Annotated in this window: 58 protein-coding genes, 1 tRNA gene, 1 pseudogene and 1 riboswitch (2 of these 61 only partly in view); of the genes and pseudogenes, 33 read left to right on the forward strand and 27 right to left on the reverse strand. The window is 70.8% G+C overall.

The window, feature by feature from the left end:
- On the forward strand, window positions 1-569 hold the 3' portion of the coding sequence (locus tag JOF40_RS04140; protein ID WP_129180375.1) for an SGNH/GDSL hydrolase family protein. It extends 115 nt beyond the left edge of the window; only the last 569 of its 684 coding nucleotides appear in the window; the start codon falls outside the window, past its left edge; it ends in the stop codon at window positions 567-569.
- Window positions 570-596: 27 nt separating this feature from the next.
- Window positions 597-2,060 carry a cryptochrome/photolyase family protein gene (locus tag JOF40_RS04145; RefSeq protein WP_129180377.1) on the forward strand — a complete coding sequence of 488 codons (1,464 nt, stop codon included), beginning with the start codon at window positions 597-599 and terminating at the stop codon, window positions 2,058-2,060.
- A 78-nt stretch (window positions 2,061-2,138) separates the two neighbouring features.
- Here the strand turns inward: JOF40_RS04145 and JOF40_RS04150 are convergent, their stop codons facing one another.
- The 7 genes from JOF40_RS04150 to JOF40_RS04180 form a co-directional block, all read right to left on the reverse strand.
- Entirely contained in the window at window positions 2,139-2,951 is an 813-nt protein-coding gene (locus tag JOF40_RS04150) for an SDR family oxidoreductase (RefSeq protein WP_246152730.1), read from the reverse strand.
- On the reverse strand, window positions 2,942-4,156 hold the full coding sequence (locus JOF40_RS04155) for an acyl-CoA dehydrogenase family protein (RefSeq protein ID WP_129180379.1): 1,215 nt from the start codon (window positions 4,154-4,156) through the stop codon (window positions 2,942-2,944). Before JOF40_RS04155 ends, JOF40_RS04150 begins: the two co-directional genes overlap by 10 nt.
- Before the next feature lies 1 nt (window position 4,157).
- Entirely contained in the window at window positions 4,158-4,616 is a 459-nt protein-coding gene (locus tag JOF40_RS04160; protein ID WP_129180381.1) for a MaoC family dehydratase, read from the reverse strand.
- 220 nt (window positions 4,617-4,836) lie between these two features.
- Complete coding sequence (locus JOF40_RS04165; RefSeq protein ID WP_129180383.1) at window positions 4,837-5,532, reverse strand: energy-coupling factor transporter transmembrane component T family protein; 696 nt, start codon at window positions 5,530-5,532, stop codon at window positions 4,837-4,839.
- Window positions 5,529-6,920: an ATP-binding cassette domain-containing protein gene (locus JOF40_RS04170; protein WP_129181891.1), complete on the reverse strand. Its 1,392-nt coding sequence runs from the start codon at window positions 6,918-6,920 to the stop codon at window positions 5,529-5,531. Before JOF40_RS04170 ends, JOF40_RS04165 begins: the two co-directional genes overlap by 4 nt.
- Window positions 6,921-6,939: 19 nt before the next feature.
- Window positions 6,940-7,572, reverse strand: coding sequence for an ECF transporter S component (locus JOF40_RS04175; RefSeq protein ID WP_129180385.1), 633 nt, complete (start codon window positions 7,570-7,572; stop codon window positions 6,940-6,942).
- Window positions 7,562-7,672: riboswitch (TPP riboswitch) on the reverse strand. It overlaps the preceding gene by 11 nt.
- 38 nt (window positions 7,673-7,710) lie before the next feature.
- Window positions 7,711-7,983, reverse strand: a complete 273-nt coding sequence (locus JOF40_RS04180) for a hypothetical protein (protein WP_129180387.1) — start codon at window positions 7,981-7,983, stop codon at window positions 7,711-7,713.
- A gap of 161 nt (window positions 7,984-8,144) precedes the next feature.
- Between JOF40_RS04180 and JOF40_RS04185 the strand changes: the two genes are divergently transcribed.
- From JOF40_RS04185 to JOF40_RS04200, 4 genes are all read left to right on the forward strand, one after another.
- Window positions 8,145-8,690, forward strand: coding sequence for a DUF4916 domain-containing protein (locus tag JOF40_RS04185; RefSeq protein ID WP_129180389.1), 546 nt, complete (start codon window positions 8,145-8,147; stop codon window positions 8,688-8,690).
- A gap of 129 nt (window positions 8,691-8,819) precedes the next feature.
- Window positions 8,820-10,004 (forward strand): MFS transporter, encoded by a 1,185-nt coding sequence (locus JOF40_RS04190; protein ID WP_129180391.1) that lies wholly within the window; start codon window positions 8,820-8,822, stop codon window positions 10,002-10,004.
- A 152-nt stretch (window positions 10,005-10,156) separates the two neighbouring features.
- On the forward strand, window positions 10,157-13,201 hold the full coding sequence (locus JOF40_RS04195) for a (Fe-S)-binding protein (RefSeq protein WP_129180393.1): 3,045 nt from the start codon (window positions 10,157-10,159) through the stop codon (window positions 13,199-13,201).
- 230 nt (window positions 13,202-13,431) lie between these two features.
- Window positions 13,432-13,818, forward strand: a complete 387-nt coding sequence (locus JOF40_RS04200) for a YchJ family protein (protein ID WP_129180395.1) — start codon at window positions 13,432-13,434, stop codon at window positions 13,816-13,818.
- On the opposite strand, the gene JOF40_RS04205 is transcribed toward JOF40_RS04200, so the two are convergent.
- On the reverse strand, window positions 13,812-14,768 hold the full coding sequence (locus JOF40_RS04205) for a zinc metalloprotease (protein WP_129180397.1): 957 nt from the start codon (window positions 14,766-14,768) through the stop codon (window positions 13,812-13,814). The two genes, JOF40_RS04200 and JOF40_RS04205, sit on opposite strands and share 7 nt — an antisense overlap.
- 83 nt (window positions 14,769-14,851) lie before the next feature.
- Here JOF40_RS04205 and JOF40_RS04210 point away from each other — a divergent pair, with 83 nt between their 5' ends.
- From JOF40_RS04210 to JOF40_RS04225, 4 genes are all read left to right on the forward strand, one after another.
- Window positions 14,852-16,099, forward strand: a complete 1,248-nt coding sequence (locus JOF40_RS04210) for a uracil-xanthine permease family protein (RefSeq protein ID WP_129180399.1) — start codon at window positions 14,852-14,854, stop codon at window positions 16,097-16,099.
- Between the two features lie 127 nt (window positions 16,100-16,226).
- Window positions 16,227-17,447, forward strand: a complete 1,221-nt coding sequence (locus JOF40_RS04215; RefSeq protein WP_129180401.1) for an AGE family epimerase/isomerase — start codon at window positions 16,227-16,229, stop codon at window positions 17,445-17,447.
- Window positions 17,444-18,334 carry a carbohydrate kinase family protein gene (locus JOF40_RS04220; protein ID WP_129180404.1) on the forward strand — a complete coding sequence of 297 codons (891 nt, stop codon included), beginning with the start codon at window positions 17,444-17,446 and terminating at the stop codon, window positions 18,332-18,334. Before JOF40_RS04215 ends, JOF40_RS04220 begins: the two co-directional genes overlap by 4 nt.
- Window positions 18,331-19,080, forward strand: a complete 750-nt coding sequence (locus tag JOF40_RS04225) for an alpha/beta fold hydrolase (protein WP_209674373.1) — start codon at window positions 18,331-18,333, stop codon at window positions 19,078-19,080. The genes JOF40_RS04220 and JOF40_RS04225 overlap by 4 nt, the downstream gene beginning before the upstream one ends.
- 147 nt (window positions 19,081-19,227) lie before the next feature.
- On the opposite strand, the gene JOF40_RS04230 is transcribed toward JOF40_RS04225, so the two are convergent.
- From JOF40_RS04230 to dcd, 3 genes are all read right to left on the reverse strand, one after another.
- On the reverse strand, window positions 19,228-20,055 hold the full coding sequence (locus JOF40_RS04230; RefSeq protein ID WP_129180406.1) for a carbohydrate kinase family protein: 828 nt from the start codon (window positions 20,053-20,055) through the stop codon (window positions 19,228-19,230).
- Window positions 20,052-20,960 (reverse strand): pseudouridine-5'-phosphate glycosidase, encoded by a 909-nt coding sequence (locus tag JOF40_RS04235; RefSeq protein WP_129180408.1) that lies wholly within the window; start codon window positions 20,958-20,960, stop codon window positions 20,052-20,054. The genes JOF40_RS04230 and JOF40_RS04235 overlap by 4 nt, the downstream gene beginning before the upstream one ends.
- A 112-nt stretch (window positions 20,961-21,072) precedes the next feature.
- A complete protein-coding gene (gene dcd / locus JOF40_RS04240) occupies window positions 21,073-21,648 on the reverse strand; it encodes a dCTP deaminase (protein WP_129180410.1) in 576 nt (191 codons plus the stop codon).
- 47 nt (window positions 21,649-21,695) lie between these two features.
- Here dcd and JOF40_RS04245 point away from each other — a divergent pair, with 47 nt between their 5' ends.
- Window positions 21,696-22,241: a dihydrofolate reductase family protein gene (locus JOF40_RS04245; RefSeq protein WP_129180412.1), complete on the forward strand. Its 546-nt coding sequence runs from the start codon at window positions 21,696-21,698 to the stop codon at window positions 22,239-22,241.
- The gene (locus JOF40_RS04250) at window positions 22,238-22,717 is read left to right on the forward strand and encodes a GNAT family N-acetyltransferase (protein ID WP_246152731.1); all 480 of its coding nucleotides are present in this window, start codon (window positions 22,238-22,240) and stop codon (window positions 22,715-22,717) included. The genes JOF40_RS04245 and JOF40_RS04250 overlap by 4 nt, the downstream gene beginning before the upstream one ends.
- On the opposite strand, the gene JOF40_RS04255 is transcribed toward JOF40_RS04250, so the two are convergent.
- From JOF40_RS04255 to JOF40_RS04275, 5 genes are read right to left on the reverse strand one after another with little or no spacing between them, the layout of a single operon-like run.
- Window positions 22,669-23,109: a hypothetical protein gene (locus tag JOF40_RS04255; RefSeq protein ID WP_129180414.1), complete on the reverse strand. Its 441-nt coding sequence runs from the start codon at window positions 23,107-23,109 to the stop codon at window positions 22,669-22,671. The two genes, JOF40_RS04250 and JOF40_RS04255, sit on opposite strands and share 49 nt — an antisense overlap.
- On the reverse strand, window positions 23,106-24,275 hold the full coding sequence (locus JOF40_RS04260; protein ID WP_209674375.1) for a molybdopterin-dependent oxidoreductase: 1,170 nt from the start codon (window positions 24,273-24,275) through the stop codon (window positions 23,106-23,108). The genes JOF40_RS04255 and JOF40_RS04260 overlap by 4 nt, the downstream gene beginning before the upstream one ends.
- Window positions 24,272-24,916 carry a methyltransferase domain-containing protein gene (locus JOF40_RS04265; protein WP_129180416.1) on the reverse strand — a complete coding sequence of 215 codons (645 nt, stop codon included), beginning with the start codon at window positions 24,914-24,916 and terminating at the stop codon, window positions 24,272-24,274. The genes JOF40_RS04260 and JOF40_RS04265 overlap by 4 nt, the downstream gene beginning before the upstream one ends.
- Complete coding sequence (locus JOF40_RS04270; RefSeq protein WP_129180418.1) at window positions 24,913-25,599, reverse strand: TIGR04282 family arsenosugar biosynthesis glycosyltransferase; 687 nt, start codon at window positions 25,597-25,599, stop codon at window positions 24,913-24,915. The genes JOF40_RS04265 and JOF40_RS04270 overlap by 4 nt, the downstream gene beginning before the upstream one ends.
- Complete coding sequence (locus JOF40_RS04275; protein ID WP_209674377.1) at window positions 25,596-26,258, reverse strand: glycosyltransferase family 2 protein; 663 nt, start codon at window positions 26,256-26,258, stop codon at window positions 25,596-25,598. The genes JOF40_RS04270 and JOF40_RS04275 overlap by 4 nt, the downstream gene beginning before the upstream one ends.
- A gap of 92 nt (window positions 26,259-26,350) precedes the next feature.
- Between JOF40_RS04275 and JOF40_RS04280 the strand changes: the two genes are divergently transcribed.
- Window positions 26,351-27,649, forward strand: coding sequence for a hypothetical protein (locus tag JOF40_RS04280; RefSeq protein ID WP_188111670.1), 1,299 nt, complete (start codon window positions 26,351-26,353; stop codon window positions 27,647-27,649).
- Window positions 27,650-27,742: 93 nt separating this feature from the next.
- Here JOF40_RS04280 and JOF40_RS04285 read toward each other — a convergent pair whose 3' ends face one another.
- Both JOF40_RS04285 and JOF40_RS04290 read right to left on the reverse strand, forming a co-directional pair.
- Complete coding sequence (locus JOF40_RS04285) at window positions 27,743-28,780, reverse strand: NAD-dependent epimerase/dehydratase family protein (RefSeq protein WP_129180420.1); 1,038 nt, start codon at window positions 28,778-28,780, stop codon at window positions 27,743-27,745.
- Entirely contained in the window at window positions 28,777-29,580 is an 804-nt protein-coding gene (locus JOF40_RS04290; RefSeq protein WP_129180422.1) for an S-methyl-5'-thioadenosine phosphorylase, read from the reverse strand. The genes JOF40_RS04285 and JOF40_RS04290 overlap by 4 nt, the downstream gene beginning before the upstream one ends.
- 215 nt (window positions 29,581-29,795) lie before the next feature.
- Here JOF40_RS04290 and JOF40_RS04295 point away from each other — a divergent pair.
- The 4 genes from JOF40_RS04295 to JOF40_RS04310 all read left to right on the forward strand — a co-directional run bounded on the left by JOF40_RS04295 (window position 29,796) and on the right by JOF40_RS04310 (window position 33,010).
- Window positions 29,796-29,866 (forward strand) — tRNA-Gly (locus JOF40_RS04295).
- A 323-nt stretch (window positions 29,867-30,189) separates the two neighbouring features.
- Window positions 30,190-31,356 (forward strand): DNA cytosine methyltransferase, encoded by a 1,167-nt coding sequence (locus JOF40_RS04300; protein WP_129180424.1) that lies wholly within the window; start codon window positions 30,190-30,192, stop codon window positions 31,354-31,356.
- On the forward strand, window positions 31,349-32,152 hold the full coding sequence (locus JOF40_RS04305) for a GIY-YIG nuclease family protein (protein WP_129180426.1): 804 nt from the start codon (window positions 31,349-31,351) through the stop codon (window positions 32,150-32,152). Before JOF40_RS04300 ends, JOF40_RS04305 begins: the two co-directional genes overlap by 8 nt.
- A gap of 165 nt (window positions 32,153-32,317) precedes the next feature.
- Window positions 32,318-33,010, forward strand: coding sequence for a hypothetical protein (locus tag JOF40_RS04310; protein WP_129180427.1), 693 nt, complete (start codon window positions 32,318-32,320; stop codon window positions 33,008-33,010).
- 91 nt (window positions 33,011-33,101) lie between these two features.
- Here the strand turns inward: JOF40_RS04310 and JOF40_RS04315 are convergent, their stop codons facing one another.
- Window positions 33,102-34,019: a LysR family transcriptional regulator gene (locus JOF40_RS04315; protein WP_129180428.1), complete on the reverse strand. Its 918-nt coding sequence runs from the start codon at window positions 34,017-34,019 to the stop codon at window positions 33,102-33,104.
- 115 nt (window positions 34,020-34,134) lie between these two features.
- Between JOF40_RS04315 and JOF40_RS19905 the strand changes: the two genes are divergently transcribed.
- From JOF40_RS19905 to JOF40_RS20440, 4 genes and pseudogenes are all read left to right on the forward strand, one after another.
- On the forward strand, window positions 34,135-34,266 hold the full coding sequence (locus tag JOF40_RS19905) for a hypothetical protein (RefSeq protein WP_281064694.1): 132 nt from the start codon (window positions 34,135-34,137) through the stop codon (window positions 34,264-34,266).
- 81 nt (window positions 34,267-34,347) lie between these two features.
- Complete coding sequence (locus JOF40_RS04320; RefSeq protein ID WP_129180429.1) at window positions 34,348-34,944, forward strand: HAD family hydrolase; 597 nt, start codon at window positions 34,348-34,350, stop codon at window positions 34,942-34,944.
- 616 nt (window positions 34,945-35,560) lie between these two features.
- Window positions 35,561-36,397, forward strand: a pseudogene (locus tag JOF40_RS20435) (acyl-CoA dehydrogenase family protein); the annotation flags it as partial.
- The gene (locus tag JOF40_RS20440) at window positions 36,319-36,939 is read left to right on the forward strand and encodes an acyl-CoA dehydrogenase C-terminal domain-containing protein (protein ID WP_425458178.1); all 621 of its coding nucleotides are present in this window, start codon (window positions 36,319-36,321) and stop codon (window positions 36,937-36,939) included. The pseudogene JOF40_RS20435 and the gene JOF40_RS20440, both read left to right, overlap by 79 nt.
- A 173-nt stretch (window positions 36,940-37,112) precedes the next feature.
- Here the strand turns inward: JOF40_RS20440 and JOF40_RS04330 are convergent, their stop codons facing one another.
- On the reverse strand, window positions 37,113-37,613 hold the full coding sequence (locus JOF40_RS04330; RefSeq protein WP_129180430.1) for a pyridoxamine 5'-phosphate oxidase family protein: 501 nt from the start codon (window positions 37,611-37,613) through the stop codon (window positions 37,113-37,115).
- Window positions 37,614-37,681: 68 nt separating this feature from the next.
- Between JOF40_RS04330 and JOF40_RS04335 the strand changes: the two genes are divergently transcribed.
- Entirely contained in the window at window positions 37,682-37,831 is a 150-nt protein-coding gene (locus JOF40_RS04335) for a hypothetical protein (RefSeq protein WP_188111671.1), read from the forward strand.
- A gap of 56 nt (window positions 37,832-37,887) precedes the next feature.
- Here the strand turns inward: JOF40_RS04335 and JOF40_RS04340 are convergent, their stop codons facing one another.
- Window positions 37,888-38,301 (reverse strand): DoxX family protein, encoded by a 414-nt coding sequence (locus JOF40_RS04340; RefSeq protein WP_129180431.1) that lies wholly within the window; start codon window positions 38,299-38,301, stop codon window positions 37,888-37,890.
- A 118-nt stretch (window positions 38,302-38,419) separates the two neighbouring features.
- Between JOF40_RS04340 and JOF40_RS04345 the strand changes: the two genes are divergently transcribed.
- Window positions 38,420-38,956 carry a hypothetical protein gene (locus JOF40_RS04345; RefSeq protein WP_129180432.1) on the forward strand — a complete coding sequence of 179 codons (537 nt, stop codon included), beginning with the start codon at window positions 38,420-38,422 and terminating at the stop codon, window positions 38,954-38,956.
- Between the two features lies 1 nt (window position 38,957).
- On the opposite strand, the gene JOF40_RS04350 is transcribed toward JOF40_RS04345, so the two are convergent.
- Window positions 38,958-39,737: a DUF4344 domain-containing metallopeptidase gene (locus JOF40_RS04350; RefSeq protein WP_209674379.1), complete on the reverse strand. Its 780-nt coding sequence runs from the start codon at window positions 39,735-39,737 to the stop codon at window positions 38,958-38,960.
- Between the two features lie 85 nt (window positions 39,738-39,822).
- Between JOF40_RS04350 and JOF40_RS04355 the strand changes: the two genes are divergently transcribed.
- Window positions 39,823-40,755: an oxidoreductase gene (locus JOF40_RS04355; RefSeq protein WP_129180435.1), complete on the forward strand. Its 933-nt coding sequence runs from the start codon at window positions 39,823-39,825 to the stop codon at window positions 40,753-40,755.
- Between the two features lie 79 nt (window positions 40,756-40,834).
- Here JOF40_RS04355 and JOF40_RS04360 read toward each other — a convergent pair whose 3' ends face one another.
- Window positions 40,835-42,127 carry an MFS transporter gene (locus tag JOF40_RS04360; RefSeq protein WP_246152737.1) on the reverse strand — a complete coding sequence of 431 codons (1,293 nt, stop codon included), beginning with the start codon at window positions 42,125-42,127 and terminating at the stop codon, window positions 40,835-40,837.
- Window positions 42,128-42,187: 60 nt separating this feature from the next.
- Here JOF40_RS04360 and JOF40_RS04365 point away from each other — a divergent pair, with 60 nt between their 5' ends.
- Window positions 42,188-42,790, forward strand: coding sequence for a DUF1684 domain-containing protein (locus JOF40_RS04365; protein WP_129180439.1), 603 nt, complete (start codon window positions 42,188-42,190; stop codon window positions 42,788-42,790).
- Window positions 42,791-42,841: 51 nt separating this feature from the next.
- On the opposite strand, the gene JOF40_RS04370 is transcribed toward JOF40_RS04365, so the two are convergent.
- The 4 genes from JOF40_RS04370 to JOF40_RS04385 form a co-directional block, all read right to left on the reverse strand.
- Entirely contained in the window at window positions 42,842-44,173 is a 1,332-nt protein-coding gene (locus JOF40_RS04370) for a dihydrolipoamide acetyltransferase family protein (RefSeq protein WP_129180441.1), read from the reverse strand.
- A gap of 12 nt (window positions 44,174-44,185) precedes the next feature.
- Window positions 44,186-45,160: an alpha-ketoacid dehydrogenase subunit beta gene (locus JOF40_RS04375; RefSeq protein WP_129180443.1), complete on the reverse strand. Its 975-nt coding sequence runs from the start codon at window positions 45,158-45,160 to the stop codon at window positions 44,186-44,188.
- Window positions 45,157-46,293, reverse strand: a complete 1,137-nt coding sequence (pdhA, locus tag JOF40_RS04380) for a pyruvate dehydrogenase (acetyl-transferring) E1 component subunit alpha (protein ID WP_129180445.1) — start codon at window positions 46,291-46,293, stop codon at window positions 45,157-45,159. The genes JOF40_RS04375 and pdhA overlap by 4 nt, the downstream gene beginning before the upstream one ends.
- Window positions 46,294-46,493: 200 nt before the next feature.
- On the reverse strand, window positions 46,494-47,558 hold the full coding sequence (locus JOF40_RS04385) for a histidinol-phosphate transaminase (protein WP_129180446.1): 1,065 nt from the start codon (window positions 47,556-47,558) through the stop codon (window positions 46,494-46,496).
- A 44-nt stretch (window positions 47,559-47,602) separates the two neighbouring features.
- Here JOF40_RS04385 and JOF40_RS04390 point away from each other — a divergent pair, with 44 nt between their 5' ends.
- The 8 genes from JOF40_RS04390 to JOF40_RS04425 form a co-directional block, all read left to right on the forward strand.
- A complete protein-coding gene (locus tag JOF40_RS04390) occupies window positions 47,603-48,541 on the forward strand; it encodes an EamA family transporter (protein WP_188111673.1) in 939 nt (312 codons plus the stop codon).
- 42 nt (window positions 48,542-48,583) lie between these two features.
- Window positions 48,584-48,970 carry a phage holin family protein gene (locus tag JOF40_RS04395; protein ID WP_129180450.1) on the forward strand — a complete coding sequence of 129 codons (387 nt, stop codon included), beginning with the start codon at window positions 48,584-48,586 and terminating at the stop codon, window positions 48,968-48,970.
- Between the two features lie 2 nt (window positions 48,971-48,972).
- Window positions 48,973-49,461 carry a low molecular weight protein-tyrosine-phosphatase gene (locus JOF40_RS04400; RefSeq protein ID WP_129180451.1) on the forward strand — a complete coding sequence of 163 codons (489 nt, stop codon included), beginning with the start codon at window positions 48,973-48,975 and terminating at the stop codon, window positions 49,459-49,461.
- Between the two features lie 34 nt (window positions 49,462-49,495).
- Window positions 49,496-50,371 carry a fructosamine kinase family protein gene (locus JOF40_RS04405; protein WP_129180453.1) on the forward strand — a complete coding sequence of 292 codons (876 nt, stop codon included), beginning with the start codon at window positions 49,496-49,498 and terminating at the stop codon, window positions 50,369-50,371.
- Between the two features lie 50 nt (window positions 50,372-50,421).
- Window positions 50,422-51,114, forward strand: coding sequence for a response regulator transcription factor (locus JOF40_RS04410; RefSeq protein ID WP_129180455.1), 693 nt, complete (start codon window positions 50,422-50,424; stop codon window positions 51,112-51,114).
- Window positions 51,111-52,496: a sensor histidine kinase gene (locus tag JOF40_RS04415; RefSeq protein WP_246152739.1), complete on the forward strand. Its 1,386-nt coding sequence runs from the start codon at window positions 51,111-51,113 to the stop codon at window positions 52,494-52,496. The genes JOF40_RS04410 and JOF40_RS04415 overlap by 4 nt, the downstream gene beginning before the upstream one ends.
- A 104-nt stretch (window positions 52,497-52,600) precedes the next feature.
- On the forward strand, window positions 52,601-54,193 hold the full coding sequence (locus JOF40_RS19910; protein WP_129180457.1) for a S1C family serine protease: 1,593 nt from the start codon (window positions 52,601-52,603) through the stop codon (window positions 54,191-54,193).
- Window positions 54,194-54,325: 132 nt separating this feature from the next.
- Window positions 54,326-54,903 carry the 5' portion of a DMT family transporter gene (locus JOF40_RS04425; protein ID WP_129180459.1) on the forward strand. Its footprint extends 337 nt past the window's final position, so only the first 578 of its 915 coding nucleotides appear in the window; it begins with the start codon at window positions 54,326-54,328; its stop codon lies off the right edge, out of view.

The raw sequence follows: 54,903 nt of genomic DNA on the forward strand, positions 1-54,903 counted from the left end.
CGTACGCGCACGCGTGGGAGCGGCACAACCGCGAGGCGGTCGCTGCGTCGGGTCCGCTGTGGGTCGTGCTGGGCGACTCGATGTCGCAGGGCGTCGGGGCGTCGGCCTTCGACCGCGGCTGGGTCGGGCAGCTGGCCGAGTCGCTGCCCGGGCACCGGCTGGTCAACCTGTCGGTCTACGGCGGGCGCGTCGCGGACGTCGTCGACCGGCAGATCCCCGCGATGGAGTCGCTCGGCACCGCCCCCGACCTCGTGACGGTCGTCATCGGCAGCAACGACCTGTTCAGTCGGCGCTACCGTCCCCTGCTCCCGGCGTCGCTCGCGCAGATGCTGGCGCTGCTCCCCCGCGGATCGGTCGTGGGTTCGCAGCCCGGAGGCCAGCCGGCGTCGCTGGAGTTCAACCGGCAGGTCGACGAGGCGGCCGCCGCGGGGCACGTGCGCGTCGCCGAGTTCCGCGACCCCCGCATGCGGTCGTGGCGGGGCCGGTTGTCGTCCGACCACTTCCACCCCAATGACGCGGGCTACGCCGGGATGGCCGAGATCGTGGGCGAGGCCGTCGCCCGGCGGTGACGTCCGACCGCGCCTAGTCTGGCGGGGGTGAGCACCCCGCACGTCCGGCTGGTCTATCCGCACCAGCTGTTCGAGGACCATCTCGACGCGCCAGCGGGCACGGTGTTCGTGCTGGTCGAGGACGATCTGTTCTTCCGCCAGTACCGGTTCCACACGCAGAAGCTCGTGCTGCACCGGGCGTCGATGCGCCGCTTCGCCACGCGCCTCGGGGAGTCGTTCGACGTCGAGTGCATCGACACCTCCGCCGAGGCGACGACCGGGGAGCGGCTCATCGAGATGCTGCGCCGGCTGCGACCCGAGCGGGTCACGGTGTTCGACGTCGTCGACGACTGGCTCTCGCGCGACATCTCGGCCGCACTCTCGGAGGCCGGTATCGAGCTGCGCCCCGAGGACGTGCTGGAGTCGCCGAGCTTCCTGACGTCCCGCCGCGAGATCGCCGACTGGTTCGGCAGTCACCCGGCCCGCATGCAGCACTTCTACTCCTGGCAGCGGCAGCGCCTCGACATCCTCGTCGAGGGCGACCAGCCGGTCGGCGGCCGCTGGTCGTTCGACACCGAGAACCGCAAGAAGCTGCCGCGCGGCCACCCCGTGCCCGACGTCGCGTGGCCCGACCGGCATCCCGAGGTCACCGCGGCGATCGACTGGGTCGGCGAGGAGTTCCCCGACAACCCCGGACGGGCCGAGGCCTTCGCCTGGCCCACATCGCACGACGAGGCGGAGGCGGCACTCGGCGACTTCCTCGACACCAGGTTCGCGCAGTTCGGGCCCTACGAGGACGCCATCAGCGTCGGCCACCCGTTCCTGTTCCACTCCGTCATGACGCCGTCGCTCAACATCGGGCTGCTGTCACCGGCCGACGTCGTCGCCCGCGCGCTCGACACCGACGGCGTCGACCTGCCCTCGATGGAGGGCTTCGTGCGCCAGGTCATCGGCTGGCGCGAGTACATGCGCGCGACCTACGTGCTCTACGGACGGCGGATGCGGTCGCGCAACCACCTGCACCACACCCGGCCGCTCGACCCGGGCTGGTGGACCGCCGCGACCGGCCTCGATCCCGTCGACCACGCGATCGAGGGCGTGCTCGAGCGGGGGTGGAGCCACCACATCGAGCGGCTCATGGTGCTGGGCAACGCGATGAGCCTGCTGCGCACCGACCCCGACGACGCCTACGAGTGGTTCATGCAGATGTACGTCGACGCGTACGACTGGGTCATGGTGCCCAACGTCTACGCCATGAGCCAGTTCGCGGCCGGCGACGGCATCACGACCAAGCCGTACGTGTCGGGCAGCAACTACCTGCGCAAGATGTCGGACCTGCCGAAGGGCGACTGGACGTCCGACTGGGACGGTCTGTACTGGACGTTCGTGCGCGACCACCGCGACGTCTTCGAGCGCAACCACCGCTCCCGCATGATGACGCGGATGTACGACGGGCTCGACCCCGCCAAGAAGGCCGCGCACACCAAGGCCGCCGCACGCTGGCTGGACTGACACCACGTCCCACTGAGCCTGACGTTTTCGCAGACACGCCGTCGGCGTGTCGGTCAGAACGTCAGGCCCAGCGGGGTGTCAGGACTCGAGCGAGGTCCGGAAGCGCTGCATGCCTGACACCCAGCGATCCGTGTCGGCGGCCTTGCGGGCGTACATCGTGCCGACCTCGGGGTGCGGCAGGGCGAAGAACGTCCCGGCCTCGAGCGCCTCGAGCAGGACGTCGGCGACGTCGAGCGGCGTGACCGTCGCGCCTGCCCCGACGACCGAGCGCATCGCGAGCCGCGCCGTCTCGTCGGTACTGGTCTCACCCTCGGTGAGCATGTCGGTGCGCACGCCCATGGGGCACAGGCAGCAGACCTGCACGCCCCGGTCGCCGTACGTCGCGGCGAGCCACTCCGCGAAGCCGACCGCGGCGTGCTTGGTGACCGAGTAGGTCGGCGATCCGAGCTGGGTCAGCAGTCCGGCCGCGGACGCCGTGCTGACGAAGCACCCCGTTCCGCGCTCGAGCCATCCCGGCACGAGGGCCTGTGCGGCGCGCACCTGGCCCATCACGTTGACGTCCCACGCGAGCGACCAGTCGGCATCGGCGACGTCGAGCCCGAAGCCCCTGAAGACGCCGGCGTTGGCGACGTAGAGGTCGACGTCGCCCGGGGCCGCCTCGATGAGCGCAGCGACGTGGTCGACATCAGCCGCGTCGCCCGCGACGTGCGCGACCCGGCCTGAGTGCTCGGACTCGAGGCGGGACGCCGTGGCGTCGAGGCGGGACGCGTCGAGGTCGCCGAGCACAACGGAGGCGCCGCGCTCGAGCAGCCGCTGCGCGATGCCCTCGCCGATGCCGCTCGCGGCACCCGTCACGACCGCGACGGTGCCACTGCCGGGCGTCAGGCCCACTTCTTGATCTCCGCCCTGGCCAGGGCGTTCTTGTGCACCTCGTCGGGGCCGTCGGCGAAGCGCAGCGTGCGCATGCCGGCGAACCACTCGGCGAGCGGGAAGTCCTGGCTCAGCCCGCCGGCACCGTGCACCTGGATGGCCTTGTCGAGGATCCACTCGACGGTCTGCGGCGTCGCGATCTTGATGGCCTGGATCTCGGTGTGGGCGGCCTTGTTGCCCGCGACGTCCATGAGCCACGCGGCCTTGAGCACCAGAAGGCGCAGCTGCTCGACCTTGACCCGCGACTCGGCGATCCAGTCGCGCACGACGCCCTGCTCGGCGATCGGCTTGCCGAAGGCGACCCGCTCGGACGCGCGCTTGCTCATCATCTCGATGGCGCGCTCGGCGATGCCGAGGGAGCGCATGCAGTGGTGGATACGACCTGGCCCGAGGCGCGCCTGGGCGATCGCGAAGCCCTCTCCCTCGCCGCCGATGATGTTGCTGGCCGGCACGCGGACGTCCGTGAACCGCAGCTCGGCGTGACCGCCGTGGTCGCGGTCGTGGTAGCCGAACACGCGCATGCCGCGGATGATCTCGAAGCCGGGGGTGCCGCGCTCGACCAGGATCATCGACTGCTGGCGGTGCCGCGAGGCCTCGGGATCGGTCTTGCCCATCACGATGAAGATCTTGCAGTCGGGGTTCATGGCGCCGGTGATCCACCACTTGCGGCCGTTGATGACGTACTCGTCACCGTCGCGGACGATGCTGAGCTCGACGTTGGTGGCGTCCGACGACGCGACCTGCGGCTCGGTCATCGCGAAGGCCGAGCGGATGTCGCCGGCCAGGAGCGGCTCGAGCCACGTCTTCTTCTGCTCGTCGGTGCCGAACATGCTCAGCACCTCCATGTTGCCGGTGTCGGGCGCGGCGCAGTTGAAGGCCGCCGGCGCGAGCTGGATGCTGCGACCCGTGAGCTCGGCGATCGGGGCGTACTGCAGGTTGGTCAGGCCCGCACCGTGGTCGGACGGGTCGAAGAAGTTCCAGAGGCCCTGGGCCTTGGCCTTGGCGCGGATCTCCATGACGATCGGCGGGAACGACCAGCTGTCGTCGGCAACGGCCTGCTCGACCTGCTCCTTGAACACGGCCTCGGCGGGGTACACCTCGGCCTCCATGAAGGCCGTGACCTTCGCCAGCAGCTCGTTGGTCTTGTCATCGTGTCCGAAGTGCATCTCAGGCTCCGGCCATGACGTAGACGACCTCGGCGATGAGCACGGGCTTGTCGGCACCCTCGCGCTCGACGACGAAGCTCACGATGCCCTGCGTGCCGATGGGGATGTCGTTGGTCGACACGAGCGTCGCGGTCGCCCGCAGACGCGAGCCGACGGGGACGGGGGCCGGGAAGCGGACCTTGTTGGCCCCGTAGTTCATGCCGAAGGCGAGGCCGCCGATCGAGTAGATCTGCTCGGCGAACACCGGCAGCAGCGACAGGGTCAGGTAGCCGTGCGCGATCGTCCCGCCGAAGGGGCCGGTGGCGGCGCGCTCGGGGTCGACGTGGATCCACTGGTGGTCGCCCGTGGCATCGGCGAAGGTGTTGATCTGCTCCTGGGTGACGGTGACCCACTCGCTGGTGCCGAGCTCCTCACCGGCGGCTGCCTTGAAGTCGTCGAGACTGTCGAACACGCGGGTCATGCGGGACCTCCCAGATCGAAGCACAGGTAAGCGCTTGCTTAGTTCGCACCCTAACCGCTCGACGGGCCGCACGCCAGAGCCCGCGGGCGGGACCGATCTTTCGGCGTTCAGGGTGTCCCGGCACCGCAAACGTCGAAAGATCCGTCCCGGGGCCGACTGATCTTTCGGCGTTCATGCCGCCCCAGCACCAGAAACATCGAAAGATCCGTCCCCGGCGGGGTCAGACCAAGCGGACGACGACCGGGACGGCACCGAGCGCGACCGCCACGACGATTGCGACGACATCGCCGCGCGCCCAGGGTGCGGGCAACGCCCACGTGCGCGCCTGGGCGGTGGCGAAGCCACGGGCGTCCATCGCGATCGAGGCCGCCGTCGCCCCGCGCATCGCGTGCACCAGCAGCGCGAACGACATGTTGGCGGCGTGCCGGCCGTTGGCGACGGGACTGCGTCCGGGCCCGAAGCCCCGCACGCGCCGCACCCGCTCCAGCTGCTGCCAGGCGAGGCCGAACCCCGTGAACTTCTGCAGCGCCGCAGCGAGCGCCGCGATCAGGCGGGCAGGCAGGCGCAGCGTCTGCGCGAGGTAGTCGGCCAGCCGCGACGGGTCGACGTAGCCGGCCACGACCGAGCCCGGCCACGCCAGCACGACGATCCGCAGACCTGCCGTCGCGGCGACGTCGAGGTCGCGCCCGCCGACCCGCCATGTCGAGTAGACGATCGTGAGGGCGGCGATCGACGTGAAGGCGAGGCACACGAGCGGATAGCGCCAGCCCGGCAGCAGCACAGCCGCGACCAGCACGTACGCACCGAGTGCCGTCAGCGCGACCGGCAGGCTGTCGATCCACAACGATCCCAGCAGGGAGAACAGCCCCACCGACAGCTGGGCCAGCGGGTTGACCCGCAGCACGGCGGTCCTCACGCCAGCGCTCCCGACCGCATGCGGTGGTCGACGTCGAGGTCGAGGTCGGCGTCGTGGGTCGACACACCGACCGTCGCTCCCGCCGCGCGCGACGACACGATCCAGCCGGCGACCGCGGACCACGTCGCAGGGTCCTGGCCGACCGTCGGCTCGTCGAGCAGGACGACCGCCGGCCGGTGCGCGAGCGCTGCCGCCAGCGCCAGCCGCCGCTGCTCGCCGCCCGACAGCCGGTACGGGTTGGACGCCGCGTAGCGCTCCAGGCCGAAGACCTCGAGCACCGCCGCGGCGTCGACCGTGCGACCGACGCGGGCGGCGGTGAGCTCGATCTCGGCCAGCACCGTCGTGGTGAGGAAGCCGTGCTCGGGGTTCTGCGGCACCCAGCCCACGATCGACGCGAGCTCGACGGATCGGCGGCGTCGCAGCTCAGGCGTCACGATGCCGTTCTTGGGTTTCAGCAGTCCGCCGAGCACCGCGAGCGCGGTCGACTTGCCCGCCCCGCTGGGACCGGTGAAACCCGTGACCCGGCCCGGGGCAAGACCTGCCGTCAGCCCGGTCAGCGCCTGCGAGCGCTGCGTGCCCCGGAGCGTCCTCATGACGAGCTCGACCGACACATCGGTGGCCGTGACCGCGATCGGCTCAGCACCCGGACGCACCAGCTCGGTCGGGACGTCGAGGGGTGCAGGGGTGGGCAGGCCCGGCATCCACACCCCTGCCGGCCACGGACCGGCGAGGAAGGCGCCGACGGTGCCGTCACTGACGACGACGCCACCCACACCGAGCACCACGACGCGGTCGACGTGCGGCAGCCACGGCTCGATGCGGTGCTCGACGACGACCAGGGTGCGGTCGCCCGCCGCCGCCAGGATCGCCTCGCGGACACTCGTCGCGGTGTCGGCGTCGAGCATCGAGGTCGGCTCGTCGAGCAGCAGGACGTCCGGCCGCATCGCCAGCACCCCGGCCAGCGCGAGCCTCTGCTGCTCGCCGCCGGAGAGTGCGGCCGTGAAGTGGTCGCGACCGTAGGTCAGACCGACCGCCGCGAGACACTCGTCGACGCGCCGCCAGATCTCGTCCCGCGGCATTCCCGCGTTCTCGGGACCGAACGCCACATCGCGTCCCATGCGCTCGGCCACGACGGTGTCCGCCGGGTTCTGCAGGAGCAGGCCCAGGCGGCCGTCGACCTCGATCGAGCCGTCGAGGTCACCGGCGATGGTCGAGCCCAGGGCACCGGCGAGAACGTGCAGGATCGTCGACTTGCCGGCCCCGCTCGGCCCGACCAGCAGCACCCGCTCGCCGGGCTCGACCTCGAGGTCGAGCCCGGCGATCACCGGGAGCCGTCGCCCGATCGGTCGCCACGTGACGTCGCGGAGGCGGATGCCGCCCCGACCCATGACGTCCACGGCCCGCTGTCTAGACCTCGACGGTCTGTTCGCGTCCGACCGGGAACGCGTCGAGCACACCGGCCCGGGCCAGCGCCTTGACGAGCGCGAAGCCACCCACCCCGGCGATCACGGCTCCCGACAGCATGAAGAAGCCGAGGTGCGCGAGCTTGGCGCCCATGGAGTAGTCGGGGATGTAGGCGCTCCACTCGTAGAACGACTCCAGCGCTCCGGCCAGGGCACCGGCGAGGACGGCGACGACGACTCCCCAGCGCCGGAACGACAGGCGCGAGGCGAAGAACGCCAAGAAGATCAGCTCGGCACCGAGGCCCTGCCAGAAGCCTGAGGCGAAGACGCTGAAGCCCCACTGCGTGCCGCCGATGATGAAGACCGAGACGGTCGCGGCGATGAACTCGGTCGCGAACGCCGCGCCGGGCTTGCGGACGATCAGGCCGCCGACGACGCCGGCCGACAGCCACACCCCGCCGAGCAGTGCCGAGCTGGGTGGATAGGAGAAGACCGCGAGCCCGCTGAGCGGCTCGTACAGCTTGCCCCAGCCCCAGAAGATGACGCCGAAGGCGACACCCAGGGTCGTGATGGTGACCAGGTCGATCGTGCGATATCGCACGTCGAACCCCGTCGTGGACGTGGTGGCAGAACTCATCGTGACTCCCTTCGCCGGTACTAACCGGTGCAGGTTCAAGGGTCTGCGGCGGATCCGCACTCTCAGCGCCCTCTGCGGTGGCGCTCCCCTGTCGTGTGCCGACGAGTCTACCCATCCACCTGCCGTCGGCGTGACGGGTCAGAGCCGATCGGCGCCCGTCATGGCCGCGCCGGCGTCGCGGACCAGCCGGCCGGCATTGACGCCGAGCAGATCGGCGCAGCCCAGCGTCACACCGGCGCACAGCTGCGACACGATGAGCAGCGCCAGCTCGTTGGAGGTCGACGAGACCAGCTCCTCGAGGGGGCGGAGGGCGGCGACGAGCGCGTCCTTCTCCAACGACACCAGGATCGCGACAGCCTCGACCGCCAGGGAAACGGCAGTGAGGGGAGCGCCGTCTGCAGTCTTCGTCACGGAGCACAAGGTAACTGCTGGTTACGCCATCTGACCAGCGGTTACGCAAGCTCGGCATGTGTCGTACGCCTCGTCCACGCGTCACGACCCGACGTCGCATCCGTTCGCGCCCCGCCGTGGCACACCGCCCGGCATGTGCCCTCATGGGACAGAATGTGGCCATGTCCGTGCGCACCCCTGACCCGAATCCCGGCTGGCTCCCCGAGTTCGCGCTCGACGAGACGCGCGCGCGGGTGCCCATCCTGTACGTCGAGGCCGTCCCCGTGCGGATCGACGCCCACGGCACCGTCGAGCACATCGGCGTCCTGCTGCGCGGTTCGGCCACGACAGGCGCGATGACCCGCACCCTGGTGTCGGGCCGCGTGCTGCACGGCGAGTCGGTGCGCGACGCGCTGCTGCGCAACCTCGAGAAGGACCTCGGACCCACGGCCTTCCCGCAGCTGCCGACGTCGATCGTCCCGTTCACGGTCGCGGAGTACTTCCCGTTCCCGGGCGTCACCCCGTTGCACGACCCACGCCAGCACGCCGTGGCCCTGGCCTACGTCGTCGCCGTCACGGGCGAGTGCAACCCGCGCCAGGACGCCCTCGAGCTCACCTGGCTCACACCCCAGGAGGCCGCGCACCCCGACGTGCTGGCCGACATGGAGGGCGGACGCGGGTCGCTGCTGAAGCAGGCCCTCGCCCACGTGGGTGCCCTCGACCACTGACGCCCGCCCTGCTGACCCGCGAGGGCGGTGCGCTGGCGTCCACCTCGGTCGCCGCCGTGGACGCCAGCGCACCGCCCTCGCGGACAGGAGTAGTCTGAATCCTGAGACGATTCGTATCAGGATGTGGACATGACCTCCGAGACCCGCACGCCCGACAAGTGGCTGATGCTCGGTGTCTCGATGCTCGGCCAGGTCGCCGGCACGATCTTCGTCAACGGCGCACCGTTCCTGATCACCTTCCTGCGCGACGACCGCGGACTGTCGCTGCGCGAGGCCGGCGTCATCGTCGCTGCGCCGTTCGTCGGCATCACCGTCTCGCTCGTCGTCTGGGGCCTCGTGGTCGACCGCATCGGCGAGCGCGCGTCGATGACGATCGGACTCGCCGTCGTCACGGCCGGTGCGGTCGGAGCGGCGTTCTCGACCTCGCTGACGGCGCTGGCGCTGTGGTTCCTGCTCGGGGGCATCGGTGCCGGCAGCACCAACTCCGCCAGCGGACGAGTCGTGGTCGGTTGGTTCCCCGCCCACCGCCGCGGCACCGCGATGGGCATCCGGCAGACGGCCCTGCCGCTCGGCGTCGGATCGGCCGCCCTGCTGATCCCCAACCTCGTCGAGGCCGACGGCCTGCGCACCACGCTGCTGGTGGTCGGCGGCATCACCCTCGCGGCCGCCGTGTCGTGCGCGACCCTGATCGTCGATCCGCCGCGTCCGACCCGGGCGCAGGCGGCCGACGCCGGTCAGCTCGCCAATCCGTACCGCCGTGACCACCGCCTGGCACGCATCCACCTGGCCTCGGCACTGCTGGTCGTCCCGCAGTTCACGGTCTGGACGTACATGCTGGTGTGGCTGATCGACGACAAGGGCTGGTCGACGTTCGCGGCGAGCGCGCTCGTCGCCTCGACCCAGGTGCTGGGCGCGGGCGGACGCATCGCCGCCGGCTGGTGGTCCGACCACGTCGGCAGCCGGCTCGGGCCCATGCGGGTCGTGGCGATCGCCGCCGCCACCACGATGCTCGCGCTGGGACTCCTGTCGGGCACCCCGCTCGGCATCGCGCTGATCGTCATCGCGACGGCCATCACGGTCGCCGACAACGGTCTGGCGTTCACCTCGGTCGCCGAGATCGGCGGACCGTTCTGGTCGGGCCGGGCGATGGGCCTGCAGAACACCGGCCAGTACGTCGTCTCCGCGCTCGTCCCGCCGGTGGTCGGGGCACTCGTCGAGGGACGGGGCTACGGGTTCGCCTTCGCCGCGGTCGCGATCTTCCCGCTCCTCGCGATCCCGCTCGTGCCCGTCCGCGGCGAGCGACGCGCGGCCTGATCCCGACTGCTGGAACACCGCAGTGTGAGCCCGTTCACTCTTCGACCGTTTGGCAAGCCTTACTGGGCGCGGAAGTTACCGACCGGTTAATGTCAGCCCTACTGTCAGGGTCGCCGTCTGACCCGGCTCGTCGTTAGAGAGTAGGGACCTTCATGCAGGTCGTCGCGATCGTCGTCTCGCTTGTCATCACTGCCGTGGCGCTGCCACTCACCACCAAGGCCGTGCGCGACATGCTGAAGGTGCTGCGCACGGGCCGTCCGCTCGTCGGCCGACGGGACAACCCGGCCAAGCGCACCGCCAACATGCTGATCGAGACGTTCGGGCACACCCGGATGTTCCAGAAGAAGGCCGTCGCGGTCGCCCACTGGTTCGTCTACGCGGCGTTCGTGCTGCTCAGCACCGCCGTGCTGCAGGGCTACTTCCAGCTCTTCGACCCCGAGTTCGCCTGGCCCATCATCGGACACTTCTACCTCTACGAATGGGCCGCCGAGGGCCTCGGACTGCTCAGCACGATCGGCATCGTCTACCTCATCGCCGTCCGTCAGTGGAACCACCCGCGTCGCCTCGACCGCAAGAGCCGCTTCTTCGGCTCGACGTTCTGGCAGGCCTACTTCGTCGAGGCCATGGCGATGCTCGAGGGCGCGGCGATCCTGTTCATCCGCGGTGCCGAGTACAAGCTCATCGAGAACTTCCACGGCGGCGAGCACGGCGGACGCGCGCACTTCCCGCTCAGCTCGTACGTCGGCGACCTGCTCTACCCCGAGTCGGAGAAGGGCCTCGAGAACGTCGTCTTCTTCGTCGCGATGTTCAAGATCACGCTCGCGATGGTCTGGCTCATCGTCATCGCCCGCAACCTCACGATGGGCGTCGCCTGGCACCGCTTCACGGCCTGGCCGAACATCTGGTTCAAGCGCAACAGCGACGGCAGCACGGCCCTCGGCGGCCTGCAGCCCATCTACATCCAGGGCAAGCCGCTCGACATGGAGACGATGGAAGACCTCGAGGAGGAGGACTTCGAGAAGCTCGGCGTCGGCAAGATCGAGGACTTCACCTGGAAGGGCATCCTCGACTTCACGACCTGCACCGAGTGCGGACGCTGCCAGGAGCAGTGCCCCGCCTGGGCCACCGACAAGCCCCTGTCGCCCAAGCTGCTCGTGCTGGGTCTGCGCGAGCACGCCTACGCCAAGGCACCGCTGCTGTCGCTCTCCGACGAGGAGAAGGACAAGCTCACCGACGAGCAGAAGGCCGAGCTCGAGCGTCCCCTCATCGGTGACGAGTCGGTCTACGGCGTCATCGACCCCGACGTGCTGTGGTCGTGCACCAACTGCGGTGCCTGCGTGCAGCAGTGCCCCGTCGACATCGAGCACGTCGACCACATCGACGACATGCGCCGCTTCCAGGTGCTCGTCGAGTCGAACTTCCCAGCCGAGCTCAACAACATCTTCAAGGGCCTCGAGCGCAAGGGGAACCCGTGGGGCATGTCCCCCAAGGACCGGATGGACTGGACCAAGGGCCTCGACTTCGAGGTCAAGCAGGTCGGACGCGACGTCGAGGACCTCGACGAGGTCGAGTGGCTGTTCTGGGTCGGCTGCGCCGGCGCCTACGAGGACCGCGCCAAGAAGACGACGCAGGCCGTCGCCGAGCTGCTCGACATGGCCGGCGTGACGTTCGCCGTCCTGGGTGACGGCGAGACCTGCACGGGCGACCCGGCCCGCCGCGCGGGCAACGAGATCGTCTTCCAGCAGCTCGCGATGCAGAACGCCGAGGTGTTCAAGGAGACCAAGGTCAAGAAGGTCGTCTCGACCTGCGCCCACTGCTTCAACTCGCTCAAGAACGAGTACGCCGAGTTCGGCGTCGAGCTCGAGGTCGTCCACCACACGCAGCTGCTCAACCGCCTCGTGCGGGAGGGCAAGCTGACGCCTCGCCCGCCCGTCGCCGGCGAGGAGAAGAAGAAGATCACGTACCACGACCCGTGCTTCCTGGGCCGTCACAACAAGGTGTACGAGCCGCCGCGCGAGCTGCTCAGCATCATCCCCGGTGCCGAGTTCACCGAGATGCCGCGCAACTCCGAGAAGTCCTTCTGCTGCGGCGCCGGTGGTGCCCGCATGTGGATGGAGGAGACGATCGGCTCGCGCATCAACGTCAACCGCACCGAGGAGGCCATCGCCACCGGCGCCGACCAGATCGCGGTCGGCTGCCCGTTCTGCCGCGTCATGATGTCGGACGGCCTGACCCTCAAGCAGTCCGAGGGTGCCGCGCGCGAGGAGGTCGAGGTGCTCGACGTCGCCCAGATGCTGCTGGCCGGCGTCAAGCGTGGGCCCGAGCCCGTCGTCGAGCCGACGCAGGCCGATGACGCCGACGTCGTCGCGGAGGCGGAGGCCGCGACCGCCGCCGCTGCCGCTGACCCCGCGACGGATGCCGAGCCCGACGCGTCGGACGCCGCCGATCCCGACTCGATCACCGAGACCGAGGACGTCGGTGCGGCCGCCGAGGCACACACCGAGGGCGATCCGGACGACAAGGACACGACCGACGTCGACGAGCTCGACGAGCCGTCCGAGAAGAGCGACGCCGCAGATCAGAAGCTCGCGGCCGACAACAACGTCAAGGTCGACGAGCAGGGCGGCGGCCACGCCGACGAATCGGCGGCTCCCGTCGAGCCCCGCAACGCCGATGCCCGCGCGGAGGCACCGTCCAACGCGGAGGTCGCTGCCGCCGACGAGGCGAAGGCCGCCTCCGATGAGGGTGCCGTCGACGCCGCCGAGGCCGAGACGGACGACCGCGAGGCGTCCGAGAAGGAGAAGGCCGCCTGGGCCAACGTCGGCCCGGTCAACACCGACCTCACCCCGTCCGACGACGCACCGGCCGCGGAGGCCGACACCGCCGAGTCCGAGCCGGAGCCGGAGGAGTCGCCCGCCGAGGAGGTCACCGCCGCCCCCGACGAGACCGAGCCGGTCGAGGAGGAGGCACGCGAGGAGGAGGCCGAGGCGACCGAGGCCCCGACCACCGAAGCCGTCGCCACGACGGTCGAGGCACCTGCCGAGGTCATCGCGGTCGAGGACGGCGAGACGACGGCCGATCCGGTCGACGACGACGTCGCCCCGCTCAGCGACGCGAACCCGAGCGGCAGCGACCTCAGCGAGGCGGCGACGCAACTGTCGTTCGACGACGTCGAGGACGGCGAGCCGAAGAAGTAACCCCTGGCGCGACCCTCATCGGGGAGCTTCCCGGTCACCCAGTGACTGAGAAGCTCCCCGATCTCGTTCGTCCGACCCCCGACATGCGAAAAGTCCGACCGGGAGGGAGCCACGGGTCGGACTTCTGCTGATCTGGGAGGACCAGCGTCGCAACCGGGCGGGAGGGAGTGTGCCCGGTTCGAAAAGTTCAACGATGCTCCCCACGGCGGGTCACGGGGGAGAATGGAAAAATGTCAGCGACTCGTTGCCCCTGCCTCAGCGGCCTCACGTACGACGACTGCTGCGGCCGGTTGCACACCGGATCGGCGGTGGCCCAGACCGCCGAGCAGCTCATGCGATCGCGGTATAGCGCCTTCGCCGTGGGTGACACCGCCTACCTGGTCGCCACGTGGCACGCTTCGACCCGACCGGTCTCGCTCGACCTCGACCCCGACCAGCGCTGGTACCGCCTCGACGTCCGGGCGACCCGCGAGGGGGGCCCGTTCGACACGTCGGGTGTCGTCGAGTTCGAGGCCTTCCACCGCTCGCCCGCTGGAGCCGGCAGCCAGCACGAGGTCAGCCGCTTCTCACGCGAGGACGGCCTCTGGTTCTACCTCGACGGGGTGCGGGGTCAGTAGTCGACGCAGCGACCGCTGCCCAGAGCCGCGAGACCCGTGCGGTCGCCCGCGCCCCACTCGTCGAGCCTGCCGTCCCCCTCGGGCTGCATCAGCTGGCCCGGCGCGTCGACGTGGTCGAGCCCGACGAGGTGGCCCACCTCGTGCATCACGATGGCGCGCGCCGACCGCCATCCGCCCCGGCGGTCGAGGATCTCCTCGAGCTGGGGGCCGTCGAGCACCACCGAGCCCGTGACGAACCAGCGGTGGCCGTCGCGCTCGACCGAGGCGCTGCCCGCGTAGCCCGCGACCCGGTCGTCGAGCGTCGGCGACGCGCCGGGGTCGCTCCACGTCACGGCGACGGGTGCCCAGCCGCCGTCGGGGCCTCGCAGGTCGTCCGCATCCTTGTCACCGTCCTCTGGCGCGGTCTCGCTCCCTTCGACGAGTCCGTCGACCACGAACACCAGGCCGGTCGCCTCGCGCACCCGCTCGAGCGCCTCGTCGAGCAGCCTCATCCCGTCCTTCACCATCGTGCGCGGGTCGACGACCACGTGGATCGGCACGCACGGGTCGTACGTCACCGGCGCGGCATCGCCCTCCTGCGTGGCCGTGAAGGCGTAGGCGTCGCTGTCGCCCTCGGCAGTGCCGCGGCCCGGGCTCGGCGTGCCCAACGGCGCGTCGGCCGCGTCGGCTGGACGATCGGGAAAGACCCCGCCGCCACGCATGCCGTCGCGGAGCAGCGAAGACACGAACAGGCCGCCGAGTAGCAGGACCAGCACGGCGACCGCCGTGGCCGCTCGCCTGTGGCCGCGCTCCCCGGCCGGGGCCTGCACCGGGTCGGCGATCCGGTGGTCGCATGGTCCGGGACGCGTCCCCTTGCGCTCGAGACGTTCGAGGCGGCGAACCAGCCGGGCGACCCGCCGGCGCCGACGCGGCTCGGCGAGGAGCAGGGCGTCCCTCCAGCGTCCGGCCACCTGGCCATTCTCCCCGCGAACGGGTCACCCCGTCGCGAACCCCTACGATGTGACGCGGCACCGGGCCGACGAGAGGACATCACGTGAGCTGGACACTGCACGGCGACGGCAAGAGCATCGCCGACGGAGACTTCGTCCGGCCGGGCGAGCGCCTCACCTGGCCGCGCACGATCGGCTTCGGCGGGCAGCACGTCGTGGCGATGTTCGGCGCGACGTTCCTGGTGCCGCTGCTGACGGGCTTCCCGCCCACGACAACCCTGTTCTTCTCGGGCATCGGAACGATCCTGTTCCTGCTGCTCACGGGCAACCGCCTGCCCAGCTACCTCGGCTCATCGTTCGCGTTCATCGCGCCGATCCAGGCGTCGATGCAGTCCGACGACATGGGTGCAGCGCTGTTCGGACTCGTCGTCACGGGGCTGTTGCTCGCCGCGGTCGGCGCGCTCGTGACCGTCACCGGCACGGGCTGGATCGAGGCGCTCATGCCGCCGGTCGTGACCGGTGCCATCGTGGCGCTGATCGGGCTCAACCTGTCGGGCGTCGCGACGACCAACTACGCGACCGCCCCGTGGATCGCGACGATCACGCTGGCCACGATCATCGTCGTGGCCGTGGCCTTCCGCGGCCTCGTGGCGCGGCTGTCGATCCTGATCGGGGTCGTCGTCGGCTACGTGGCCGCCGCGATCGGTGGACAACTCGACTTCAGCCAGGTCGGCGACGCCTCGTGGGTCGGCCTGCCCGAGTTCACGTCGCCGAGCATCACATGGTCGGTCGTGCCGATGTTCCTGCCGGTCGTGCTGGTGCTCGTGGCCGAGAACGTCGGGCACGTCCGCAGCGTCGCGCACCTGACCGACGACCCGTCCCTCAACGCCAAGACCGGCCCCGCGCTGCTCGCGGACGGTCTCGCCACCGCGGTCGCCGGCATGGGCGGTGGCTCGGCCACGACGACGTACGGCGAGAACATCGGCGTCATGACCGCGACCCGGGTCTTCTCGACAGCGGCCTACTGGGTCGCGGCGATCGTGGCGATCGTGCTGGGACTGTCGCCCAAGTTCGGCGCGCTGCTCAACACGATCCCGACCGGTGTGCTCGGCGGCGTGACGGTCGCGCTGTACGGACTCATCGGCCTGATCGGCGTCAAGATCTGGATGGACAACCACGTCGACTTCACGCAGCCGGTCAACCAGTACCCGGCCGCGATCGCGCTGGTCATCGGCATCGGCAACCTCACGCTGAGCGCCGGCGACATGACGTTCACCGGCATCGCCCTCGGCACGATCGCCGCAGTCGTGGTCTACCACGCGATGCGGATCCTCCAGCGCCTCCGCGGCTGACCCCGCCCCGTCCGCTCCGCGCGCCCGAGCGGCGCAATCCCGTCCCCGAGTGGCGCAATCTGGCGGGAATCGCCGTCTCGAAACCGCGAGAATGCGCCACTCGGCGGACGGGTCGTACGGTGGGTGCATGGTGACCACCGACGGCTCGTCCGGGAGCCCCTCCTGGCGACACGCCGCCCGCGCCGACCTGCTGGCCTTCGCACGACGCGCCGAGCGTCCGGACGGCGGATTCGTGTGGCTCGACGACGCCGGCGAACCCGATCCCGACAAGGGTCTCGAGCTGTGGATCAACGCCCGCATGACGTACGTCTTCGCGCTCGCCCACCTCGACGGCGCCGATGACGCCGAGCGGCTCGCCGAGCACGGCATCACGGGGCTGCGGACGCTGCTCCACGACGACGAGCACGGCGGCTGGTTCGACGAGGTCGACACCGACGGCCACACCGACGACACCGACAAGCGTTGCTACGGCCACGCCCATGTGCTGCTGGCCGCCGCGACCGCCGTCGCCGCAGGCATCGCGGGCGCACAGGCGCTGCTCGACGAGGCGACCGACCTGCACCTCCACCGGTTCTGGGAGCACGAGTCCGGCCGGTGCGTCGAGTCGCTGAGCCGCGACTGGTCGCAGATCGACCCCTACCGCGGTGCCAACAGCAACATGCACACCGTCGAGGCGTACCTCGTGACCGGCGACGTCACGGGAGACCCGGGATGGCACGAGCGCGCCCTGTCGATCTGCGAGCGCATCATCGGCATCCACGCGCGCTCGCACGGCTGGCGCATCCCCGAGCACTACGACCACGACTGGACGCCGGTGCCGGAGTACAACGTCGAGTCGCCGGCCGACCCGTTCCGGCCGTACGGCGCGACGCCCGGTCACGCCTTCGAGTGGTCGCGGCTCCTCGTCCAGCTCGCAGCGAGCCTCGACGAGCCCCGGCCGTGGATCGTCGAGGCCGCTGAGGCGCTGTTCGCCCAGGCCGTCGACGACACCGCCGAGGACGACACCCCCGGCCTGGCCTACACGACCGACTGGCACGGCGAGCCCGTCGTCCGCGAGCGGTTCCACTGGGTCATGGCCGAGGCCGTGCTGGCCGCCGAGGCGCTCAGCACCTACACCGGCGGCGCGCTCTACGCGGGCCTGGCGAGCCGCTGGTGGGCCGAGATCGCCGAGCACTTCGTCGACGACGCGACGGGGTCGTGGCACCACGAGCTGTCGCCGACGATGGGCAGCTCGTCGCGCACGTGGCGCGGCAAGCCCGATGCGTATCACGCGTTCAACGCGCTGACCCTGCCCGATCTGCCGCTGTCGCCGAGCGCGGCGCTGACGATCGGTGAAGCATCCGCATGACCGTCCTGGTCATCGGCGAGGCGCTGGTCGACGTCGTGCAGCGGCCCGGCCGCGAGCCCGAGCCCCATGCCGGCGGCTCGCCGTTCAACGTCGCGGTCGGCCTGGCCCGGCTCGACGTGCCCACGGCGCTGGCCGCGCAGATCGGCCCCGACAGGTACGGCGACGGGTTGCGGTGGCACCTCGCCGACTCCGACGTCACGCTGCTCGAGCTCGAGCCCGTCCCCGAGCGCACCTCGACCGCGGCCGCGACGCTGGCCGACGACGGCAGCGCGACCTACGAGTTCGACCTGACGTGGGACCCCACCGGCCTCCCCGACCCGGCGGAGGTCGACGCCGTGCACGTCGGCTCGCTCGGCACCGCCCTCGAGCCCGGCGCGACGCTCGTGGCCGATCTGGTGCTCGCGGCCGACGTCATCGGCGTGCCGGTGTCGTACGACCCCAACGTCCGCCTGGCCGTCGAGCCCGACCCCGAGGTGTGGCGGAGGGTGTTCGAGGCCATCGCGCCGCATGCCTCGATCATCAAGATGAGCGACGAGGACGCCGCCGCCCTGTTTCCCGGGGAGGAGCCTGCCGACCTGGCCCGCCGGCTCGCCGCCGACCACGGCATCGTGGCGATCACCTGTGGCGGCGACGGCGCTGTCATCGCGACGGCCGGCGCGTTCGCGTCCGTCCCGCCGGCCGACGTCCGCGTGGTCGACACGATCGGGGCCGGCGACTCGTTCATGGCCGCGATGCTCGCCTGGTGCGCGACCTACGACTGGCCGGCGGCCGACGAGCTCGACGCCACCGAGCTCACGGATCTCGCGATGTACGCCTCGAGCGCAGCCGCGATCACGTGCTCGCGTCCGGGGGCCGATCCGCCGCACACCCGCGACCTGACCCCGTGACGGACGTCGAGACCCGTCACTTCCGGGGGCGGGACGGAGCCGAGCTGGCGTACCGCGAGATCGGCGAGGGACGCCCCGTGCTGATGCTGCACGGCTTCTTCACGACCGGCACGGTTGCCTGGCTGCGCAGCGGTCACGCCGCCCGTCTGGTCGAGCGCGGGCACCGGGTGATCATGCCCGACATGCGCGGTCACGGCGACAGCCCGAAGTCGCGCGATCCCGCCGACTACCCGCCCGACGTGCTGACCGACGACGCCCTGGCCCTCGTCGAGCACCTGGGCCTGACCGACTACGACCTCGGCGGCTACTCGCTCGGCGCGCGCACGATCATCCGGATGCTCGTGCGCGGTGCGACTCCGCGGCGGGCAGCGGTCGGCGGTGCCGGGTTCGAGCAGCTGCTCGAGGCATCGGGGCGGGGCACCGGGTTCCGGCACGTGCTCGAGAACCTGGGGCAGCACGAATGGGGCTCGCAGGACTGGCTCCTGGAGGGCTTCCTGCGCAAGGTCAAGGGCGATCCCGCGGCGCTGCTGCTCGTGCTGGAGACGCCCGTCGACACCTCGCGCGAGCAGCTGGCGGCCATCACGGTGCCGACGCTCGCCATCAGCGGGTCGGAGGACGAGCCGGAGGCAGGGCGCGAGCTCGCGGCAACGCTTCGGCGCGCGACCTTCGTCGAGGTGCCCGGCAACCACATCAGCGCCTCCAGCACCCCCGAGCTCGGCGAGGCCATCGCCACCTGGTTCGACTGACCCCGCGTCCGGCCTCCGGCGAGTTCCGCGAGTGGCGCAGTTTCGCGATTCTGGGACGGCGTGTCGCGCGAGACTGCGCCGCTCGGGGACGGGTTTGCGCCACTCGGCGACCCTCGGGGACGGGGCGCCCCCACCCGACTGGCTGGTTCAGGCGACCGGACGGGCCCCGCGCACCGAGACGCAACCCGCCGCGGCCTGTGCGCCGGCCCGCAACGACGCATCGGCGTCCCGGGCCGGCACCCAGCGGCTGAGGAAGCCCGCGGCGAACGCGTCGCCGGCCCCGACCGTGTCGACGACGTCCGCCGGAGCCGCAGCGACCGACGCTCCCGCGAACGAGGCACCCTGCGCTCCGCGAGTGAGCACGACGCCGTCACGGTCGAGCCGCAGGAAGCCCTGCTCGTCGTCGTTCGGGAAGACCAGGTCGGCATCCGCCAGCCACTCGACGACGGCCTCGCGTCCCGCCGCCTCGACGAAGCCCAGCGAGCTCGGGTCGATGCTGACGCCGGCACCGCGACGTCGCGCCTCGACGACGAGCTCGAGCGCCAGCGGACGCACCCCGTCGTCGAAGAACGAGTAGCCGGTCAGGTGCAGCCACGCCACGTCGTCCCACACGTCGTCGGGGACGTGCTGGGCCGACAAGGTCGTGTTGGCCGCACGGTCGACGTACATCGTGCGGTCGGCATCGTCATCCAAGGTCAGGACGATCGTGGCGGTCGGCAGGTCGGGGTCGCCCGTGATCCGCGCGTCCACGCCATACGCCACGAGCGCGGACGTGTGACGCGCGACCGCGTCGGCCCCGCAGCGTCCGACGAAGCGCACGTCGGCACCCAGGTGTCCCAGCCAGGCGGCGACGTTGGCGGCCGAACCGCCCGCCGTCATCCGGATCTCCGAGACGGTGTCGCTGGCCGCGTTGACCGCCCCGAGCGGACGCACGCCGATGTCGTCAACCAGGTCGCCGACGACGAGGATCGTCATCGCGCCGACCACGACAGGGCGATCTCGCCCGCCACCCGGATGTTGTTCTCGGCGATCTTGAGGTTCACCGCGAGGCTCTCGCCGCCGGTCAGCTCGACGATCGTGAGCAGCAGGAACGGCGTGACCTCCTTGCCCGTCAGGCCCTGCTCGTCGGCCATCCGCAACGCGTCCGTGAGCGCCCGGTCGTGCACCGCAGGATCGAGCTGCTCGGCCACGGGCAGCGGGTTGGCGACGAGGATGCCGGCCTGCTGGCCGAGGGCGTCGCGGGCGGTCATGACGTCGGCGACCGCGGCGGCGTCCGGCACGGTCCAGTCGAGCTCGAAGCCGGAGTCGGTCAGCCAGAAGCTCGGGAACCGGTCGGTGCCGTAGCCGAGCACCGGGACGCTCAGGGTCTCGAGGCGCTCGAGCGTCGCGGGGATGTCGAGGATCGACTTCACCCCGGCCGACACCACCGTGATCGGCACCTGCGACAGGATCGTCAGGTCAGCCGACTCGTCGAACGTCTCGGACGCGCCGCGGTGGACGCCGCCGAGCCCGCCGGTCGCGAACACGCGGATGCCGGCGAGGTTCGCGATGAACGACGTCGCGGCGACGGTCGTGGCCCCGCTGCCGCCGCGGGCGATCGCGATGGGCAGGTCGCGCACGCTCAGCTTGGGGATGTCCTCGCCGGCGACCCGCACCAGCTCGTCGTCGGTGAGACCCGCCTTGAGCACGCCGTCGAGCACCGCGATCGTCGCCGGGACGACGCCCGCGCCGGTCAGGATCGACTCGAAGCGGCGGGCGGCGTGCAGGTTGTCGGGGCGCGGCAGGCCGTGCGAGATGATCGTCGACTCGAGCGCGACAACGGGCCGTCCCTCGTCGAGCGCGGACTGCACGGCGGGCGAGATGCTGAGGGGAAGAGTCACCCCAGAAGCCTACGAGTCGAGTGGTGCATTCCGGGTCTCGAGTGGTGCGGACTGGTCGGACACGCCGTCCCAGAACGTCCACTCCCCAGCACTCGGCGAAAGGGGGCGGGGTTCAGATCTCGGTGCGGTGGAAGTTGGCGTGGGAGCGGGACGCCGTGGGGCCGCGCTGGCCCTGGTAGCGCGAGCCGTACTTCTCCGAGCCGTACGGGTTGTCGGCCGCGGACGACAGCCGGAAGTAGCAGACCTGCCCGATCTTCATGCCCGGGTAGAGCTTGATCGGCAGGGTCGCGACGTTCGCCAGCTCGAGCGTCACGTGCCCCGAGAAGCCGGGGTCGATGAAGCCGGCGGTCGAGTGCGTCAGGAGCCCCAGGCGTCCGAGCGACGACTTGCCCTCGAGACGTGCGGCGATGTCGTCGGGCAGGGACACGAGCTCGTACGTCGAGCCGAGCACGAACTCGCCGGGGTGCAGGATGAACTCCTCGCCCGACGCGACCTCGATCTCGCGCGTCAGGTCGGACTGGTCGGCCGCGGGGTCGATGTGCGGGTACTTGTGGTTGTCGAAGACCCGGAAGAACTTGTCGAGCCGGACGTCGATGCTGGACGGCTGGATCATGCCGGGGTCGAAGGGGTCGAGGCCGACCCGTCCGGCCTCGATCTCGGCCAGGATGTCTCGGTCTGAGAGGAGCACGAGTCGAAACTAACGCATCCGGTGACGCACGTGGCTACCGTGATGCCATGGGCCGGCTCATCTACTCCTGCAACGTCTCGCTCGACGGCTACGCGACCGACGCCGAGGGAAGCTTCGACTGGTCGCAGCCCGACGAGCAGGTGCACGCCTACATCGCCGACGTCATCCGTCCGATGGGCACGCACCTGTACGGCCGGCGCATGTACGAGGTCATGTCGTTCTGGGAGACCGTCGACGATCCCGACCCGTTCATGGTCGACTTCGCACAGCTGTGGCAGGCGGCCGACAAGGTCGTCTACTCCCGGACGCTCGCCGAGACGTCCACCGCCCGCTCCCGCATCGAGCGCGACTTCGACGTCGACGCGGTGCGGGCGCTCGTCGCGGCGTCCGACACCGACGTGCTGATCGGCGGGCCCGAGCTGGCGGGACAGGCCATCGCGGCCGGGCTGGTCGACGAGATCCACACCTTCGCCCACCCCATCCTGGTCGGAGGGGGCGCGCGGTGGCTGCCCGACGGCGTCCGCGTCGATCTCGAGCTCGTCGACCAGCACCGGTTCGGCCAGATCGTGCACCTGCACCACCACGTCCGGTGACCGAGCGCGTGACCGATCTCGTCATCCGCGAGGACGACCTCACGGGCCCCGAGGTCGTCGCCCTGCTCGAGCAGCACCTGACCGACATGCACAGCCACACCCCGGCCGAGAGCGTCCACGCCCTCGACGTCGCCAGCCTGCGCGGTGACGGCGTGACGTTCTGGAGCGCATGGTCGGACGACACCCTCGCGGGCTGCGGCGCGCTCAAGCAGCTCGACCCGACCCACGCCGAGATCAAGTCGATGCGCACTGCGGACGCCTTCCGTGGCCGCGGGGTCGCGAGCCTCGTGCTGGCGCACCTGCTCGACGTCGCCCGGGCGCGCGGCTACCGGCGGGTCAGCCTCGAGACGGGCAGCAACCCGCCGTTCGTCCCTGCCCGCAGTCTCTACGAGCGCCACGGGTTCACGTACGTCGAGCCGTTCGGCGACTACGAAGCCGATCCGTGGAGCGTCTTCATGTCGCTCGAGCTGGTCTGACGACGACGCCACAGCGCGGCACCGACGGCGTACGCGACGAGCACGAGGGACAGCACGATCCAGCTCAGCACGTACGGCTTGCCGAGGATCGTGTCGTTGCCGGGCTTGCCGCCCTGCCCGCTCAGCACCGGCAGGAACGCGATCGTGAGGGTGCCCCACACCAGGAAGGCCGTGGCCGACGAGCTGCGGAAGTGTGCCGGGAGCACCCTGGCCGCGCCGTAGCCCAGCAGCACGACCACGGGGGCCAGCACCGCGTCGTGCAGCACGACCCCGCCAGCCAGCCAGAAGGCCTCGGACGTCAGCTGCTCGCGGGTGAAGTCGCGCATCAGCCACAGACCCCAGAGACCGGCGCCGACACCGACGAGCACCAGCAGCGCGCGCACGGCCCTCATGCGTCCACCTCGATGCGGTTGATCCACTTGGTCTGGAAGACCCCGGGACGGTTGGGTGCGATGAGGCGGGCCGGGTAGCCGTGGTCGATGTCGAGCGTCCCACCGTTGAGCTCGAGCGCCAGCAGGGTGCGTCCGTCGTCGACGACGTTGCCGACGACGCGCGACGACCCGAACGCGCCCTTCGTCTGCAACGAGCGCACGACGACGTCCGAGCGGGCGTCGGCCCCGACGAGCGCGAGCAGGTCGCGCACCGGCACGCCCGTCCAGGTGGCGTTGCGGCTCCAGCCCTCGACGCACGCGATGGGCAGGCGATGAGTGCTCTGCGGCATCGCGAGCAGTTCGTCACGGGTCAGCGAGACCGTCCGGTCACCAGCGGTGATCTCGAGCCGCCAGGCGGGGTCGACCGCGGTCTTGTCGGCACCGGCACCGGCCGCGGTGCGGTTGACCGGCAGGTCCTGGGGCCCGTCGCCGGGGCGCACCGAGAACGCCGACAGGTGCCGCAGCCACGGGACGGTCTGCCCCGCGGTGAGGACGACGGCGAGCCCCGATGCCAGGAACGCACCGCGCATGACCGTGCGGCGGGTGGGCGCGGCGGGGTCGTCCGCGTGATCGGGGTGCTCGATCGGGGCACCCAGCGCCTGACGGATGACCGGCAGCTTGACCCCGATGTGCACCAGCAGCGAGCCGATCGCGACCCACGCGACGGCCTCGTGCGTGCGCCGGAAGCTGAACTCCCACGGGTACCAGCCGATGATGTTGAGCGTCCCGCTCGCGAGCATGAAGAACGTCGCGCCCATGAGCGCCGCGATCGAGACCCGCTCGAGACCCTCGACGATCAGTGCGCGACCGCCCCGCGGGGGCCGGATGAACAGGCGCGGGAAGACCGACCACAGCTTGACCAGCAGCAACGGGATCGCCGCGGTGCCCGAGACGATGTGCAGCCCCTGGGTCCACCGGTAGAGCTGGGTGGGGTTCGGGCTCAGGGACAGCCAGCCCGGGGTGCTGTACTGCAGGTGGCTCCACATGCCGGTCAGGAAGCAGATCGCGAAGCAGATGCCGAGAGCCGTCCCGACGCGGGCGGTCAGCTCGGTGCCTCGCGCGCGGCTCTCGAAGTCGTCCGGGCGCGGTATCCGTCGCTCGATGTCAGCGACGGTGGGCAGTCTCACGTGCGGTTCCGGACCATGGTGGCAGTGTGACGCCCTCCGGCGGTCTGTGTCGAGACCACGCGCATGCCTGCGGAGGCCGCGACGTCCGCGATGGCGTCGAGACCCACGACGGCCCAGTCGAACGGCACCGAGAGACGTCCGTCGACCCGCAGCCGGCGACGCTCCCTCACCAGGCCGGCACCGTGATCGGCGACCTCGGCGATGACCTGCCCACCCGGCACCAGCACCTCGCCCACCCGGGCGAGGAGACGCACGGGGTCGCCGCCGATGCCCAGGTTGCCATCGGCCAGGAGGGCGAACGACCAGCGTCCCTCGCCGGGGATCGTCGCGTAGACGTCGCGCAGCAGCGCCAGGGCGCCCCGGTCGCGGGTCTGGCGCACCGCCTCCTTCGACACGTCGATGCCCATCGCGAAGACGTGCCGGGCCGCCAGAGCGCCCACGAGGCGACCCGGACCGCAGCCGATGTCGATCGTCTCGGCGTCGCAGGGGTCGATGAACAGCTCGCGGTCGACCCAGTCGGGCTCGGACGACCACATCGCGACGTCGAACGGCTCGACGCCACCCCCGTCGTCGACGACGTGGGTGGTCTTGCCCGTGAAGGCCGCGTCGTAGGCGCTGACCGGGTCGAAGGCGAGGCTCATGGTGTCGACTCCTCGGCGTCTGTCCCTGCCGCGCCGAGTGCCGCGGCCCGGTGGAGGCTCACCGCATCGGCCAGGCGCGAGATGGGGACGTCCGCGGCGATCGCGACGGCGTCGTCCCAGGTGTCCATGTCGGGCAGGGTGCGCAGCGTGATGACCTCGCCGCCGAGCGCCTCGACGGTCTTGGCACCCGTCTCGTCGGTCGACATCGGCACGTCGACCAGGCGCTGCGCGAGGGCCGGATCGGGCAGTCCCAGCAGCCACCAGCCGCCATCGGTCGCGGGCCCGACGACGATGCTGCCGAGCTCGACCATGCGGCCGGCGTCGAGGTAGTCGGCGACCAGCAGCTGCGGGGTGTCCATGCCGACCTGCACGATGCCGTCGGTGGCTCCGGCGTCGGCGTGGGCGTTGGCGAGACGTTCGGCCAAGCCCTCGCCGCGCTGGGGGACGACCTCGAGCGGCTCGAGCGCGGCCCGGATCTCGTCAGCGCGGGCGGCACGGTCGAGGTCGCCGGTCATGGCGACGACGACGGGCCAGCCGACGGCGGTCGCCGTGGCCAGCGTGTCGAGCAGCGCCGCCGCGGCGAGGTCGGCCGCGACGTCGTCGCCGACAGTCGAGGCGATGCGGGTCTTGGCCAGGCCCGGGACAGGGGCCTTGGCGACGACGAGGACGGTGGGGGCGGTCATCGCATGACCTTGGCGAAGTCGTGGGCGACGCGGGCCGTGCCCTTGAACGAGCCGGACACCTTCGACTTGGTGCCCGCGGCCCGGCGGTCGTACGACACGTCGATCTCGCTGACGGTCCAGCCCGCGCTGGCAGCCTTGAGCATGAGCTCGAGCGGGTAGCCGAACCGGCGGTCCTGCACGTCGAGCGCCAGCAGGTCGGCGCGGCGACACACCCGCATGGGGGCGAGGTCGTGGATGCCGAACGCGCTGCGGTGGCGGATCGTCGCGGCGAGCAGCTTGGTGCCGGCGCGCGCGTGCCAGGGCCACACTCCGCGGGAGACGGGGCGACGGCGGCCGACGGCCATCGTCGCGGTGCCTTCGCGCACGAGGTCCAGCATCGGCACGAGCTCGTCCAGACGCATCGACGCGTCGCCGTCGATCACCGCGACGAACTCGGCCGTCGCCGCGAGCATCCCGGCGTGCACCGCGGCCCCGTAGCCGGGACGGTCCTCGGTGACGACCGTGGCACCGAGCGACCGGGCAACGTCGGCCGTGTCGTCGGTCGAGCCGTTGTCGACCACGATGACGTGCCACCCCTCGGGGACGTGCGCGAGCACGGTCGGGAGGGCGAGCGCCTCGTCCCGGCACGGGATCACGACATCACAGGTGCTCATGGTCATGATTCGAACCTAGGGGGCGTGGCGCTTGGTCGCATGCCGTGACGCGCCTCTTGGCCCGGCCGCCTCGGCAGGAGCCACCTAGGCTGGGCGGCGTGACCCGCCTCCTGACGCGCCCTCGTGCGGCCGCCCTGTCGGCGAGTGCCGGCCTGCTGCTGGTCATCGCATCGATGGTGGTCCCGCTGTGGCTCGACGACGACGTCCGGGTGCACTTCCCTCCGCTGCACGCCGACTGGGACCCCCGCTTCGGCGTGCTGACCCTGCCGGCCATCGCGATCGGGCTGCTCTTCGTGCTCGTCCTGCCGGGCCTCGCGCGGACGCTGCCGTGGCGGGCGCTCCTCGCGACGGCGTTCGCGACGACCTGGGTCTGGATCGTGGCCGTGGCGATGACCGAGGGCACCGAAGGCCTGGCCCGGACGTTCGAGCGCCGCCAGGAGTACGTGTACGACGCCCAGAGCGTCGGGTCGATCCACACGATGCTGCAGACGTTCATCGACCGCATCCCGTACGACGCCCCCGACAACTGGTACGTCCACGTGGCCGGTCATCCCCCCGGCGCGCTGCTCTACTTCGTGGGCGTCGACCGGCTCGGCATCACCGACCCGTTCTGGATCGGCGTCGTGTGCGTGACGATCGCCAGCACCGCGATCGTCGCCGTCATGATCACGCTGCGCACCCTCGGCACCGAGAAGATCGCCCGCTCAGCGATGCCGTGGATCGTCCTGGCCCCCACCGCGGTGTGGATGGGCGTCAACGGCGACGCGGTGTTCACGGCCGTCGCGGCCTGGGGTCTGGCGTTGCTGGCCGTCGCGGCCAAGAACCGTCGCGCGCTGCCGGCCGTCGGCGCCGGACTGCTGCTGGGCTACTGCGTCTACCTGTCGTACGGGCTGACGCTGCTGGGCGTCCTGGCGGTCGCGGTGCTGCTCGTCGCCCGCACGTGGCGTCCCCTCCCCTGGGCGCTCGGCGGCGCGCTCGTCGTTGCGGCGGCGTTCACCCTCGGCGGCTTCGCGTGGTGGGAGGCCTACCCCGTGCTGCGCGAGCGCTACTACGACGGCATCGCGTCGGAGCGCGCGTTCTCGTACTGGGTCTGGGGCAACATCGCGGCCTGGACGTTCACGGCAGGGCTCGCGGTGTGGGCCGCGTTCCCCGTGGGCGTGCGGGCTCTGCGGGAACGCAACGTGCTGGCTCAGCTCGCCGCGGCGGCCCTCCTGACGATCGTCGTGGCCGACCTGTCGGGGATGAGCAAGGCCGAGGTCGAGCGCATCTGGCTGCCGTTCACGATCTGGATCGTCGCGCTGCCGTCCCTGCTGCCGACCCGGTGGCACAAGCCCCTGCTCGCGTCGCAGGTCGTGCTGGCCCTCCTGGCCCAGCAGCTGCTCCTCACCCGCTGGTGAACCCTCGGCTCGGCTCCGAGATGTGTGACGAATTGCCCCGGTTGCAGCCCCGGAGCGGTGCAGAACGTCACACATCGCGGGGGTTCGGTGGGGTCAGCGGGTGCGGAGGGGGTCGGTGGCCAGGGCGGCGAGACCCTCCTGCGGGGTGATCTCGGCCGCGAAGCCCAGACCCGTCTTCGCCGCTTCCGGTGATGCCACGACGTGGCGGACGTCGAAGGCCCGGTAGTCGCCGGTCAGCACCGGCTCCTTGCCGCCCGCCGCCGCCGAGAGGGTCGACGCCATCTCGCCGATCGTGAACGTCGTCCCCGAGGCGATGTTGTACGGCGTCACGCCCGAGGGGTGCGACGCGACCTGCTCGACGGCCAGGACGTTCGCGCGCGCGATGTCGTGCACGTGCACGAAGTCGCGCACCTGCTGCCCGTCCTCGAAGACGCGGGGTGCCTCGCCGCGCGCGATCGCGGACCGGAAGATCGCCGCGACCCCGGCGTAGGGGGTGTCGGCGGGCATGCCGGGCCCGTAGACGTTGTGATACCTCAGCGCGATCGCCCGTGAGCCCTCGAGCGTGCACCAGGCCGACGAGTAGTGCTCCTGCGCGATCTTCGACGCGGCATAGCTCGTGCGTGGGATGAACGGGGTGTCCTCGGCGATGCGCCGCCACGTGATGTCGCCGCCGCACACGGGGCAGCGGGGGTCGTAGCGCCCGGACGCGAGATCGTCCTCGCGGCGCACTGCCGGGGGCACGTCACCGTGCTCGGGGCACGTGTAGCGGCCGTCGCCGTAGACGACCATCGACGAGGCGAGCACGAGGTCGGCGACCCCGACGCGGGCCATCGCCGCCAGCAGCCGGGCCGTGCCGGCGTCGTTGTGCTCGGCGTAGTCGGGCAGATCCTGCGCGTCGACCCCGTTGCCGACCATCGCGGCCTGGTGGCACACGACGTCGACGCCCTCGAGGACGTCGTCGAGCCGGGCGGACCTCAGGTCGAGCTGCGCGAACCCGGGCGGACGCTCTCCGGGGCCGTGCGCCTTGTCGAGGAACATGTCGAGCGCCACGACGTCGTGGCCGCGCTCACGGGCGATGCGGGCGATGTGGGTGCCGATGAAGCCGGCGGCTCCGGTCAGGAGGATCTTCACGGCAGCTCGACCGGCAGGTCCATGCCGTCGACGGCGTGCGGGCACGCGCAGTCGCGGTCGGCGCCGAGGCCCGCGACGACGCCGGCCAGCACGCCCTTGAGCGTGTCGGTGTGCGCCGCGAAGACCTCGAAGACGGCATCCATGCTGACCGCGGACGCCTCGTCGACCCCCGCGTCGTGATCGGTCACCAGCGCGACCGTGGCGTAGCAGAGCGCCAGCTCGCGGGCGAGGACCGCCTCGGGGTGGCCGGTCATGTTGACGACGGCCCAGTCCTGCGCGGCGTACCACTTTGACTCCGCGCGGGTCGAGAACCGCGGACCCTCGATGACGACCATCGCGCCGCCGTCGACGGGGTCGCGGTCGGTGAGTCCGTCGAGCAGGTGGCCGCGCAGCCGCGAGCAGTAGGGATCGGCGAACGACACATGGCACGCGCCGGAGTCGAAGTAGGTCTGGTGACGGCCGCTCGTGCGGTCGACGAGCTGGTCGGGCACCACGAACGTGCCGGGTCCGTGCTCGACCTGCAGGCCGCCGACCGCGCACGGTGCCAGCACCTGCCGGACGCCGAGGCTGCGCAGCGCCCACATGTTGGCCCGGTACGGAACCATGTGCGCCGGGAAGTCGTGGTGAGCGCCGTGACGGGGCAGGAAGGCCACCGAGCGTCCCTCGACGGTGCCGATCGAGATGGGTGCCGACGGCTTGCCGTACGGGGTGTCGACCTCGACCTGCTGCGGGTCGTCGAGGAACGTGTAGAAGCCGGATCCGCCGATGACGGCGACGTCGGGACGGGCGTGGTCGGTCATCCCACGAGCATGGCAGGGGCCGCCCGCGCCCGCGAACCAAGCCGCCGGGCCCGACCGATCTTTCGACATTCCGGTCGTCCCAGCGACCGAGATGTCGACAGATCAGTCCACCGTTCGACCGATCTTTCGACGTTCCTGCGGCCCCGACACCGTCAACGCCGAAAGATCGGTACTCCCGGGCTGGCTAGACTCTCCCTGACGTCCGAGGACGTCGCGCCGATGTAGCTCAGTGGTAGAGCGCTTGCTTCCCAAGCAAGATATGCGGGTTCGATTCCCGTCATCGGCTCCGAGCGCAGCGAGGCGACGAGGACGGGAATCGAGTGGGCCCCTCCCCGCGGGCCCCCATCGCGGCGAAGCCGCCGTCCAGGGCCCGCCCGCCAAGGGATCCCGTCATCGGCTCTCACGGGCGAAGCCCGTCCATCCCGATGACGGGAATCGAGTGGGCCCCGCAGCGCACCGGCCCACCGCGGCGAAGCCGCCCGACAGTGCCCGCCCGCCACGGGATCCCGTCATCGGCCCACGCGGTCGCGTGAAGCGCGATCCACACCCCACCCCACCCCCACGCGAGCCTCGCCGGAACTGTCCGGGCGTCCACCTACGATGGCTCTCATGCCGCTCGTCGCCCAAGAACCCCCGCGACTGAGCACCATCCGAAGCACCTCCGCAGCACCCCGGGTCGCCGAGTTCTTCGCCGGCATCGGCCTGGCGCGCCTGGGTCTCGAGCAGGCCGGAGCCGAGGTCGTGTGGGCCAACGACCTCGACCCCAACAAGACCTTGCTCTACACGTCCCGGTTCGGCGGCGACCACTACGTCGAGCGCGACATCGCCACGATCACGGGTGCCGACGTGCCCGACATCGACCTCGCCTGGTCGAGCTTCCCGTGCACCGACCTGTCGCTGGCCGGCAACCGTCGCGGCCTCGCCGGGTCGTCGTCGGCGACGTTCTGGGAGTTCACCCGCATCCTCGAGGAGATGGGCGATCGCAGGCCTGCCGTCGTCGCGCTCGAGAACGTCACAGGGTTCGCGACGTCCCACGGCGGCGACGACATGGCGTCGGCCGTCGCCGAGCTCAACCGGCTCGGCTACTCCGTCGACGTCGTGACGCTCGACGCGCGCCGCTTCGTGCCGCAGTCGCGCCCGCGGCTGTTCCTCGTCGGAGCCCTCGACGCCCCCGACGACGTGCACGACCCCGGCAGCGAGCTGCGTCCCGACTGGCTGCAGACCGTGTTCGGCGATCCCGCCCTGACGACCCACCGCGCGGCCCTTCCGGCACCGCCCGCACCGCTCACGTCCGGACTCGGCGAGGTCGTCGAGCGGTCATCGACGCTGTGGTGGGACGCCGACCGCACCCGGTCGTTCCTCGACTCCCTGTCACCGCTGCAGACCGAACGGGTCGAGCTGCTGCGCCGCGGGCGCACCGTGTCGTACCGCACCGCGTACCGCCGCACCCGCAAGGGCGTCGCGATCTGGGAGGTGCGCCCCGACGACATCGCCGGCTGCCTGCGCACGGCGCGCGGGGGCTCGTCCAAGCAGGCCGTCGTGCGGGCCGGACGCGGCCAGGTGCAGGTGCGGTGGATGACCGGACGCGAGTACGCGCGCCTGATGGGAGCCGGCGACTACGACCTCAGCGCGGCCCGCACCTCCCAGGCACTGTTCGGCTTCGGCGACGCCGTGTGCGTCCCGGCGGTCGGGTGGCTGTCCGAGCACTACCTGCTGCCGCTGGTCCGCGGTGCCATGCGCGCGCAGTCGCCTGCGCTCGAGCTGGTGCATGGCTAGCACCGGTCGCGCGTCGGCCAACCGTCCGACGGCCAAACCGGCCAAGAAGTCGCTGCCGGCGCAGGACGTCCGCGACTTCCGCACGATGCTGACCCACGCCCTCGACCACGAGGTCGACGGCAGGGGACGCGTCCGCGAGTCGCAGTGGGGCGTCTACGCGTTCTACGACTACGACGGCGAGCCGATCTACGTCGGCCAGACCAAGGAGGGCCTCGGCGTCCGCGTCAACCGGCACCTCACCAACCAGCGCACCGACGCCGTCGCGATGCGCATCCTCGACACCTTCGAGGTGGCCGAGCTCGAGCTGTGGCCGCTGTGGAACCTCGCCGACGACCTCGGCGACCGAGTCGCTGCCCAGACCCGGCTCGACGCGACCGAGTACACCGCCTACCTGGCCGCGATCGAGGCGAGCCGCTTCGGCGCAATCCTCAACGAGAAGATCCCGCCGGTCAGCACACCCGTCGAGCTGCCCGAGTCGTACCGCTTCGGGCTGATCTCCGACGCCACACGGGTGGAGCGCGGTCACCCCGACATCCGCATCGCCCGGAGGGCCGAGACGATCTCGCGGCTCGCTGCCGTGGCCCGCGAACGTGGCGAGGTCAGCGAGGGTCTGCGGCGGGTGCTCGTCATCCAGGCCGTCCGCCTCGCGCACCTGTCGGCGGTCCGGCTGGCGCACGCCGAGGGCCGTCCACGGCCGAGCGCCGATGCGATCTCCGTCGAGGGTCTCGTCGGCTCCGTCCTGTGGGACGACGAGGACGACGGCGACGATCGCGACGACGTCGACACCCTCTTCTGAGAATTATTCTCACTGCCATTCCGGTCTGCCATCGCAGCAGATTGCGCTCCGTCGAACGGGCCACGCAGACGACCCGACCCATCCACGCCCCCCGTCCGTGGCGAAGTACAGGTGCAAGCCCCCCACCGACTTCACCAACACGACAACCCCAAGGATGTGGATCACATGAGCACCATTCGCTCGTACAAGAAGACCTTCGCCGGCATCGCACTCGTCGCCGTCGCCGCCCTGCCGCTCGCCGCCTGCTCGTCGTCCGACTCGGCCGGCGCATCGGCTTCGTCGTCCAGCTCGGACAGCAAGACGTCCATCGCCAAGCCCGTCGCTCGCATCAACGCCCTGTCGGGCGACGACACCGCGGTGGCCCTCGACTCCGGCTTCACCGACGCGCTCACCTCGCTCGGTCTGACCCCCGGCGTCGTCGGCGAGGGCAAGCTGACCGACGGCTCGCTCGTCTTCCCGATCACGGGCGGCAACGTCACGTACTTCAAGCCCGGCACGGCCAAGCCGTACGTCATCGGCCAGATCCAGCACGAGGGCTCGGGCTTCTCGCTCGAGGCCGGCGGCACCAAGGTCGAGATCACGAACCTCAACGTGGACCCGGGCATCTCCCGCGTCTACGGCGACGTGGCCGTCAACGGCAAGACCGTCGCCAGCTCGGCGTTCATCTTCCAGCTGCGTGGCGCGACCCTGAAGCCGCTGCAGGTCGAGGGTGACACCGCGATCCTCGAGGGCACCAAGGTGTTCGTGAGCCCCGTCGCCGCCAGCCTGCTGAACGACACGTTCAAGACCGACGCCGTCACCGACCAGCTCCTCGTCGGCGTCGCCAAGATCACCGTCAACACCACTCCGGCCAGCTGACGGTCCTCCAGACCTCCTTCCCGGTTGGGTGAGGAGAAACCACAGCGGACGCTCCCTCGGGGGCGTCCGCTGTGGTGTTGGCGGACGCCGGTCAGACGGCTTGGTGCAGGTCGGCGACCGAGCGCGCCTCGTCGCGCAGCGCCTGCACGACGAGGCGCACCGACGGCCGTTCGAAGCGGTCGGGCCGCAGCAGGGCGGCGATCTCGCGCTTGGCCCGGATGCCCACGAGTGGCCTCGTGACCAGGCCGTTGCCGTGCTCACGAGTCGTGAAGCGCGGCAGGATCGCGATGCCGTGACCGCCCGCCACCAACGCCTCGACGATGCCGTTGTCGGAGATGCGCTGCGCGATGCGCACGGGCTCGCCCGTCGCGGCCACGACCTGGCTCAGCACCCGGTCGAACGGGTACTCGTGCGGGACGCCGATCCACGTCTCCCCCACGACGTCGCGCGGCGACAGACTGGCCTTGCGGGCCAACGGGTGGCCCTCGGGCAGCGCCACGTCGAGCGGCTCGCTCATCAGCGGGACGACCTGCAGTCCGCGCTCGTGCCAGGACGCCGCCGTGGTCGGCGAGTCGGCGATGACGACGTCGTAGTCAGGGGTCAGGTCGGCGAAGTCGACGGTGACGCCGTCCTCGTCGGAGCAGATCAGCTCGACCTCGGGGGTGTCGGCCATCCGCGACAGCACACCGGGCAGCAGCATCTCGCCGCCCGTCGGGAAGGTCGCCACGCGCACCTGACCCGCGGGGCTCTCCATGTACTCGCGCCAACGCCCCTCGGCCCGTTCGATCGCGACCGCGATCTCGGTGGCCGTCTGGACGAGCGCGCGCCCCGCCGCCGTCAGAGCGACGCCGCGCCCCGAGGGTTCGACCAGACGGTATCCGGCCTCGCGCTCCAGCACCTTGAGCTGCTGGGAGACCGCGGACGGTGTGACCTTCATCGCGTCGGCGACGGCGCCGACGGTGCCGCGTTCGGCCAGTTCCCGCAGCAGTCCTAGGCGGTACACGTCCATGTAGTGATACTACATGTTGGGCATAGAAATGTTGGCTTGTCCTTGATGGTTGAAGGGTTCACGATGGAACCACGAGCCACCCCCGACTCGACTGACAGCCTTCAAGGAGGCCCACATGCTCATCCTCGGAATCCTCATCGGTGCGGTCGCCACCGTCGGCATCACCAAGTCGGCGCACCTCGTCGCAACCGACGGCCACGGCCGCGTCCCGACCCGCACCAACACGCACACGTTCGATCTGCGCTGACCTTCGCGCAACGCACACCCGAGACCCCCGCGGCATCGCTCCGGGGGTCTCGCCGCGTCCGGGCTCGGTAGCGTCGAGGTCATGACGACGACCGGCTTCGACCTCGACATGACCCTGATCGACTCCCGACCCGGCATCCGCGCGGTGTACGAGCAGCTGGTCGTCGAGTCCGGTGCCACGATCGACACCGAGCTCGTCGTCTCGCGGCTCGGACCTCCGGTCGAGTGGGAGCTGGCCCACTGGATGCCCGACAGCGAGGTCGGTCGCTGGGCCGATCGCTATCGCGAGCTCTACCCGACGATCGCCGTCGACCTCGTCGAGGCCCTGCCGGGTGCCCGCGCAGCAGTCGACGCCGCCCGCTCGCTCGGCCGCGTCGTCGTGGTGACCGCCAAGCACGGTCCCAACGCCGAGCTGCACCTCGACCGTCTGGGCATCGTCGTCGACGCGGTGCATGGCCGGGCCTGGCGCGAGGGCAAGGCGGACGTGCTGCTGGCGGAGGCAGCGGATGTCTACGTCGGCGATCACGTGCACGACATGGAGGCGGCCCGTCTGAGCCGCGCGACGGGCGTCGGGGTGTCCACGGGGCCGTGCAGCGCGGACGAGCTGCGTGGAGCCGGGGCCGCCCATGTCGTGTCGACGCTGGTCGACCTTCCGGCCTGGCTGGCCCAGCACCGCTGACCGCGGTGTGATTCGTCGAACATCGCAGATCAGCCGTTGGACTTGTCTTTGCCCCTCCGAGCAGCGGATACTTAAGTTACTTCCGAGTAGCAAGCTGCCGAGGGCAGCGCTTATCCCACGAAGGAATGCCGGCATGAGCCACTACAAGAGCAACCTGCGCGACGTCGAGTTCAACCTCTTCGAGCTGTTCGACCGTCAGAGCGTCCTCGGTACCGGTCCCTTCGAGGAGGTCGACGTCGACACCGCGAAGAGCATCCTGCGCGAGATCGACCGCATCTCCCGCGACGAGCTGGCCGCCTCGTTCGAGGACGCCGACCGCAACCCCCCGGTCTACGACCCGGCCGCCAAGACCGTCGTCATGAACGACGCCTTCCGCGCCTCCTACGACGCCTGGATGGGTGCCGAGTGGTGGCGCCTGGCCATCCCCGAGGAGCTCGGCGGCCAGGTCGCCCCTGCGTCCCTCGTGTGGAGCAGCGCCGAGTTCGTCCTCGGCTCCAACCCCGCCATCTGGATGTACGCCTGCGGCCCCGCCTTCGCGCGCATCGTCTTCGAGAACGGCATCGACCGCGACAAGAAGATCGCGCAGTTCATGGTCGACAAGCAGTGGGGCGCGACGATGGTGCTCACCGAGCCCGACGCCGGGTCTGACGTGGGTGCCGGACGCACCAAGGCGTTCCCCAACGAGGACGGCTCCTGGAACATCGAGGGCGTCAAGCGCTTCATCACCTCGGCCGAGCACGACCTGTCCGAGAACATCATGCACCTGGTGCTGGCCCGCCCCCAGGGCGTCGAGGGCGTCGGCGGGCCCGGCACCAAGGGACTCAGCCTGTTCCTCGTCCCGAAGTTCCACTTCGACCACGAGACCGGTGAGCTCACCGGCGAGCGCAACGGTGCCTACGTCACGAACGTCGAGAAGAAGATGGGCCTCAAGGTCTCCACGACCTGCGAGGTCACCTTCGGCGACGGCGAGCCCGCCCAGGGCTGGCTGCTCGGCGAGGTGCACGACGGCATCAACCAGATGTTCCGGGTCATCGAGAACGCCCGCATGTTCGTCGGCGCCAAGGCCATCGCGACGCTGTCGACCGGCTACCTGAACGCCCTCGACTACGCCAAGGAGCGCGTGCAGGGTGCCGACCTGACCCAGGCGTCCGACAAGACCGCGCCCCGCGTCACGATCACCCACCACCCCGACGTGCGGCGCTCGCTCATGACCCAGAAGGCCTTCGCCGAGGGCCTGCGCTCGCTCATGATCTACTGCTCCACCTGGCAGGACGACGTCATGATCAAGACCGCCGCCGGCGAGGACGCCTCGCTGTCGGAGGCCGTCAACGACCTCCTGCTGCCGCTGGTCAAGGGCTTCGGCTCGGAGCGCTCGTGGGTGCTGCTGGGCACCGAGTCGCTGCAGACGTTCGGCGGCTCGGGGTTCCTGCAGGACTACCCCATCGAGCAGTACGTCCGCGACGCCAAGATCGACACCCTCTACGAGGGCACCACGGCGATCCAGGGCCAGGACCTTTCTTCCGCAAGATCGTCAAGAACAAGGGTGCCGCGCTGGGCTACCTCGCCGGCGAGATCGAGGGCTTCGTCAAGAGCGAGGCCGGCAACGGTCGTCTCAAGGTCGAGCGCGAGCTGCTCGCCAAGGGACTCGAGGATGCCCAGGCGATCATCGGCGCGACGTTCACCGATCTCATGTCGGCCAACCCGGCCGATGAGAAGGGCGACATCAAGAACATCTACAAGGTCGGTCTGAACACGACCCGTCTCGTCTACGTCCTGGGTGATCTCACGATCGCGTGGCTGCTGCTGCGCGGTGCCGAGGTCGCGCTCCAGAAGCTCGGCACCGACGTGTCGGCGGCCGACAAGGCGTTCTACGAGGGCAAGGTCGCCGCGGCCTCGTTCTTCGCCCGCAACATCCTGCCGCTGATGGCCGGTGAGCGTGCCATCGCCGAGAACATCGACGCCTCGATCATGGAGCTCGACGAAGCCGCCTTCTGAGCCAGTCCTCGAGCGGGTCGACGACCGACGATGAGGGTTTCGGGCAGCGCGAACTGCCCGAAACCCTCATCGTTCGTCCGGCCGCCGGCCCAGGACGAGGGTTCGCGGTAGCCGGGACGACCTGAAACCCTCATCGTCCGTCCGGGCACCGGGCACCGGGCACCGGGCACGGGTCAGAGGTCGGTGACCGTGGCGTGGTCGCCGCCGTCGTACGGCTGACCCGTCACCTTCGACTTGACCAGGCTGATGATGCTCGACACGCGGCCACCGGGGTTGTCCCAGTACTCGGCCGTCTCGGCATCGACGTGGATCAGGATCGCGTTGGGGTCCTCGGGTCCCTCGGGGATCCAGGCCTCGGCGAAGGTGCTCCAGTACTCCTTGAGCTTCTCGAGGTCGTCGACGACCTCCGCACGTCCCGAGATCGAGACCCACGAGCTCTGGCTCGTGACGGTCACGTTGACCGTCGGGTTGGCGCGGATGTGCTCGACCTTGCGGGAGTCGCGCGTCGCGATGAACCAGAGGTCGACGTCGAGGTCGACGTCCTGGCGCGACATCGGACGGCTGACCAGCTGGCCGTCGGCGTCGGTGGTCGTCAGCATGACGAAGCGGGAGTCCTTCGTCAGCTCGACGAGCTTGGCGGTGTCTGTGTCGTGGTCATGGGTGGATTCAGTCATGACGGCTGCGTACCCGGCTGCCGCCTGCTCATCCGCGTCAGTCAGCCCTGATCGGGTACGCGCGCCGCATGACGCAGACACCCGAAGACGCGAGCACCTCCGACGGCCCCCAGATCGACGCCGAGCCGAAGCCCGACCCGGCGACCGACGCCCAGCAGGGCGTCAACGACCCGAACCCCGAGGACACCGGGTCGGACGAGCCGCTGACCTCGATGTGAGCGAACGACAGAGCCCCCGCAGCCAGCGTGGCTGCGAGGGCTCGGTCGTGGGTGCGTCAGTTGAAGAGCGCGCCCGTGAGCGTGTAGAAGCCGAACTCGCTGAAGCCGTAGAAGATGACGTACATCGCCAGCGCGCCACCGGCGAGGGCGACGTCCTTGTTGAAGGAGATCATCTCCATCTGCTTGGCCTGGGCGTCGGTCTCCTTCCAGAACGCGTGCATCGTGACCGCCATGATCAGCAGCAGGATCGCGATGCCCAGCGAGCCCGCGTCGCCGAAGATGCCGAACAGGATCGAGATGCCGCCGACCAGCAGCGCGACGCCGCTGACCTGGGCGAGGACCTTGCCGTTGGGCAGGCCCTTGGACGAGGCGTAGCCGCCCATCGCGTCGGCCTGCGTGAGGTGCCCGTAGGCCGACCCGAGCAGGAGGAAGACGAACAGGATGCGGCTGATGAGGAAGATGGCTTCCATGAAGGGCTCCAGATGCTGAGTAGATGCTGAGTGATTGAGACTTAAACCACGATCGTGGCGTCTTCTCCCCGGCCAGTCAAACTGCCGCGCCACACGGGCCGTGTGCGAAAGTTGCTGCGTGAGACTCACCAACCCGCTCTGGTATCTCGCGGCGCTCTTCCTCGCCCTCGGCAGCGCCATGGCCGGAACGGCCGTCGCCGCCAGCGCCTTCGGTCCCGTGCGCGACGCGACGGTCACACCCATCACCGAGCGCATCGACGCGAGCGGTGCGACCCTCGCTGTCTACACCGACCTCGTGCAGCCCGAGCGGGTCATCAGCTGCCGCGGACGCTACGGCGAGGCCGACAAGGGCCGCATCGTGATCCCCGACAAGGGCATCGACGTGACCGCGGCGGGCGACGGCACGACATGGCACCTGATCGGTCTGCTCGAACAGGGACGTGAGGGGCTGCGCGTCGTGTGCACGCCCGACGACGACCGCGTCGACAACGCGATCTACGGCTACGCGACCGTCACGGGCTACACCTCGGCGGTCAACAACGGCAAGGGCGTCGCGAGCATCGGGGTCGGCATCGCGGCCGCGCTGGCCGGGTGGATCTACTGGTGCCGCCGCAAGCAGCGACGCGAGAAGAAGCTCGGGCTGCTCGACGCCTGAGCTACTGGTCCTCGCTGGGCACCGTCACGGCGCGGAAGGCGTCGGCGCGCTTGAGCAGCCGCAGCCAGCCGTCCTTGAGGTCACCCCACTCCTCCCAGCAGAACTCCGCCCGCCGCTTCGTGAGCCCGTCCTTGGCCACGAGATAGGCGGAGTCGCGCTTCTCGGTGCCGTAGACCCAGCACTGGTAGTTGACCGCTCGCTGGGCGTCGGACGCGTGCTCGTCGGTCGGATCCTCCTCGTACGCGGCGGCGCTGAGCTCGTACGCATAGGCAGCGGCCTCGAGGTCGTCGAGGCCTTGGTCGCCGGCTCGTACCGACACGAAGGCCGAGAACTGGTCGGCGACGTCCTCCTCGCGTCCCGTGAACTCCATCGCGTAGACGTCGAGCAGCGCGTGTCCGGCCTCGTGGTTGACGGTGTCGACGAGAACGCCACGCTCGGTCCACTCGAGGTCCTCGGCGTCCGCATCAGCCAGGAGCTCGCGGGTCTGCAGGACGTCCTCGAGACAGATCTGGATCTCCCGCTTCGACGGGTCGTACAGCGCCCCGTCGTCGCACGACCGCACCACGACGCCGACATCGCCCGGCAGCAGCACGAAGTCGTTGAGCGCCTCGACCGTGCTCTCGACCACGCCGTCGTCCTTCAGCTCCGCCGCGACCGCGCGCAGCTCCCGATCATCGGGCTTCTCGTAGTCGACGACGAACGCACCATCGCCCGGGGCGGGGACCCGGTCGGGCGGTCCACCCGGTACGCAGCCGCCGATCAGGAGACCGGTGATGGCCACGATGGTTGCTCGACGGGCCCCAGGCATGGCGAGGACGATACGGCAGAACCGGCCGGATGGAGCCAGTGCCAGTACCGTGAGGCGCATGACCTGGACCACCGACGACATCCCCGACCTCACCGGCCGCCGCGCCGTCATCACCGGAGTGACCGGGGGCCTGGGCCTGCACACCGCGATCGGCCTCGCCCGCAAGGGTGCCGACCTCGTCGTCACCGCCCGTGACAGCGCCAAGGCCGATGTGGCGCTGGCCCGCATCGCCAAGGACGCACCGGGGGCATCGGTCGACGTCGTCTCGCTCGACCTCGCCGATCTCGCCGACTCACGGCGGGCCGCTGCGGACGTCGTGAAGGCCTACGACCGCGTCGACATCCTGATCAACAACGCCGGCATCATGATCCCGCCGAAGAGCGAGACCAAGGACGGCTTCGAGCTGCAGATCGGCACCAACCACCTCGGGCACTTCGCGTGGACGGCCGGGCTGTGGCCGCTGCTGTCCGCGAGCGGGGCGCGGGTCGTGGCGGTGTCGTCGATGGCGCACACCGCGGTCGGCAGCATCGACCTCGACTCGCTGACGCCGCAGGGCTCCTCGCGCCCCTACAAGCGCTGGCAGTCGTACGGCGAGTCGAAGCTCGCCAACCTGATGTTCGCGCTCGAGCTCGATCGGCGCGCGAAGGCGTCCGGCAGCCCCGTCGTCAGCGTCGCCGCCCATCCCGGCTACGCCTCGACCAACCTGACCAAGACCGGCATGAACGTGCGCGGCGTGTCGCTGCCCGGCGTCGGCATCCACCAGATCAGCAAGATCATCGGCCAGCCCGCCTCGCACGGAGCCTGGCCGCTGCTCATGGCAGCCACCGACCCGTCGCTGACCGGCGGCGAGTACGTCGGGCCCGGAGCGCTCGGCGGCTGGCGCGGACGTCCGAAGCTCGTCGGGATGACCAAGACCGCTCGCGACATCGGCCTCGCCGCCGACCTGTGGAAGGCGTCGGAGTCAGCCGCAGGCGTGACCTTCACGGTCTGACCAGCGCAGCCGGCCGAGATGTCGGCACTTGTCGACCTGCCGGACCACAAGAAGGCACCAGAAGTGCCGACATCTCGGGCTAGAGGCGCACGCGGCCGTAGGCCTCCGGCTCCTCGGCCATGATCTTGCGGCGGGTGCGCAGGCGGTAGCGCCAGATCTGGGCGACGCCGAGCGCCCACAGGACGTACTGGAACGACATCGCCCAGCGGAACGCGGACGGCGTGTAGTCGTTGCCGCCGGGCGTGCGCCAGTCGAGGATCAGCCCGATCGCGACGACGAGCAGGAGGCTCGCGATGAAGCCGCCCTGGTTGATGATGCCCGTGGCGCTGGCCATCCGGTCGGAGGGGTTGGAGGTGCGTCCGAGGTCGAAGCCGATCATCGAGGCCGGCCCGCCGACACCCGCGACGACCACCAGCAGGGCCAGCAGCCACAGGGGCGCCTCGCCCGGCCAGGCGAGAACGGCGGTCCACACCGTCACGATCGAGCCCACGATCGACAGGACGATCGTGGAGCGGTGCCAGGGATGGCGTCCGATGACGAGACCCAGCACCGGCCCGGCCACGACCATGACCCCCACCATCAGCGTCAGGAGCAGGCCGGCCGTGTGGTCGGAGAGGCCCTCGGCCTGGACGAAGAACGGGTAGCCCCACAGCAGGGCCAGCGTGGTCGCGCTGAACTGCGTCGAGAAGTGCGTCCAGAACCCGAGGCGGGTGCCGGGCTGCTCCCACGACGCGGCGAGGCTCGCGCGGATGCGGGTGACCGACATCGCCGGCCCGCGTGCGGAGCGCACCCCCGGCACGTCGCGCACGACGACGACCAGCACGCGGCTCAGGACGATGCCGAAGGAGGCCGCGATGAGGTACGACTTGGTCCAGCCCAGCTCGCGCAGCGCGATCGTCATGGGCACGGCCGCGAGGGCACCGCCGAGCTGGCCGAACATCCCCGTCAGCTGCGTGATGAGCGGGATGCGGCGCGGCGAGAACCAGCTGTTGACCAGGCGCAGCACGCAGATGAACGTCATCGCGTCGCCCATGCCGACGAAGAGCCGCGCGACCAGCGCCAGGGCATAGGTGTCGGCGAAGGCGAAGGCGGTCTGCGCGAGCGTCAGCGTCACAGCGCCCGTCAACAGCACGCGACGCGGACCGAACCGGTCGATCAGCAGCCCGACCGGGATCTGCATCGCGGCGTAGACCAGCAGCTGCAGCATCGTGAACGTCGCGAGCTGGGCGGCCGAGATGTCGAACCTCTCCGCCGCGACGAGGCCGGCCACGGCCAGCGACGAGCGGTGGAAAACCGCCAGCACGTAGACCAGGACCGCCACGACCCACACCGCGTACGCCCCACGGTGACGGACGTCGACAGGTTGGCTCACCGATCGAGCGTAGCCCCGCCTGGCAGGCATCACGATGCGGCGTGTGCCACCGTGGACGTCATGTCGTCCTCGTCACTGACCCTCGTCGACTGGCGTCGCCGGATCGGCGAGATGTACGCCCGCGTGCGCGACGATCCCGACCACGAGTCAGCCTGGGCACACTGGCGCGAGACCCGCGACGAGCTCTTCCGCAGCCACCCGCAGACGCCGCTGACCGACGACGACGCGCTCCGCCGGACGGGGCTGCCCTACTGGGCCTACGACCCCTCGCTGCGGTTCGAGGCCGCGCTCGTCGCCACCGCGACGACACAGGAGCCTCGTCTGGTCGAGGCCGGCGGCGACGGGACGATCGAGATGCACCTGCTGGGCCACGTCGAGATACCCGTGGGCGGGACGCTCGACGTGTGGTGGCTCCACCAGTACGGCGGCGGCATCTTCGTCCCACTGCGCGACGGCACCTCCGGCCACGGCTCGTACGGCGGCGGCCGCTACCTGCTCGACACCGCCAAGGGGTCGTGGCTGGGCGGCACGGCGACGTCGCTGACGCTCGACCTCAACTTCGCCTACCACCCGTCGTGCCGCTACAACCCCCGCTGGCAGTGCCCCCTCGCCCCGCCCGGCAACACCGTCGCCGCGCGGATCGAGGCCGGCGAGCAGCTCTGACCCCGCCCCGGTGGGCCTGACGTTCCTGCAGACACGCCGGGGCGTGTCTCGTCAGAACGTCAGGGCCATGGCGGGGTCGCGCAGGACCGCCGCGACATCGGCCAGGAACCGCGAGCCCTGCTCGCCGTCGACGACCCGGTGGTCGAAGCTCAGCGCGAGTGTCGTGACCCAGCGCGGCACGACCTGGTCGTGCTCGTCGACCCACGGCCGCCGCTCGATCGACCCGAGCGCCAGGATGCCCGACTCGCCGGGGTTGAGGATCGGCGTGCCGGCGTCGATGCCGAACACGCCGATGTTGGTCAGGGTGAACGTGCCACCGGTCATCTGCGCCGGCTGGGTACGGCCCTCACGTGCCGTGACGGTCAGCTCGCCGATCGCGCGGGCCAGCTCGACCAGCGAGAGCTGCTCGGCCGCGACGATGTTGGGCACGACCAGTCCGCGCTGCGTGGCGGCGGCGATGCCGAGGTTGACCGACCGCGGGACGACGATCTCCTGCGCGTCCTCCTCCCACCGGGCGTTGAGCTCGGGCGTGCGCCGCATCGCGAGGCAGACCGCCTTGGCAGCGATCAGCGTCGGCGACACCTTGACGTCGGCGAAGGCGCGATCGCCCTTCAGCGACGCGACGAGCTCGACCGTGCGGGAGACGTCGAGCGTGACCCACTCCGTGACGTGGGGGGCCGTGAACGCCGACCTGACCATCGCGTCTGCCGTCCACCGGCGCACTCCCTTGATGGGGATGCGCGTCTCATCGGGCTCGGACGTCATCGCGGACGTGTGCGCGTCGGCGCGTTCGTGATGACGTCCGGCGGCGTGCGCCTCGACGTCGGCGCGCGTCACGACCTCGCCGGTCGCGATGACCTCGGACAGGTCGACGCCGAGCGTCTTGGCGAGCATGCGCACGGGCGGCTTGGCCAGCACCCGCGTCGAGGGAGCCGCCTCCACCGGAACCGGCTGGGTGGGGGCAGTGACAGGAGCCGCGGCGGTGGGCGCAGCAGCCGACGGGGCCGACGGGGCCGCGACGCGACGCCGACGCACGAGCTGCTCTGCGCCGGGGCCGTACCCGACCAGCATCGCCTGCCGCTCGGGTGCCGGCTGCCGGGCGTCCTGCCCGCCACCGGCAGACTCGTTCGGCGAGCTGTCGACCGGCGCGCCGTCGCCGATCGCGATGATCGGTCGGCCCACCTCGACGGTGTCGCCCTCGGCGACGTGCAACGCCTGCACCGTGCCGGCGTAGGGGCTCGGCAGCTCGACGAGCGACTTGGCCGTCTCGATCTCGACGATGACGTCGTTGACCCGGACGGTGTCGCCGACCGCGACCCGCCAGGAGATGATCTCGGCCTCGGTCAGGCCTTCGCCGACGTCCGGCAGCGTGAAGATGTTCATGGGATCCGCCTCTCAGAACGCACGGGCACGGTCGACGGCATCGAGGATGCGGTCGAGACCCGGCAGGAAGTCGTGCTCGGCGCGGCTCGGCGGATACGGCATGTCGTAGCCCGTGACCCGCAGCACCGGTGACTCCAGGGAGTAGAAGCACTCCTCGGAGATGCGGGACGCGACCTCGGCACCGAGACCCAGCGTGCGGGCCGCCTCGTGCACGACGATCGCGTGACCCGTGCGACGCACCGACTCGACGACCGGCGCGAGGTCAAGTGGCGAGAGCGTCCGCAGGTCGATGACCTCGAGGTCGAGCCCATCAGCCTCTGCGGCGCGAGCCGAGTCGAGGCACGTCTTGACCATGGGCCCGTACGTGATGAGCGTGGCGTCGCGACCGGGTCGCACGATGCGGGACGACCACAGCGGAAGCGGTTCGGCGCCGAGGTCGACCTCGCCGGACTCCCAGTAGCGTCGCTTGGGCTCCATGAACACGACGGGGTCGTCGGAGGCGATGGCCTGCTGGATCATCCAGTGCGCGTCGTGCGGATCGGCGCACGACACGACCTTGAGGCCGGCCGTCAGCGCGAACTGCGCCTCCGGACTCTCCGAGTGGTGCTCGACGGCACCGATGCCTCCGCCGTACGGGATGCGGATGACGATCGGCATGCGCACCCGACCGCGGCTGCGGAAGTGCAGCTTGGCGACCTGGCTCACGATCTGGTCGTAGGCGGGGTAGACGAAGCCGTCGAACTGGATCTCGACGACCGGACGGAACCCCCGGAACGTCAGGCCCACCGCGGTGCCGACGATCGCCGACTCCGCGAGCGGCGTGTCCATGACCCGTCCGTCGCCGAAGTCCTTCTGCAGGCCCTCCGTCACGCGGAAGACACCCCCGAGACGGCCGATGTCCTCGCCCATCACGAGCACCTGGGGATCGGCCTCCATCGCGCGGCGCAGACCCGAGTTGAGCGCCTTGACCATGCTCATGCGGGTCATGAGGCCACCTCCTCGAACGCGGCCTGCCAGGCGACGTGCTCGGCCTTCTGCTGCTGGTTCTCGACCGTGCTCTCGACGAAGACGTGGTCGAACAGCTCGGCGAGATCGGGCTCGGTGATCTGCTGGCACGCGGCCCGCAGCCGGACGCCCAGCGCCTCGGCATCCGCGTCGAGCTCGGCGAAGAACTCCTCGGACGTCCCCTCGGCGACGAGCAGGAGCCGCACCCGCTCGAGCGGGTCCTTGGCCTTCCACCCCTCGACCTCGGACGCGTCGCGGTAGCGGCCCGGGTCGTCGGACGTCGTGTGCGCGCCCATCCGGTAGGTGACCGCCTCGATCAGGGTCGGGCCCTCACCGTCGCGGGCACGCTGCAGCGCCTGACGGGTGACGGCCAGGCAGGCCAGGACGTCGTTACCGTCGACGCGCACGCCCGGCAGTCCGAAGCCGTCGGCGCGCTGGACGATCGGCACGCGGGTCTGGCTGTCGACGGGCACCGAGATGGCGTACTGGTTGTTCTCGCAGAAGAAGACCACGGGCGACTGGTGCACGGCCGCCCAGTCGAGCGCCTCGCTGACGTCGCCCTGGCTCGTGGCGCCGTCGCCGAAGTAGGCGATGACGGCGCTGTCACGCTCCGCGTCGCCGGTGCCGACGAGACCCTCGAGCGCGAGGCCCATCGCATAGCCCGTCGCGTGCAGCGTCTGCGCGCCGATGATGATGTTGGGCAGGGCGATGCCGTGCTCGGCGGGGTCCCAGCCACCCAGGTGCGAGCCGCGGAAGATGCCGAGCAGGTGGGTGGGGTCGACGCCCCGGCACCAGGCGACACCGTGGTCGCGGTACGTCGGGAACGCGAAGTCGTGGGGCCGCAGCGCCCGCGCCGAGCCGACCTGCGCGGCCTCCTGGCCGAGGGCCGGCGGCCACAGGCCGAGCTCACCGTGGCGCTGCAGGGCGTACGCCTCGGTGTCGACCCGGCGGGTCATGACGAGGTCGCGGTACAGCGCCTCGATCTCGGCGCGGTCGCCGTCGAAGGCGTGGCGCGGATCGGTCACGCGCTCACCGCTCGGCGAGAGCAGCTGGACCATCGGCGGCGAGGTCGTCAGCGGGGAGGTCGGTGGGGTGGGGTCGTTCGACGGATCCATGGGGTCTCCTCCATCAACCGGACGACGGGGTCTCCGTGCCGGTGTCGAAGCTGCGAGCCACCGACGTCACAGGGTGGCGGACGGACGGAGACTCGCACGGGCGTGACTGGCGTCACACCTGAAGACACGGTAACCCACCCCGACCCGTCCGCGAAATGTGGCGCTCAGGGCCTCTCACGCCCCCGATGATGCCCTGAGCGTCACACGTCGCGGAGTCGGCGGAAGGCCGCAGCCGCCGCCAGCAGCTCGGCGTTGACAGCCGGCGCGCCGATGCTCACCCGCACGCCCTCGCCCGCGAACGGCCGCACCGAGACGGGGTCGCAGGACGCCGCGAAGTCGAGCGCGTCGTCACCCAGCGGGAGCCACACGAAGTTGGCCTCCGTGTCGGGCACGTCCCAGCCCTGCTCCCGCAGCGCGGCCAGCATCGCGACGCGCTCCTGCACGATCGCCTCGACCCGCTCGTCGAGCAGGTCCTGCGACTCCAGCGAGGCGACCGCCGCAGCCTGCGACAGGTCGGTGACGGCGAACGGCGGGGTCGCCTTGCGGATCGCGATCGCGACCTCCGGACGCGCGACGGCGTAGCCGACCCGTAGCCCCGCGAGACCGTACGCCTTGGAGAACGTGCGCAGGACGACGACGTTGGGGTGCTCGGCGAGCGCCGCGAGACCGCTGGCCGCCTGCGGGTCGCGGACGAACTCGACGTACGCCTCGTCGACGACGACCAGCACGTGGCTCGGCACCTTGGTCAGGAACGCCGACAGCGCCTCGGCCGACACGACCGGGCCGGTGGGGTTGTTGGGCGTGCAGACGAGGACGACCTTGGTGCGGTCAGTGACGGCGGCAGCCATGGCGTCGAGGTCGTGCGTCGCATCCGGCCGCAGCGGGACGCGCACCGTCGTTGCGCCCGTCAGGTCGGCGGCGATCGGATAGGCCTCGAACGACCGCCACGCGTAGACGATCTCGTCGCCCTGCTCGAGGTGCGCCGTCAGCAGTGCGAACAGCACCGCGACCGATCCGGTCCCGGCCGCGAAGTGGTCGGCGGGCAGGCCGAACCTGGCAGACAGCGCCGCGTACAGCTCGGTCATGCCCGCATCGGGGTAGCGGTTCATGCGCCCCAGCTCGGCGGCGGCACGCTCGATGACGCCGGGCAGCGGGGCGTACGGATTCTCGTTGCTGGACAGCTTGTGGTCGTCGCTCGACGCGGCCCTGCCGGCGCGGTACACCGGGATGCCGTCGAGTGCCTGCCGCGCCCGGGGAGTCGTCATGCGCCGAGACTAGCCCCGGGACGACCGCCTGCGAGAATCACCGAGTGCCCCGTCCGAACCCGCGCCTGGGATATGCGCTGATCATCACCGCCGCCGTGCTGTTCGGCGTCAACGGCGGCGTCTCGCGGGTCGCGATGGGAGCGGGACTGAGCCCGGAGTCGTTCACGACCCTGCGCATCACCGGCGGGACGCTGGTGTTCGTGGGCTACGCAGCCTGCTTCCGCCGCAGCGCCCTGGTGCGTCCCCAGGGGACGGCGCTCCTGCTCGCGGTCGCGCTGGGACTGGTCGGCGTCCTCGGGCTGCAGCTGACCTACAACGTCGCGATCAACCGGCTGCCGCTCGGCATCTCCCTGCTGATCGAGTACCTGGCGCCCGTGCTGGTCGTGCTGTGGGTCCGCTTCGTGCGGCGCGAGGAGGTGCGGCCCCGGATGTGGGCCGCCGTCGCCCTGTCCGTCGTGGGCCTCGGCGTCGTGAGCCGGGTCTGGAACGGGCTGGCGTTCGACGGTCTCGGCATCGTGATGGCCCTGCTGGCCGCCGTCTGCTTCGCCACCTACTTCCTGCTGGGCGAGCACAACATGGGAGCCGACGACCCGTTGCGGGTCATCCTGTGGGCGTTCGTCGCGGCGACCGTCGCGATGAACCTGGTGCAGCCCGTCTGGACGACGCCCGACCTGCCGGCCACGACCGGCGGGCTCGGCCGCCTCGACGGCATCTCGGTGAACCCCTGGCTCGTGATCGCCGACGTCGTGGTGCTCGGCACCGTCGTGCCGTTCTTCCTCGCCATGCTGGCGCTGCGCCACCTGCCGGCCACGATCGTCACGGTCGTGGCGATGCTCGAGCCGGTCATCGCGGTCGTGCTGGGCTGGGCCTGGTTCCGGGAGTCCCTGACCCCCGTGCAGGTCGGCGGGGCCGTCGCGGTGCTGGTCGGCATCGTGCTCGCGCAGACGTCCCGCCGCGTCGAGCTGACGATCCCCGCCCCCTAAGAGGGGTCCGCGCCGCGTGGCTCCGGGTGCGACAATCGTCCGATGGAGCGTTTTCTCTCGACCTGGCTCGTCAGCGCCGTGGCCCTGTCGGTCGCCGCCTGGCTGCTCGGCACCCACATGAACATCGGCGACTCCGGCGACTCGACCACCGACAGCGTCGTCGCGGTGCTCGTCGTCGCGCTGGTGTTCACGTTCGTCAACAGCCTCATCGGGCCCATCATCAAGGTGCTGTCGCTGCCGTTCATCGTGCTCACCCTGGGCCTGGCCCTGCTGGTCATCAATGCGTTGCTGCTCCTGCTCACCGAGCGCATCACCGACGCCTTCGACATCGGCTTCACGATCGAGGGCTTCTGGTGGGCCGTCGTGGCCTCCGTCGTCATCTCGGTCAGCCAGGGCGTCGTCAACGCCTTCGTGGGGTCGCACGACTGACCATGGCCTACAGCATCGCGCTCGTCTGCCTCGGCAACATCTGCCGCTCGCCCATCGCCCACGTCGTGCTCGAGGACCGGTTGGCCCGCGCCGGCCTCGACGACCGCGTGGCCGTCGCCTCGTCGGGCACGGGCGGCTGGCACGAGTCCGAGCCCATGGACCGTCGAGCCGCCGCGGTGCTCCGCGACGCCGGCTACGACCCGTCCCGTCACCGCGCCCGCACGTTCTCGACCGACTGGTACGCCGAGCACGACCTGCTGCTCGCGATGGATCACAGCAATCTCGCCGACATGGTCGACCAGGCACCGACGGTCGCCGAGCAGGCCCGGGCACGCCTGTTCCGCGAGTTCGACCCCCTTGCCGCCGAGGGCGACGACGAGGTGCCCGACCCCTGGTACGGCGGCACCGACGGCTTCCGCGACGTCCTGGCGATGATCGAGCGCACCACCGACGAGCTGGTCGCCCGGCTGCCCGAGCTCATGCGAGCGTGAGTCCCGCCCCCGCGCAGGCGGTAACGTCGGGGGCATGGCACGCATGGCAGGGACCGCCGCCCGGGCGGAGACGCTTCTCGGCATCGGCGTCGTGTCGACGACCCCCGTGGCCGGCGGAGACATCTGCACCGCGACGCGGCTGCGCCTGACCGACGGACGCGGCGCGATCATCAAGACCCGGCCACAGGCACCCGCGGGCTTCTTCGAGCGCGAGGCCGAGGGCCTGAGGTGGCTCGCCGAGGCCGACGGCGCGCGCGTCCCGCAGGTGCTGGCCGTCGCCGACGACTGCCTCGTGCTCGACTGGATCGAGCCCAGCAAGCCGACGCCCGACCTCGCCGAGCGGTTCGGACGCAGCCTGGCCGCGACGCACCGTGCGGGGGCGGAGAGCTTCGGAGCTGCACGCGACGGCTACGTCGGCCTGGCCCCGCTGCCCAACCGCACCCTGCCGACGTGGCCGGAGTTCTTCGCGTCCCGCCGCGTCATGCCCTACGTCCGGGCGGCCGTCGATCGCGGCTCGCTGACCACCGACGAGGCGGCCACGATCGAGGCCGCGATGCGCCGTATCCACGACCTCGCCGGACCCGAGGAGCCGCCCGCGCGCATCCACGGCGACCTGTGGTCGGGCAACATCGTCTGGGGTGCCGACGGCGAGGTCTGGATGGTCGACCCCGCCGCGCACGGTGGCCACCGCGAGACCGACCTCGCGATGCTGTCGCTGTTCGGGGCACCCCACCTGCAGCGCATCCTCGACGCATACGCCGAGGCGGCCCCTCTCGCCGACGGCTGGCACGACCGCCTGCAGCTGCACCAGCTGCACCCGCTGCTCGTGCACTCCGTGCTGTTCGGCGGCACCTACGGGGCCCGAGCGGCCGCCGCGGCCAAGGACCTGCTCGCAGGTCGCTCCGCTTGATTCGGCCATCTTTCAGCGCGATCTCAGACATGCCGGGCACACTGTCACCCATGCGCATCCTTGTCGTCGACGATGACCGTGCTGTGCGCGACTCCCTGCGCCGGTCACTGGAGTTCAACGGCTACACCGTCGAGCTCGCCTCCGACGGGGCCGAGGCGCTCGCCCGCGTCCCCCAGATCAACCCCGACGCGATCATCATGGACGTCATGATGCCCCGACTCGACGGGCTCGAGGCGACCCGTGCGCTGCGTGGTGCCGGCAACGACGTGCCGATTCTCGTGTTGACCGCCCGCGATGCCGTCTCCGACCGGGTCGACGGTCTCGACGCCGGTGCTGACGACTACCTCACCAAGCCTTTCGCCCTCGAGGAGCTGCTGGCCCGGGTGCGCTCGCTGCTGCGCAGGTCGAGCCGGGCTGCGGCGGTCGAGCCCGACGAGAAGCCCCTCACGTTCGCCGACCTGTCGCTCGACCCCGTCACGCGCGACGTCACCCGCGGCAACCGGCCGCTGTCGCTGACCCGCACCGAGTTCGCGCTGCTCGAGCTGTTCATGCAGCGCCCCAAGCGCGTCCTCGAGCGGTCGTTCATCCTCGAGGAGGTCTGGGGCTTCGACTTCCCGACCACGGCAAACTCCCTGGAGGTCTACGTCGGCTACGTGCGGCGCAAGCTCGAGGCCGAGGGCGAGTCACGCCTGCTGCACACCGTGCGCGGCGTGGGATACGTCCTGCGCGAGACTCCTCCGTGATCGACGCGGCACACCGCGCGCTGCAGAAGATCTCGGGACGGATGTCGCTGGCGCTGCGCGTCGCGGTGCTGACGACGACCGCGGTCGCCCTGACGCTCGGCGTCGTCAGCGCGGTCGTGTTCGTGACGGTGCGTGCGGAGTTCGAGAGCTCGCTGGACGAGAGCATGTTCCAGCGCGCCAACGATGCCGCGAAGGCCGGCTACAAGCAGTCGGACGACCAGGAGAAGACGGCGGACACGCTGGCCGGCATCAAGGTGCTGTTCGTGCAGGGCGGCGCGGTCATGACCCGCCAGCAGGACAAGGAGTTCCCGTACGGCCAGCTCGAGTACGACGTGTCGATCGGTGCGGCCGAGCGCTCCGCGCGGACGCTGACCTACGACGGCATGCCCTACCGCGTCGTCGCCGTGCAGGCGGGCCCCGGCACCGCATTGGTGCTCGCGCAGCCCATGGACTCGATCCGTGACGCCCTCGAGCGGCTCAAGATCATCCTGCTGCTCGCCAGCACGGCGGGTGTCGCCCTCGCCGGCATCGCGGGGTGGGGCGTCGCGACCAACGGCCTGCGTCCCGTCCGGCGGTTGACGGCGGCCACCGAGCGGGTCGCCCGCACGTCGGAGCTGACGCCCATCGAGGTCACCGGCCGCGACGAGCTCGCCCGTCTGACGACGTCGTTCAACTCGATGCTCATCGCGCTCGACGCCTCGCAGCAGCGTCAGCGGCAGCTCGTCGCCGACGCCGGCCACGAGCTGCGCACGCCGCTCACGAGCCTGCGCACCAACATCGAGCTCATCGGGCAGGCTGCCGACAACGCCGAGCGAAGCCTCTCCGACGAGCAGCGACGCGAGATCATGGGCGACGTCCGCGCCCAGCTGGAGGAGCTCACGACCCTCGTCGGCGACCTCGTCGAGCTGGCTCGCGACGAGCCGATGTCGCGCGACCCCGCACCGCTCGACTTCGCCGACGTCGTCAACCAGGCCGTCTACCGCGTGCGGCTGCGCGCCCAGGACGTGCGCATCGACGTCGACCTCTCTTCGTGGATGGTCATCGGCGAGCCGCAGCTGCTGGAGCGGGCCGTCACCAACCTGCTCGACAACGCGGCCAAGTGGAGCCCGCCCGACGGGGAGATCAGGGTGCGCCTCGAGGGCGGTGCCCTGACTGTCGCGGACGACGGAGCGGGCATCGCCGAGCAGGACCTCCCGCACATCTTCGACCGCTTCTACCGGTCGAGCGAGGCCCGCACGCTGCCCGGATCGGGCCTCGGCCTGTCGATCGTGAAGCGCGCCGCGGAGCGCCACGGGGGCACCGTCGACGTGGCCTCGACGCCAGGGAGCGGCACGACGTTCACGCTGGTGCTCCCGGAGGCGTCCCCCTCCGAGCTCTCCTGAGCCGTCCGGCACCTGATTCACGCCGTCGTCGCAGGCCGCGGCTTCTTCGATCGCTCACACGTCGTTCTCATATCCATCTCAGCCATGAGCGAGAATGTATGACCATGACCGATTCGCACGATCCCTTCGCCGCCAATCCGTACACGCCTCCCACGGATCGTGACGGCGCAGACGCCTCCCCCACGGCCGCCACGCCGCCTGCCGACGCGCCTCAGGCGCCCGCCGCCCCGGCTCCGGCCGCCCCGGCACCCGCAGGCCACGCCGAGCCCACCGTCGAGGTCCCGGCCCAGGAGGCCACCCCGCCGGCACCCCCGGTCCCGCCCGTTCATGCCCAGCCCGCTGACCAGGCCCAGCCTGTTCAGGCCCAGCCCACGCCGCCGGCCGACGACTACACGCACCGCTACGCGAGCTCGACCGACCCGTCCGCCGCCCCCACGCCCCAGGCGGGCCACGCGGCACCGCCTGCCGCGCCCCACGGTGATCCGTTCCGTGGCCACGAGCCGACCGTCGCCTTCGCGGCCGCAGGCGGGGCCTACGGCGCAGGACCCGGCGGCCACGACGGCGGTGCGGTTGCCGCAGCTCCGGCACCCCGGCGTCGCGGACGCACCGCCGTGGGCGCACTGGCCTTCCTGGTGCTCGCCGCCGGTGCGGGCTACGGCGGGGCGTACGCCTTCGACCAGCAGGACGACGGCGGTGGCAACGGCACGACCGTCAGCTCGCTCGACAGCACCAACAAGGCCACGCAGACCAACGCCCCCGCCGGCACCGTCGAACAGGTCGCCAACAAGGTGCTGCCGTCGGTCGTGCAGATCAACGTCAAGGGCGGGCAGGAGTCGGGCTCCGGCACCGGCATCATCATCAGCAGCGATGGCGAGATCCTGACCAACAACCACGTCGTCGCGGTCGCCGGGGACAGCGGCACCATCACGGTCGCCTTCAACGACGGCACCAACGCCAAGGCCGAGATCATCGGCACCGATCCCAAGACCGACCTTGCCGTCATCAAGGCCGACGGCAAGTCGGGCCTCACCCCGGCGACGCTCGGCAGCTCGTCGACCCTCAAGGTCGGCCAGGAGGTCGTCGCGATCGGCTCGCCGTTCGGCCTCGAGAGCACCGTCACGCAGGGCATCGTCTCGGCCCTCAACCGTCCGGTCTCCTCCAGCGACGGCTCCGGCGGCGACCGCACGACGTTCCCGGCCGTCCAGACCGATGCCGCGATCAACCCCGGCAACTCCGGCGGACCGCTCGTCGACCTGCAGGGCCGCGTCATCGCGATCAACTCCGCGATCCGCTCGGGCGGATCGACGTCGGGTGAGGCCGGCTCGATCGGCCTCGGCTTCGCGATCCCGATCGATCTGGCCAAGAACGTCTCCAAGCAGCTGCTCGCGGGCAAGACCGTTTCGCACGCGCAGATCGGTGTCACGGTCGACAACTTCCTCGGCCCCGACGGCATCACGGGCATCGGCGCGCAGGTCAAGGAGATCACTCCCGACGGTGCCGGCGACAAGGCCGGGCTCAAGCAGGGCGACGTCATCACCGCCATCAACGGTGCACTCGTGCCCAGCTCCGAGGCACTCGTCGCGGCCGTGCGGGGCTTCAACCCCGGCGAGAAGGTCACGGTCTCGTACACCCGCGGCAGCCAGAAGGACGAGACCGACGTGACGCTCGGCTCCGACGGCGGCGCGACCAGCCAGTAGACCGCCCCTCCCAGACAGACGCAGGCCCCGATCTTCCCCCGGATCGGGGCCTGCGTCTGTCGTGCGCCGGTGCCGACGGTCGCGTCCGATTCCCGCCAGCCAGGTATCGCCGGTCGCCAGTAGCGTGACACCGTGAAGACCGATCGCGACCTGTCCGTGCTGGCCCTGCTCACCACGGTGCTGCTGTGGGCGTCGGCCTTCGTCGGCATCCGCGCGGTGGGCGACACGTACTCGCCGGGCTCCTTGACCCTCGGCCGACTCGTGGTCGGCGCGGCGGTGCTGACGCTCTTCGCCCGACCGACTCGCAGCACCCTGCCGACGGGTCGGCCGCTGATGCTCGTGGTCCTCTACGGCGTCGTGTGGTTCGGTGCCTACAACCTCGCGCTCAACGCCGCCGAGCGCGATCTCGACGCTGGCACCACGGCGCTGATCGTCAACATCGGTCCGGCCATCGCGGCGCTCGTCGCCGGCGTCCTCTACAAGGAGGGATTTCCCCGTGCCCTGCTGATCGGCATGGGCGTCGCGTTCACGGGGGTCGCCCTGATCGCGGTGAGCACCGACCGCGACTCGACCTCGGTCGGGACCGCGAGCACCACCGGCGTGCTGCTGTGCGTCGCGGCAGCCGTGTTCTACGCCTGCGGTGCCGTCGCGCAGAAGCCAGCGCTGCGGCACATGGCACCGGTCATGTCGGTGTGGCTCGGCTGCCTCGT

The organism is Aeromicrobium fastidiosum (assembly GCF_017876595.1).
GTDB lineage: Bacteria > Actinomycetota > Actinomycetes > Propionibacteriales > Nocardioidaceae > Aeromicrobium > Aeromicrobium fastidiosum.

What these genes read in the sequence shown, in the direction of transcription:
- JOF40_RS04365 (WP_129180439.1), top strand. Translation starts at nt 42,188, where the DNA reads ATGTCGTCCTCGTCACTGACCCTCGTCGACTGGCGTCGCCGGATCGGC.
- JOF40_RS04385 (WP_129180446.1), bottom strand. Translation starts at nt 47,558, where the DNA reads ATGACGACTCCCCGGGCGCGGCAGGCACTCGACGGCATCCCGGTGTAC.
- JOF40_RS19910 (WP_129180457.1), top strand. Translation starts at nt 52,601, where the DNA reads ATGACCGATTCGCACGATCCCTTCGCCGCCAATCCGTACACGCCTCCC.
- JOF40_RS04170 (WP_129181891.1), bottom strand. Translation starts at nt 6,920, where the DNA reads ATGGGTCGGGGCGGCATCCGCCTCCGCGACGTCACGTGGCGACCGATC.
- JOF40_RS04270 (WP_129180418.1), bottom strand. Translation starts at nt 25,599, where the DNA reads ATGACCGCCCCCACCGTCCTCGTCGTCGCCAAGGCCCCTGTCCCGGGC.
- JOF40_RS19905 (WP_281064694.1), top strand. Translation starts at nt 34,135, where the DNA reads ATGCTCATCCTCGGAATCCTCATCGGTGCGGTCGCCACCGTCGGCATC.
- JOF40_RS04370 (WP_129180441.1), bottom strand. Translation starts at nt 44,173, where the DNA reads ATGAACATCTTCACGCTGCCGGACGTCGGCGAAGGCCTGACCGAGGCC.
- JOF40_RS04395 (WP_129180450.1), top strand. Translation starts at nt 48,584, where the DNA reads ATGGAGCGTTTTCTCTCGACCTGGCTCGTCAGCGCCGTGGCCCTGTCG.
- JOF40_RS04220 (WP_129180404.1), top strand. Translation starts at nt 17,444, where the DNA reads ATGACCGTCCTGGTCATCGGCGAGGCGCTGGTCGACGTCGTGCAGCGG.
- JOF40_RS04190 (WP_129180391.1), top strand. Translation starts at nt 8,820, where the DNA reads ATGACCTCCGAGACCCGCACGCCCGACAAGTGGCTGATGCTCGGTGTC.
- JOF40_RS04160 (WP_129180381.1), bottom strand. Translation starts at nt 4,616, where the DNA reads ATGACCCGCGTGTTCGACAGTCTCGACGACTTCAAGGCAGCCGCCGGT.
- JOF40_RS04335 (WP_188111671.1), top strand. Translation starts at nt 37,682, where the DNA reads ATGACGCAGACACCCGAAGACGCGAGCACCTCCGACGGCCCCCAGATC.
- JOF40_RS04290 (WP_129180422.1), bottom strand. Translation starts at nt 29,580, where the DNA reads ATGACCGACCACGCCCGTCCCGACGTCGCCGTCATCGGCGGATCCGGC.
- JOF40_RS04340 (WP_129180431.1), bottom strand. Translation starts at nt 38,301, where the DNA reads ATGGAAGCCATCTTCCTCATCAGCCGCATCCTGTTCGTCTTCCTCCTG.
- JOF40_RS04255 (WP_129180414.1), bottom strand. Translation starts at nt 23,109, where the DNA reads ATGAGGGCCGTGCGCGCGCTGCTGGTGCTCGTCGGTGTCGGCGCCGGT.
- JOF40_RS04185 (WP_129180389.1), top strand. Translation starts at nt 8,145, where the DNA reads ATGTCCGTGCGCACCCCTGACCCGAATCCCGGCTGGCTCCCCGAGTTC.
- pdhA (WP_129180445.1), bottom strand. Translation starts at nt 46,293, where the DNA reads ATGGATCCGTCGAACGACCCCACCCCACCGACCTCCCCGCTGACGACC.
- JOF40_RS04175 (WP_129180385.1), bottom strand. Translation starts at nt 7,572, where the DNA reads ATGAGTTCTGCCACCACGTCCACGACGGGGTTCGACGTGCGATATCGC.
- JOF40_RS04155 (WP_129180379.1), bottom strand. Translation starts at nt 4,156, where the DNA reads ATGCACTTCGGACACGATGACAAGACCAACGAGCTGCTGGCGAAGGTC.
- JOF40_RS04410 (WP_129180455.1), top strand. Translation starts at nt 50,422, where the DNA reads ATGCGCATCCTTGTCGTCGACGATGACCGTGCTGTGCGCGACTCCCTG.
- JOF40_RS04405 (WP_129180453.1), top strand. Translation starts at nt 49,496, where the DNA reads ATGGCACGCATGGCAGGGACCGCCGCCCGGGCGGAGACGCTTCTCGGC.
- JOF40_RS04230 (WP_129180406.1), bottom strand. Translation starts at nt 20,055, where the DNA reads ATGACGATCCTCGTCGTCGGCGACCTGGTTGACGACATCGGCGTGCGT.
- JOF40_RS04200 (WP_129180395.1), top strand. Translation starts at nt 13,432, where the DNA reads ATGTCAGCGACTCGTTGCCCCTGCCTCAGCGGCCTCACGTACGACGAC.
- JOF40_RS04355 (WP_129180435.1), top strand. Translation starts at nt 39,823, where the DNA reads ATGACCTGGACCACCGACGACATCCCCGACCTCACCGGCCGCCGCGCC.
- JOF40_RS04375 (WP_129180443.1), bottom strand. Translation starts at nt 45,160, where the DNA reads ATGACCCGCATGAGCATGGTCAAGGCGCTCAACTCGGGTCTGCGCCGC.
- JOF40_RS04265 (WP_129180416.1), bottom strand. Translation starts at nt 24,916, where the DNA reads ATGAGCCTCGCCTTCGACCCGGTCAGCGCCTACGACGCGGCCTTCACG.
- JOF40_RS04300 (WP_129180424.1), top strand. Translation starts at nt 30,190, where the DNA reads ATGCCGCTCGTCGCCCAAGAACCCCCGCGACTGAGCACCATCCGAAGC.
- JOF40_RS04310 (WP_129180427.1), top strand. Translation starts at nt 32,318, where the DNA reads ATGAGCACCATTCGCTCGTACAAGAAGACCTTCGCCGGCATCGCACTC.
- JOF40_RS04245 (WP_129180412.1), top strand. Translation starts at nt 21,696, where the DNA reads ATGGGCCGGCTCATCTACTCCTGCAACGTCTCGCTCGACGGCTACGCG.
- JOF40_RS04275 (WP_209674377.1), bottom strand. Translation starts at nt 26,258, where the DNA reads ATGACCATGAGCACCTGTGATGTCGTGATCCCGTGCCGGGACGAGGCG.
- JOF40_RS04330 (WP_129180430.1), bottom strand. Translation starts at nt 37,613, where the DNA reads ATGACTGAATCCACCCATGACCACGACACAGACACCGCCAAGCTCGTC.
- JOF40_RS04320 (WP_129180429.1), top strand. Translation starts at nt 34,348, where the DNA reads ATGACGACGACCGGCTTCGACCTCGACATGACCCTGATCGACTCCCGA.
- JOF40_RS04215 (WP_129180401.1), top strand. Translation starts at nt 16,227, where the DNA reads ATGGTGACCACCGACGGCTCGTCCGGGAGCCCCTCCTGGCGACACGCC.
- JOF40_RS04315 (WP_129180428.1), bottom strand. Translation starts at nt 34,019, where the DNA reads ATGGACGTGTACCGCCTAGGACTGCTGCGGGAACTGGCCGAACGCGGC.
- JOF40_RS04305 (WP_129180426.1), top strand. Translation starts at nt 31,349, where the DNA reads ATGGCTAGCACCGGTCGCGCGTCGGCCAACCGTCCGACGGCCAAACCG.
- JOF40_RS04400 (WP_129180451.1), top strand. Translation starts at nt 48,973, where the DNA reads ATGGCCTACAGCATCGCGCTCGTCTGCCTCGGCAACATCTGCCGCTCG.
- JOF40_RS04195 (WP_129180393.1), top strand. Translation starts at nt 10,157, where the DNA reads ATGCAGGTCGTCGCGATCGTCGTCTCGCTTGTCATCACTGCCGTGGCG.